Source organism: Streptomyces sp. NPDC058008, from assembly GCF_042886395.1.
Classification (GTDB): Bacteria; Actinomycetota; Actinomycetes; order Streptomycetales; family Streptomycetaceae; genus Streptomyces.
Genome location: NZ_JBHVQX010000036.1, coordinates 1 through 57,671, shown reverse-complemented (window position 1 = coordinate 57,671; position 57,671 = coordinate 1). Strand labels below are relative to the sequence as shown.

The window sequence follows — 57,671 nt, the reverse complement described above, 5'->3', positions numbered from 1 at the left end:
GCGACGGTGACCCGGCGGGCCGGGAGCGCCGCGGCGAGGGCCTGGAGGTCGCGGGCCTCGGTCCCGCCGCCCGCCCCGTGGCCGACGGCGAGCACCAGCCGGGCCCCCTTCGCCGGCAGCCAGGTGATCCTGGCCTCACCGGCGTCCGTGCCGACGTTCTCGGTTCTCTGCGCTGTCCCTGCGGTACGGCTCACACGGTCCATCCTGCCGGGTCAGAAGAGCGTTTCCGCCTCCGGCGCGGCCAGCTCCTGAAGGAGTTCGGGGCCGTTGTTGCGGACGTTGCTGACGGCGGTGGCCACCGGGTAGGCCCGCATCAGCCCCTCGGGCGGCGGCGCCAGCAGCGCCTTCAGCTCCTCGACGTCGGTGCGGGACGGGTCGAGCCAGTCGTCCCAGCGGTCGGGGGTCAGCATCAGCGGCATCCGGGGGTGGATGGCGGAGAGCGAGGCGGGCCCCTCGGCGGGGGCCACGGCGAGCGGGGCCGTCTCCGCCTCGGTCGTGATGACCGAGCAGGTCGCCCACCAGGCCTGCGGGTGGTCGTCGGGCAGCGTCCGGTCGCGCCAGAACTCGTACAGCCCGGCCATGGCGAGGACGGAGCCGTCCGCGGGCGTCACGAAGTACGGCTGCTTACGGGGCCGCTTCTTCCTCCCCTTCTCCTCCAGCTGCCGTTCCTCGGCCCCGGTGACCCACTCGTAGTAGCCGTCGGCGGGCAGGATGCAGCGCCTGGACGCGAAGGCCCGGCGGAAGGAGGGCTTCTCGTGGACCGTCTCCGCACGGGCGTTGATCATGCGGGCCGCGCCCTCGGGCGACTTGGCCCAGGACGGTACGAGTCCCCACTTCAGGACGCGCAGCTGGCGAACCGGACGCCGGTCCTCTGCGTCCTTCACAGGACGGTCCAGAACGGCGTGGACCTCCTTGGTCGGCGCGACGTTCCAGTCGGGCTCCAGGGTCTCGGTGGGTTCCCACCTCTCCACTCCGAAGAGCCCGGTCAGGTCCTCGGGCCGCCGACTCGCTGCATACCGTCCGCACATAAGTGCCAGACTGCCACGACCCGCCGACCGAGCGGACCCCGATCCCTCGAGCACCTCAAGGAGCCGCCCGCACCATGGACAGCACCGATCTGGGCGATCTGTGGGATCGCGTCTTCGGGACCCAGTCCGCGCCCGAGCAGTGGCTCGTGGTCGTGACGGCCACCGTGGCGCTGACCGCCGTCGTGCCGAACTTCATATGGCGGCTCTCCCGCAACGCGATCACCATCGCGCACGAGGGCGGCCACGGCCTCGTCGCCCTGCTCACCGGCCGGCAGCTCTCCGGTATCCGGCTGCACTCGGACACCAGCGGCCTGACCGTCAGCCGCGGCAAACCGGCCGGCATCGGCATGATCCTCACCGCGGCGGCCGGCTACACGGCGCCGCCCCTGCTCGGTCTGGGCGGCGCCTGGCTGCTGGCCGACGGACGGATCACGCTGCTCCTGTGGCTGGCGACCGCCCTCCTCGCGGTGATGCTGGTGATGATCCGCAACCTGTACGGGGCGCTCACCGTCATCCTCACGGGTACCGCCTTCCTGCTGGTGTCCTGGCTGACCTCGGCGGACGTCCAGGCGGCGTTCGCGTACACCGTGGTGTGGTTCCTGCTGCTGGGCGGCGTGCGCCCGGCGTTCGAGCTCCAGTCCAAGCGCAGGCACGGCGGCGCCCCCGACTCCGACGCCGACCAGCTCTCCCGGCTGACGCACGCCCCGGCCGCGATGTGGCTCCTCCTCTTCCACGTCGTCTCGCTGTCCTCGCTGATCGGCGGCGGACGCTGGCTCCTCGGGCTGTGAGGGCGCCCGGCCGGACGTGATCGCGGGCCCGCCTGTACCACCCTTGTATTACGTCCCGGTTTCAGCGCTTTTGTTCAGGATCTGGGATTGCGGTGAGCCACTAAAGTGAGGGGCATGACCGAAAGTTCCGTGCACCCCGCCCTCTGGCCCGCCCCCCGAGCGACCGCGGCGGTCGACGCGACCGTCACCGTGCCCGGTTCGAAGTCGGTCACCAACCGCGCCCTCGTCCTCGCCTCGCTGTCCTCCGAGCCGGGATGGCTCCGCCGTCCGCTGCGGTCCCGCGACACCCTCCTGATGGCGGGGGCCCTCCGCGCGATGGGCGTCGGCATCGAGGAGGGCGTCGGACCGGACGGCTCGGGCGAGGCCTGGCGGGTCATCCCCGCCGGTCTGCACGGCCCGGCGCGGGTGGACGTCGGCAACGCGGGCACGGTGATGCGCTTCCTGCCGCCCGTGGCCGCCCTCGCCGACGGGCCCGTCCACTTCGACGGCGACCCCCGCTCCTACGAGCGCCCGCTGCACGGTGTCATCGGCGCCCTGAAGTCCCTGGGCGCCCGGATCGACGACGACGGCAGGGGGACGCTGCCGATGACCGTGCACGGCGCGGGCGCCCTGGACGGCGGCCCGGTGTCCATCGACGCCTCCTCGTCCTCCCAGTTCGTCTCCGCGCTGCTGCTGTCCGCCCCCCGGTTCAACCAGGGTGTCGAGGTGCGCCACACCGGCTCCGCGCTGCCCTCCATGCCGCACATCCGGATGACCGTCGACATGCTGCGCTCGGTCGGTGCCCAGGTCGACGAGCCGGAGTCCGGCGGCGAGCCCGACGTCTGGAGGGTCTCCCCCTCCGCCCTGCTGGGCCGCGACCTCACCGTCGAGCCCGACCTCTCCAACGCCCAGCCGTTCCTCGCCGCCGCGCTGGTGACCGGGGGCCGGGTCACCGTCCCCGACTGGCCGCTGCGGACCACCCAGCCGGGTGACGCGCTGCGCGAGATCTTCACCGCCATGGGTGGTGTGTGCGAGCTGACCGAGCACGGTCTCACCTTCACGGGCTCGGGCTCGGTCCACGGCATCGACGTCGACCTGAGCGAGGTCGGCGAGCTGACCCCGGGCATCGCGGCCCTGGCCGCCCTCGCGGACTCCCCGTCCACCCTGAGCGGGGTCGCCCACCTGCGGCTGCACGAGACGGACCGGCTGGCGGCACTCACCAAGGAGATCAACGCTCTCGGCGGTGACGTCACGGAGACCGCCGACGGTCTGCGGATCAGGCCCCGCGCCCTGCACGGCGGCGTCTTCCACACGTACGACGACCACCGGATGGCCACCGCGGGCGCGGTCATCGGCCTCGCCGTGGCCGGCGTGGAGATCGAGAACGTCGGCACGACGGCCAAGACCCTCCCGGACTTCCCGGACATGTGGACCGGCATGCTCGGGGAACCCTCCGGCGCCGTCGGCGTCTCGCCCGGGGCGCTCGGCGCCCCCGCGGGCGGACGCGGGGTCTGAGGGCATGCGCCGCTACGGGAAGAACCCCGACGAGGACGACATCCGCGTCCGCCCCAACCCCAAGGGCAACCGGCCCCGCACCCACACCCGCCCCAAGCACGAGGACGCCCGGGACGGCATGGTCCTCACCGTCGACCGGGGCAGGCTGACCTGCCTGGTCGAGGACCGCACGGTGACGGCCATGAAGGCGCGTGAACTGGGCCGCAAGGCCGCCGTGGTGGGCGACCGGGTCTCCCTCGTGGGCGACCTCTCCGGCGACAAGGACACGCTGGCCCGCATCGTGCGGATCGGCGCGCGTACCTCGGTGCTCCGCCGCACGGCGGACGACGACGACCCCTTCGAGCGGGTGGTCGTCGCCAACGCCGACCAGCTGGCCGTCGTCACCGCCCTCGCCGACCCCGAACCCCGCCCGCGCATGATCGACCGCTGCCTGGTGGCGGCGTACGACGGCGGGCTGACCCCGCTCCTCGTGCTGACCAAGTCGGACCTGGCCCCGGCGGACAAGCTGCTGGAGGCGTACACCCCGCTCGGCGTCCCCTACATCGTGACCAGCCGCGAGGAGCTGGAGAACGGCGACGCCGCCGACCGGGTGCGGGAGTTGCTGAACGACCGGGTGACCGCGTTCGTCGGGCACTCCGGGGTCGGCAAGACGACGTTGGTCAACGCCCTGGTGCCGAAGGACCGGCGGCGTACGACCGGGGTCGTCAACGCCGTCACGGGGCGCGGCCGGCACACCACCACCTCGGCGCTCGCGCTGCCGCTGCCTGACGGCCGCGGCTGGGTCGTCGACACCCCGGGCGTCCGCTCGTTCGGTCTGAACCACGTCGACCCCTCACGGGTCATCAACGCCTTTCCCGACCTCCAGCCCGGCACGGAGGACTGCCCGCGCGGCTGCACCCACGACGCCCAGGCGCCGGAGTGCGCGCTGGACGCCTGGGTCGCCGAGGGGCACGCCGATCCGGCACGGCTCGACTCGCTGCGCAGGCTGCTGGCGACCCGGGAGCGGCGCGAGGGCGACTGAGGCACGGCGGGCGCGGACTCCGGACCTCCCGACTCGCGCACGTTTGCGGGCTCCCACGGCTGGTAAGGGCATAATCGCGCAAGCGGGACGAAGCATCACCTACGTGGGAGGCACCTGACGATGGCGTGGTTGCTGGTCGTGGTCGCCGGACTGCTGGAGACCGGCTTCGCCGTGTGCCTGAAGCTTTCGCACGGGTTCACCCGGCTCTGGCCGACGGTCGCGTTCTGCGCGTTCGCCCTCGGCAGCTTCGGTCTGCTCACGCTGGCCCTCAAGAAGCTCGACGTCGGTCCGGCCTACGCCGTGTGGACGGGCATCGGGGCGGCGGGGACCGCGATCTACGGGATGGTCTTCCTGGACGACGTCGTCTCCACGCTCAAGCTGGTGTCGATCTCGCTGGTGATCGTCGGCGTGATCGGTCTGCAGCTGTCCGGTTCGGCGCAGTGAGCTCCGTGGCCGGCACCAGCGTGTAGGAGAGGGCCAGCCTGAGCGCGGTCTCGCAGACCAGTTCGAGGTGCGCCGGGTCGCGCGGTGGTGCCGCGCCCTCCGCCAGAGCGGCCACGGCACGGTCCCGGACGAGCGCCAGCAGTTCGGCGGGCGTGGGCGGCGGCGCACCGGCGGAACGGCCGTCGGCCGGTACGGGCAGGTGGTCCCCCCAGACGCCCGTGAGCAGCGCCCTGACCAGAACGTCCGAGTGGGCGGCCCTGACGGTCCAGAGGGCGAGCTCCACGGGCCCCTCCCCCTCGGCGCGGTGGGCGTCGAGCGTCCGTTCCACTCCGGCCAGGTAGCGGTCGGCCGCGCGCCGGATCAGCGCCCGCGCGAGACCGTCCTTGCTGCCGAACTCGTTGTAGAGGGTCTGCCGGGAGACCCCGGCCCCGGCCGCCACGTCGACCATGCGCACGGCCCTCCAGGGCAGCGAGGAGAGCGCCGCGTACGCGCAGTCCAGCAGTGCTTCTCGCGCTGAGGGCATGGCCGCCTCCCACGCCGGGGCCCGCGCATCAGAGTTGACGCGCGCCGGGGCACTGTCAAGGGTCCGCGCGCCGCCGGAGCCGGGTGAGGGGGCGGCGGGCGCGCGCGGGGCCGTGTAGCCCGGCCGGGTGGCTGTGGATACTGTGACGGCATGCCCGACTACCACGATGATCTGCGCCTTGCCCACGTACTGGCGGACGCCGCCGACGCGGCGACGATGGACCGGTTCAAGGCCCTGGACCTCAAGGTCGAGACCAAGCCGGACATGACCCCGGTGAGCGAGGCCGACAAACACGCGGAGGAGCTGATCCGCGGGCACCTGCACCGGGCACGCCCCCGCGACGCGATCCTGGGCGAGGAGTACGGGATCGAGGGCACCGGGCCGCGGCGCTGGGTCGTCGACCCGATCGACGGCACCAAGAACTACGTACGCGGTGTCCCCGTCTGGGCGACCCTCATCTCGCTGATGGAGGCGGGCGAGGACGGCTTCCAGCCCGTGGTCGGCGTGGTCTCGGCCCCGGCGCTGAACCGCCGCTGGTGGGCGGCCAAGGGCGCCGGCGCCTTCTCGGGCCGCAGCCTGACCTCCGCGACGCGGCTGCACGTGTCGAAGGTCGAGCGGATCGCGGACGCCTCGTTCGCGTACGCCTCGATGACCGGCTGGGAGGAGCAGGGCCGGCTCGACGGGTTCATGGATCTCACCCGGGCCTGCTGGCGCACCCGGGGGTACGGGGACTTCTGGCCGTACATGATGGTCGCCGAGGGATCGGTGGACATCTGCGCGGAGCCGGAGCTCTCCCTGTGGGACATGGCGGCGAACGCGATCATCGTCCAGGAGGCCGGCGGGCGCTTCACCGACCTGGACGGGGTCTCCGGCCCGGGCGGCGGCAACGCGGCGGCGTCCAACGGACTGCTGCACGACGAGCTGCTCGGCTACCTCAACCAGCGCTACTGACGCGCCCCGCCCGCAGGACCTGGCTCCACCGGATACGGCTCGCCGGCTGACGGCGGGCGCGGAGAGTCACCGGGACGCCAGGGGCCCGGGCGTTCGGTCACCCCGTGGTGGAGCAGACCGTCGCCTGCTCCACCACGTCGTACGCCTGACGGTCCGTACGCGGGGTCCGGCCCCGCGCGGGTCCAACGGGGGCGCCCGCTCACACGCGAAGGCCCCCGGAGGCGGCCTCGGAGGTCACGCTCCCGCGGGGTTCTCCAGCCTCTTCTCGCAGTACTGCAGCTGGGTGTCACCCTCGTACGTGGCGACCTGGAGCACGATATTGCTGATTTTGTTGTTCGCACCCGTGGTGTTCATATAGGTGCTCCAGGACTTGTACGTGCCGTATCCGTCCAGGTTCTTGCGCCATGCGTAGTAAATCCTCTTGCCGGTCGTCCACTCCTCGGCGAGCCTGATGCGGACGTGGTGACCGTCCGCCTTCTCGTCGTAGAGCTTGAGCGTGATACCGGTAACCGTCCCCGAGTAGGGCCAGTTTGCGATATTCACGGACCCGCTCGACGTGAGCGGGGAGGTGACGCAGCTCCCGTAGGCGGTAGCCGCGCTTGCGGGCGCCACCCCCAGGACCGAGAACAGGAGAGCCCCGCCGGTCAGCATGCCGACCTTTGCCATGTTTTTCATTGATTCCCCCGGATGAGTTGAAGGATTCTTGACGCGGAATTCCGCATCAATCCTCACCGATCAGGGCGACCATATGACCGCGTCCCGGACGTGTCAATGAATTTAATTTCCCCCGAATGGAGACATAGAGGGAACTTCGATAATGTTTCACGCCTCGGGCAGGCAATTCATCCCATGCCCCGTCCGGCGGAGACCGGACCGCACGGGGCGCGAATCATCCGGCCGGCGCGAACGGTCCCGGCGCCGAACGGCAGGGGGGATGCGGCCGACCGCGCCGGGGAAGCCGCAGGGGGTGGCGCGGGACCTGTGCGAGCGGGCCGCCGATGACGCCGGCAGGGCATCGGACCTACCGGTCGCCGACCCACCGCCCCGGCGACCGGGTCAGGGCGGCCCGGCGGGGACGCCGCGGTCGAGGGTCCCACGACAGCGGTGAGGCCGGTCCCGCCGGTGGCTCCGACCGGGACGCCGATCGCGGGCGGGATACACACCCGTCGCGGCGCGCTCAGCAGCAGCGAGCGGCCGGGCCCACGGGAAGCCGGGATCCGGGTGGTCGCGGGACAGGTGGATCCGCGCGGGCGGCCCGCAGATCCGGCTGCGCGGATCCACGGACCTCCGGCCGAACACAGGTGCGCGGATTCCCCTGGAGGGGTGGCACAAGGGCCGCCGGGACCACCGGCACGCCCTGACCCGGACCACTGGATCGCAGGTCAGGCGGCATCGCCGCCGGATACGCGGCGCACCCCTCCGGTTCCCCCGCCGAGCGCACCCCCTTGTCCGTCCACCTCCTGGGTGCCACTCTGAGAGTCCCCCCACTTGTGAACTTGTGAATTGCCTCACGAAGGTCACTTCGCAGGTACTTCCCGAAGGAGGTGGCTCCCCACATGCTCGTCCGCGACGCCATGAGCACGCTGGTCCTCACCATCGGCCCGGCCCACACACTCCGCCAGGCGGCCCGGCTGATGTCGGCCCGGCGCATCGGAGCGGCCGTCGTCCACGACCCGGACACCTGCGGCCTCGGCATCATCACCGAACGCGACATCCTCGACGCGGTCGGCGCCGGGCTCGATCCCGACGTCGAGACCGCGTCCGCCCACACGACCACCGATGTCGTCTTCGCCTCTCCCGCCTGGACCCTCGCGGAGGCCGCGGAGGCCATGACGCACGGCGGCTTCCGGCACCTGGTCGTGCTGGACGGCGACGGCCCGGTGGGCATCGTCTCCGTCCGCGACATCATCCGGTGCTGGGCTCCCGCCAGGAGACAGGTCACCGGCCTGGCCTTCTGACCCCCCGGCTCCCCCGGCCTCCACGGGCCCGGTCCGGGCGGCCGGCGCACCGGCCCGCGAACGGCAGCGGGCCGGACCCCCGGACGATCCGGGAATCCGGCCCACCTCCGACGGCAAGGGCTACTGGCCGCGCAGGGCCTGGACCGCGGCCTCCAGCCGCTTGCCGAAGTCGGCGTCCGCCTGACGGAAGTTGCCGACGGCGCGCTCGGCGATGTCGTCGCGCGAGACCTTGGAGATGAACCCGGCGAGGTTGTCGACCAGCCGGGCCTTCTCGTCCTCGGACAGCAGCCGGTAGAGGTCGCCGGCCTGCACGAAGTCGTTGTCCTCGGCGTGGAGCGGCGCCTCGTGGTTGCCCGTGCCACCGGTGACGGGGACGGGCTCCCAGAGCGGCCTGTCCGTCTGGACCGGCCCGCCGAAGCTGTTGGGCTCGTAGTTCTTGGTGCCCTTGTGGCGGCCGTCGTACAGGTAGCCGTCACGGCTGTTGGTGCGCGCCTCGGTGGCGTGCGGGCGGTTCACCGGCAGGTGGTCGGCGTTGATGCCGACGCGGTAGCGGTGGGCGTCGCCGTACGCGAAGAGGCGGCCCTGGAGCATCTTGTCCGGGGACGGGCCGATGCCGGGCACGAAGTGGGCCGGGCTGAAGATCGACTGCTCGACCTCGGCGAAGACGTTCTCCGGGTTGCGGTTGAGCTCCAGCTTGCCGATCTCGACCGGCGGGTAGTCCTCGTGCGGCCACACCTTGGTGAGGTCGAACGGGTTGAAGCGGTACTCCGCCGCCTCGGCCGCCGGCATGATCTGCACCTGCACGGTCCAGCTCGGGAACTCGCCCCGCTCGATGGACTCGCGGAGGTCGCGCTGGTGGCTGTCCGGGTCGACGCCCGAGAGGCGGACGGCCTCCTCGGTCGTGAGGTTCTTGATGCCCTGGTCGGTCTTGAAGTGGTACTTGACCCAGAAGACCTCGCCGGCCTCGTTGTTCCACTGGAAGGTGTGCGAGCCGTAGCCGTTCATGTGACGGTACGAGGCCGGGATGCCGCGGTCGCCGAAGAGCCAGGTCACCTGGTGCGTGGACTCGGGGGAAAGCCCCCAGAAGTCCCAGACGTTGTCCGCCTCCTGCGAGCCGGTGTACGGGTCGCGCTTCTGGGTGTGGATGAAGTCGGGGAACTTGATGGCGTCCTTGATGAAGAACACCGGGGTGTTGTTGCCGACGAGGTCGTAGTTGCCCTCCTCGGTGTAGAACTTCAGCGCCCATCCGCGCGGGTCCCTGGCCGCGTCGGCGGAACCGAGGTTGCCCGCGACGGTGGAGAAGCGCAGGAAGGTCTCGGTCTGCTTGCCGACCTCCGAGAGGAACTTCGCCCGGGTCCACTGCGACACGTCCCGGGTCAGCGTGAAGGTGCCGTACGCGCCGGCGCCGCGGGCGTGCACGACGCGCTCCGGGATGCGCTCGCGGTTGAAGTGGGCGAGCTTCTCGAGAAGCGCCTGGTCCTGGACGAGAACCGGTCCACCCGGGCCAGCGGTCTCGCTGTTCTGATTGTCGGCCACCGGAGCGCCGGCCTCCGTGGTGAGCGGTCCCTGAGTCACGCGCGCCTCCTGCGTCATGTCCTGCACAGCGTCGTTCCTGTACAGCGTCGTTCCCTGTGCGGTCTGCGGCCGGCCACGTCCTGTCCTCGGCCGACGCTCACCGATCCTACAATGGACTTTGTCCAAGTCAAGCAGCCATCTAAAGCCACACCTACTCGGGACTCGGCCTTCCCACTGTTAGGCTTGGCCCATGAGTGACCTCCTGGAACGACTTCGTGGACGCGGCTGGCGCATGACGGCACAGCGGCGCGTGGTGGCCGAGGTCCTCGAGGGGGACCATGTGCATCTGACGGCGGACGAGGTCCACGCGAAGGCCGTCGAGCGGCTGCCCGAGATCTCGCGCGCCACGGTCTACAACACGCTGGGCGAGATGGTGTCCCTCGGCGAGGTCATCGAGGTCTCCACCGACCGCCGGGCCAAGAGGTACGACCCGAACGCCCACCGCCCCCACCACCACCTGGTGTGCGGACGCTGCGGAGCGATCCGGGACGTGCACCCGTCGGGCAATCCGATGGCGGACCTCCCGGACGACGAGCGCTTCGGCTTCACCGTGTCCGACGTCGAGGTGACCTACCGCGGCATCTGCCCGAACTGCGCCGCCACGGCCTGAGGCCCCGCGCACGGGGCGCCGGACGCGCCCGGCGCCTTTGCACGGGCATACGACAGAGGCCCGGATCCTTGGAAGGATCCGGGCCTCTGTCTTTCAGTAGCGGGGACAGGATTTGAACCTGCGACCTCTGGGTTATGAGCCCAGCGAGCTACCGAGCTGCTCCACCCCGCGTCGTTGTGAGTGCAACAGTACGGCACCCGGGCCGACCGGAGCAAATTCATTCGCCGGACACCCGCGCGACACCGCGAGCGGGCCCGCAGCGGTCAGGCCGTCAGCTCCTGGTGCAGTGCCTCCCGGAGCCGCGCCGCCCGCTCGGCCACCTCCGCCGGGCCCAGCTCGACCGCCCGGGCGCACCAGCGCTGGCCCTCGGTGAGCTCGCCCCGCCGGGCGGCGAGCAGCGCGAGGCGCAGGGCCGCGCGGCCGTGCCCGTCGTTGGCGGCGCGGCTCCACCAGAGGGCCGCCTCCCGCTCGCTGCCCTCGCGGGCCAGCAGCAGGCCGAGGTTGAAGGCCCCGTTCCGGCTGCCCGACTCGGCGGCCTCGCGGTACCAGCGGGCGGCGCTCGCCATGTCCCCCCGTGCGGCCGCGAGCATCCCGGCCCTCACCTGGGCGCGGCGGTGTCCCTGCTCGGCCGCCCTCTCGTACCACTCCTCGCACTCGGTCCTCTCCGGCATCGGCTGTCCCAGCGCGGGAGGCCCCGGTGCCGGCTGGCGCAGGTCGAGGACACCGGCCAGCCGGAAGGCCGCCTCGGCGCTGCCGCCGCCCGCGGCGCAGCGCAGGTGGCGCTCGGCGCCCCGCTCGTCGCCGTCCCGCAGCAGGGCCATGCCGACCTGGAGCGCGGCGTCGGTGTGTCCGGCCGCCGCCGCCCGCTGGTACCAGCCGAGCGCCGCGCGGTCCTCGTCCCGCCCGGCGTGCAGGATGCCGAGGTTGAACGCGGCGTCCACGCTGCCCGCCTCCGCGGCCTTGGAGAACCAGGGCTCGGCCCCGGTCGCGTCGCCCGCCTGGAGCAAGAGCACGGCCAGCGCGTTGGCCGCCTCCCGGTGCCCGGCGTACGCGGCCCGGCGGTACCACTGCTCGGCCTGCGGGATCCGGTCCTGGGCGGCGCAGAGCAGCCCGAGGTTGTACGCGCCGTTGATGTCGCCCGCGTCCATGGCGGCGCGGTACCAGCGCTCGGCGGTCTGCTGCTCCCCCCGGGCCGCGTGCAGGGCGCCCAGCGCGTTGGCCGCGTTACCGTCCCCGTCCTGGGCGGCACGCAGCCACCACACGGCCGCGCTCTCCTCGTCGCCCGCGTCGCGCAGCAGGAACCCGAGGGCGCAGGCGGCCCGGGGCTCGCCCTCCTTGGCGGCGGTGAGGTACCAGCGGCCTGCCTCCTTGAGCTCGCCGCGCTGTTCGAGGATGGCGCCCAGGTGCAGGGCGGCACGGCGGTGCCCGCGCGCGGCGGCCTGGCGGTACCACTGCTCGGCCTCACCGACCCGGCCCGCGTCGGGGCCCGCGACGGGGCTGTCCCGCCTCACCGGCGTACCGGCGTCCAGTCCGCGGCGGCCCTCGCCCATCACCCGGCCCAGACCGAAGGCGTCGTGGGCGTCGCCGACGGCGTTGCGCTCGATCGTCCGCGCCAGGCGGTACGCGGCCTCCCGGTGCCCCTGCTCCGCGGCGGCGCGCAGCCAGCGCTCGGCGCCGGCGTCACCGCGGTGCTCCAGCAGGTCGGCCAGGGCGTACGCGCCCAGCGCGTGGCCCTGCTCGGCGGACTGCCGCAGCCAGTACTCGGCGCCGGGCTCGTCCCCGCGCTCCCGGAAGTGGCGGCCCAGGGCGTGCGCGGCGGCGGCGGAGCCCGCGACGGCGGCGACCCGCCACCACCCGGCCGCCTCGTCCGGGTATCCCCGCTGGTGCAGCAGCACCCCGAGGTTGTTGGCCGCGGCCCGGTCGCCCTCGGCGGTGGCCGCGCGCAGATGGGCCTCGGCTCCGTCCAGGTCCCCGCGCCGCAGCAGGAGGGCGCCCAGGACGCTCATGGACGCCGTGTCACCGGCCTCCGCGGCGCGCCGGTGCCGCGCCTCGGTCTCGTCCGCACTGTCCGTGGTGTCCGTGGTGTCGGCGGTGTCCGCCGCGTCGCCGGCGTCCGCGCTCCCGGCGCGCCCGCCTCGGGGGGCGCCGGCCGTGCCGACGATCTCCGCGGTGAACACGGCGGCCTCAGGGGCGTCGTCGGGCGCGTCAGAGGCGCCGGCCAGGGCAGCGGCGAATGCCACATCTGCCACGTTTTCCGTCGTCCGGCCGCGTCGCTGCACAAACCGCCCTGTCTCCAACAGAGTTGCCCTGTCCCCCATAAATACCATCGTCGCACCACCCGTAACCCGCGTACACCTGGTATATCGCGGCCAGCAAGGTCACTTCAGCGTTTTGTCGACATGCCCACAGAGAGACAAGTGAAACACGATTGGTTCCAACTGGTGCCCCGCGAACCGCACTTCACACCGACAAGATGAAAAGGGGTCCCGTGACATGACGAAGGCCCGGATCCCAAAGGATCCGGGCCTTCACCTTCCAGTAGCGGGGACAGGATTTGAACCTGCGACCTCTGGGTTATGAGCCCAGCGAGCTACCGAGCTGCTCCACCCCGCGTCGTTGTGTTCAAACCGTACCACGACGCGGGGTGGACCCTTCTCAGCTGCCCTGGTCGTCGCCCGCGGGCTTGGCGGCGCCCTCGGCCCCCGAGGCGGCACTGCCGCCGGCCTTGGGCTGGGCCGCCGCGGCCCGCTCCAGCGCCGCCTGAAGGTCCTTCTGGGCCTTGCCGTAGGCCTCCCAGTCCTGTTCCTTCAGAGCCGTCTCGCCGGCCGTGTACGCCTTCTGGGCGTCCGCGATGGCCTTCTTCAGAGCCGCGTCCCCGGTGGCCGGGGGCTCCGTGGTGTCACCCGGTGGCTGGGTCGGCGGCGTGGTCGTGTCGGACTCCTCGACCCCGAAGACCGCGTTGAGCGCCTCCCCGAGACTGTTCTCGAAGACGATCTTCGACCCGTACGAGGCGGCCACCTTGCGCAGCAGCGGGTAGTTCTGCGTGCCACCGCGCGTGTAGACCGGCTCTATGTAGAGGAACCCTCCGTCGAGCGGGACGGTCAGCAGATTGCCGTACTCGATGTCGGAGTCGGTGCCCTTGAGGTTTCTCACGAACTCGGCGACGTCGTCGTTGCCGTTGAGCTCACTCTGCACCTGCCCCGGCCCCTTGACCGTGGTGGTGACTCTCAACAGCCTTATCGTGCCGTAGTCCTTGCTGGCCGCGTCCGCGTCCACCGCCATGAACGCCCCCAGGTCGGGGCGCCCCTTCGGGGTGAACGTCGTGGTCAGTGAGAACTTCTGCGCGTCCTGACCCGGCATCTTCATGCTCAGGTAGTACGGCGGAACGGCCCCGGGCTCCTTGTTGGTGGGGTCGTCCGGCACCTGCCAGGCGTCACTGCCGCTGTAGAACTGCGCCGGATCCTGCACGTGGTAGCGGGTGAGCAGCTCACGCTGGACCTTGAACAGGTCCTGCGGGTAGCGCAGGTGGTCCATCAGGGCCTGCGAGATCTCGCTCTTGGGCTTCACGGTCCCGGGGAAGGCCTTGCGCCACGTCTTGAGCACCGGGTCCTCGGTGTCCCACTCGTAGAGCTTCACCTTGCCGTCGTACGCGTCGACGGTGGCCTTCACCGAGTTGCGGATGTAGTTGACCTGGTTCTGCTGGGCGACGACCGCGCGCTGGTTGGTGGTCAGCGAGTCGGCCGTGGTGTCCCCCAGCGTCGTACGCGAGGCGTACGGGTAGCCGTTGGTCGTGGTGTAGGCGTCGACGATCCACTGGATGCGGTTGCCGACGACCGCCGGGTAGGCGTCACCGTCGATGGTCAGCCAGGGGGCGACCGCCTCGACGCGCTCCTTGGGCGTGCGGTTGTACAGGATCCGCGAACCGTCGCCGATGGCTCCGGAATACAGTATCTGCGGCTCGCTGAACGACACGGCGTAGGCGGCGCGGTTGAACGCGTTGGAGAGACTGACCCCGCTGTCACCCTTGTAGCTGGTGGTCTTCTCGCCGTCCTCCTCGTAGTCGAGCTCCTTCTGGGGCCCGCCGACGATGGAGTACTGCTCGGTCTTCTCGCCGTAGTAGATCCGCTGCTCGTACTTCGGCAGCTCACCGGTGGTCGGCAGGCCCGACTCGGTGAAGTCCGGGGAGCCCGTCGGGTTGGTTCCCGTCGTGGTGCCCCGGGCGGCGATGGCGCCGTAGCCGTGGGTGTACGTGAAGTGGTCGTTGATCCAGTTGCGCTTGGGCAGCCCGTCGATGTTGAGCTCGCGCAGACCGATGACGGTGTCCTGCTCCTTGCCGTCCTCGCCGGTGTACCGGTCGACGTCCAACGTCTTGGGGAACTGGTAGTAGTTCCTCTTCTGCTGGAGCTGCTGGAAGGCCGGGGAGACGACGTTCGGGTCCATCACCCGGTAGCTCGCGGCGTCGTTGGCGGAGGCGCGCAGCTTGGCCGCGTCCGTCGTCGTGCCCTTGCCGGAGTAGTCGTCCACCTTCGCGTCGTCGATGTCGTAGGCATCACGTGTCGCGTCGATGTTCTTCCGGATGAACGGCGCTTCCTTGGCCTGTTCGTTCGGCTGGACCTGGAACTTCTGCACGATCGCCGGGTAGAGGCCGCCGATCAGGATCGCCGACAGCACCATCAGGCCGAAGCCGATCACCGGCAGCTGCCAGGTGCGCCGCCACAGGGTCGCGAAGAAGAGCACCGCGCAGATCACGGCGATGCAGAACAGGATGGTCTTCGCCGGCAGGTAGGCGTTGGCGTCGACGTACCTCAGGCCCGTCCAGTTGTCCGTGGCCTTGAAGTCACTGGACTTCACGGCCAGGCCGTACCGGTCGAGCCAGTACGCCACAGCCTTCAGCGAGACGAAGATGCCGAGCAGCACGGAGAGGTGGCCGGTGGCGGCACCCGTGGCCCGCGCACCGGGGCTCGTGACCCGCAGTCCTCCGTAGAGGTAGTGGGTCAGCGCCGCCGCGACCAGCGACAGCACCACGGCCGCGAAGCCGAACCCGAGCAGGAAGCGGTACCACGGCAGGTCGAAGGCGTAGAAGGAGACGTCCAGCTTGAACTGGGGGTCCTTCTGCCCGAACGGGACGCCGTTGACATACATCAGCCACGTGCGCCACTGGCCCGACGCGGAGGCACCGGCGATCAGCCCGACGAGCGCGGTGACCGCGAGCAGCACCCACTTCTTGTACGGGGCGACACTCATCCGGTAGCGGTCCAGGCTCTGCTGTTCCAGCGACATCGCGCTCAGCGGCGGCCGGAGCCGGTGCGCGAGCCAGATGTTCACACCGATGGCCAGGGCCATCAGCAGTCCGAAGACGAGGAACAGTCCGATCTTGGTCCACAGGGTGGTGGTGAAGACAGACGAAAACGCGACCGACCTGTACCAGAGCCAGTCCGTCCAGAACCCGGCGAACATGACGAAGGCCATGGCGAGAACCGCCAGGACGCCCAATGTCATGAGCAGGGTACGGACGCGCCGGGACGGGCGGCCGACTCTGATCCGTGGCCCGGTCGGGCCTCCGCCGCGGTCCGGCATCTGGAAAGCCAACGTGCGCACCTCGAAGTTCGCGGTCGTGTGAAGCGTGTGGAGCAGGCCCAGCGATCGTAGAGCCCACCTATGCAACTTACTGAGGCTTTACCTAGTTCCCGTTCCCGGGGCAGAAGGAGGCAGGATATTGGGCATGCCCAATGTTTCCCCCTCAGGCCCCCCGATGGCCGCGAGCCCACTCACCGTCGCCGTACTCGAGATCGACGCCTACGCCGCAGGTCTCGGGTGGGACCAGCCGGCCAGGCTGTTCGCCCTGGTCGACACCGCCCGGCTGCGCGCCCACGAGCCGGGCCTCGCCGCCCAGCTCGGCCTCGACGACGCCGCTTCGACGACCGCCACCCTCACCCCGGTCGAGCAGGAGGAGCTGCCCGCCGGAACCGCGCTGGACGAGTTCCTCGCCACGATCGCCTGGCCCGACGCCGTGGTCGGCTGCGCCATGACCGTGGAGCGGATGATGCTGCCGCCCTCCGCGGAGGCGTCCGTGCCGGACGGTCTGACCGACACCCAGCTGACCGCCTGGGTCGCCCGGCACCCCGACCGTCAGGAGGTGCGGATGACCGTGGCGGTGCTGCGGGACGGGACGCGGGACTCCGCCGTGCGGCTCAAGGAGAAGGACTCCCCGACCGAGGTGCTGACCGGTGCCGGGCTGGTCCCGGGGCTGGCCGAGGCACTCGCGGCGACCTTCGAGTCCTGACCACCGGGCCCGGTCCCGCCTCCCGGGGCGGGACCGGCCTCAGCCCGCCGAGCAGCTCGGCAGGCCCGCCGTGTCCCCCGCGCTGATCTTCTCCAGGGAATTCTTCGCGTCGTCGAGCGTCTTCACCCGCACCAGGGTGAGGCCGCTCGGGGTGTCGGAGGCCGCGGCGGAGCAGTTGTCGTCCGGGGTCAGGAAGTACCGGGCGCCCGCGTCGCGCGCGCCGACCAGCTTCATGTTGATCCCGCCGATGGGCCCGACCTTGCCGTCGTCGTCGATGGTGCCGGTCCCGGCGATGAACTTGCCGCCCGTCAGATTCCCGGGCGTGAGCTTGTCGATGATGCCCAGCGAGAACATCAGTCCGGCGCTCGGGCCGCCGACGTCGGCGAGCTTGATGTCGATCTCGAACGGGAACGTGTGGTCCGTCCCCGCCTGGATCCCCACGATCGCCCGGTCCTGCGACGGATGGGCGGGGTCCCGCGGCGCCTTCCGCGTGGTGAGCGTCACGTCGTGGGCGCCCTGGGGCTCCTTGCCCGCCTTCTCGGCGGCCGCCGCGGCCTTGGCGGGGATGACCGTGAACACGACGTCCTCGCCGGGCGTGTGCTTCGTGACGAGCTTCGCGACGTCCTCCGGCTGCTCGACGGCGGTGCCGTCGACCGCCTTGATCACGTCGCCCGCGTGCAGCACGCCCTCGGCCGCGCTGTCCTTGACGACCGTGGAGACGACGACGCGGGACGTCACGGGGATCTTCAGCTCCTTCAGGGCGGCGACCTTCGCGCTCTCCTGGGACTGGCTGAACTCCTCGGCGTTCTCCTGCGTCGACTGCTCCTCCGTCTTGCCGTCCGGGTAGAGGGTGTCGTGGGGCACGACCACGCTGTCGTGGGCCACCCAGCCGTAGACGGCCTCCACGATGTTCATGTCGTAGTCCGCGCCGGTGACACGGACCGTCGTCATGTTGAGGTTCCCGGACGTCGGGTACGTCTTGTGCCCGCTGATGTGCAGGACGGGCTCGCCACGCGCGTCACCGAGCGTGTTCACGGTCGGGCCGGGCGACATCTCCGCATACGGCACGCGGATCAGCACGCCTGCGCAGAGCAGCGCGATGAGGAGGAGGGTGGAGGCGAGCATCGTCGCGGTGCGGCGTGGCATGGAACGACAGTACGGGAACAGCCTGTCAGTGCACCGTCGGGGCCGGTCCGTACGGGGCGGACGGCCCGGAGCGGACCGGCGGGGGCCGGGAGCACCACGGGTTCGCTCGCCACGTGTGGACGGCACCTGCGCGGAGCTCGGGGCTGTGCGGAATTGGCACCCGCGTACGCCCGCGGGTTCTTCAGACGGCTTCGGAACCGGAGTGCGATTTCTCCATCGCCTCACGGAACCGCGCGTAGCCGGCGAGTTCGGTGACGTCGCCGGTCGTTCGGTCTCGGGCTGCCCACCCTCCCCATATCGCCGCGCCAAGTGCAGCTATAAGCGGAATCAACAGCCAAGCGAGTGCTGCCACCACGACCTCCCTACCCCATGAGCGACCGCAACTGACGATCAGAAGATTAACCACCTGCAGGGACAACGCTCATGGCAGGGGTGCGGTTACGCAAATCGGGGCTGATGCGCCCCGGGGCGGTTTGCGCTCAGCAGGCGCCGACCCACTCCTCCGTGCCGTCGGAGAAGTGCTGGTGCTTCCAGATCGGGACCTCGTGCTTGAGGTCGTCGATCAGCTTGCGGCAGGCGTCGAAGGCCTCACCCCGATGGGCGCACGCCACGGCGACGACCACCGCCAGATCGCCGACACCCAGCTCACCCACCCGGTGGACGGCGGCCAGCGCCCGTACCGGGTACTCCGCCACCACCTTCTCGGCGACCCTGCGGAGCTCGTCGGGGGCCGTCGGGTGACAGGAGTAGCCGAGCGAGCCGACGTCCTGCCCGCCGTCGTGGTCGCGCACCGTGCCGACGAAGAGCGCCGTACCGCCCGCCGCGTCGTCCCCGACCGCGCGGAGGATCTCGTCGACGGACAGGGGGGTGTCGCGGATGTCCAGGAGCCGGATGGGGTCCTGGGCCGCCTGCTCGCCGGGGTGGTCGTGGGTGCGTGCCATGGGGCCATGGTGCCGCACGGCACCGGCATCCCGGAATACCGTTTTCGACCGGTGCCGCACCCGTCCGCTTGGAGCCTCCTACCAGGTCCGGCTAGAAACGGCGGCGGGCCTTCCGGGCCCTGCGGACCAGTGCCGCCGTACCGAGGAGCGCGACGGTGGCACCGGCGGCGCCCGCCGCGGTGGCGTCCTTGCGGCCGAGCCGCCTTCCGGCGACCGTGTGCCGCCCCTCCACCTCTTCCAGGAGGGCCGCCAGTACCTCCTCGTTGGTCCACCGGGGCCGCCATCCCGCGTCGTGGAGCCGGCTGACGCTGACCACCCAGGGGTGCATCGTGTAGGCGAGGTCGCCGGCGGGAGAGGGGGTGAGACCGATCCGGTGCAGACGGGCGGCGGCGCCGAGAGCGACCGCGGAGGGGAGTTCCATGCGGCGCACCCCGGAGAGCTCCTCCACCTCCTCCTGTTCGAGCCAGCCGTCGCACCCGACCGCGAACTCTCCCTCGATCTTCTCGAGGGCGGCGTACTCCAGGGCCGTCACCAGGTCGTCGACGTGGCAGAACTGCCAGGCCGGGCGGGAGCCGGCGACGACGAGGAGCCTGGGGGACTCGAAGTACCTGGTGAGCGCCGTGTCCGTACCGCCGACCAGGACCGTGGGACGCACCACCGTGACGTTGAGGCCGGGGTGGGCGCGGGGCGCTCGCCGCCCGAGCCTCTCGATCTCCAGCAGGTCAGCGACACCGGTGGCCTCCGCCGTGGCCCGGAGCTCCGCGTCCTCGGAAAGGGGGATGTCGTTGTCGGGCAGCGCGCCGTAGACCATCGCCGAGGTGCACAGCACGACCCGGTGGACGCCCACGGCGGCCGCCGCGGTCAGCACGGTCTGGGTACCGCGCACGTTGTACGCGGTACGGGCGGCCGGGTCGGTCTCCAGGTCGAGGTCGAGCGCCATGTGCACCACGACGTCCGCGCCCCGCAGCTTCTCGGCGATGGCGGGGTCCCGCACGTCCAGGATGTGCCACGTCGCCTCGGAGACGTCTCCCCGGCGCTCGTCGATGGCGATGACCTGCTTGATCTCGTCGGAAGCGGCGAGGTGCGCGGTGAGCAGCTCACCCACACCCGTCGCGGCACCGGTGACCGCGACGACGGGGCCTCGGCTTCGGGAGGAATTTTTCGTGGGCTTGCTTTCGGGCGAGGGGTCGGCCAGGTTTCGCGCTGCGCGAACCTGCGGATCTGGGGAACTCACCGGGCGTCTCCAGCGGTTGTCTTCAGTACGTACCCGTATGACGTGTGCGTACCAGGTGGCGTCCATCCTGCCGCAGGCCGGGAGCCGGCGGAGCACCGAGGGCCCGAGCGGCCTTCGGTGTCTACGCTGGATGGTGATGTCGGGCAGTCGCCGTCGGTTCGAGCCGGCGGCCCTACGAGCCGAGGAAACCCGTGAGTGACACCCCATTCGGATTCGGCCTTCCGCCGGAGGAGCCGGAAGACGGCGACGAGGGCAAGAAGAAGGACCCCACCGGTGGTGGGCAGGGCCCGGGCGGGCCGGCGAACCCGTTCGGCTTCGGGCCCGGCGCGGGCGGGGACAACCCGTTCGCCGCGATGTTCGGCTCCATGAACCCCAACGACCTGGGTGCGGCCTTCCAGCAGCTCGGCCAGATGCTGAGCTACGAGGGCGGTCCGGTCAACTGGGACATGGCCAAGCAGATCGCGCGCCAGACGGTGTCGCAGGGCACCGCCGACGGCAGCAAGGACGCGAGTGTCGGCCCCGCCGAGCGGTCCTCCGTCGACGAGGCGCTGCGTCTCGCCGATCTGTGGCTGGACGGCGTGACGTCGATGCCCTCGGGTTCCGTCACGACGGTGGCGTGGAGCCGGGCCGAGTGGGTCGAGGCGTCGCTGCCGGCCTGGCAGCAGCTGGTGGACCCGGTGGCCGAGCGCGTCGGCCTGGCCATGGGTGATGTCCTGCCGGAGGAGATGCAGGCCATGGCGGGGCCGCTGATCGGGATGATGCGGTCCATGGGCGGCGCCATGTTCGGCCAGCAGATCGGGCAGGCCGTGGGCGTGCTCGCCGGTGAGGTCGTCGGTTCGACCGACATCGGCCTCCCGCTGGCGCCGGCCGGCAAGGCCGCGCTGCTTCCGCTGAACGTCGAGCGGTTCGGCAAGGACCTGAGCGTGCCGCAGGACGAGGTGCGGCTGTATCTGGCACTGCGCGAGGCGGCCCACCAGCGGCTCTTCGCCCACGTCCCGTGGCTGCGCTCGCACCTGTTCGGCGCGGTCGAGGCGTACGCCCGTGGCATCAAGGTGGACACGAGCAAGCTCGAGGACGTCGTCGGCCAGTTCGACCCGTCGCAGCCCGAGCAGTTGCAGGACGCACTCCAGCAGGGCATGTTCCAGCCGGAGGACACCCCGGAGCAGAAGGCCTCGCTGGCGCGCCTGGAGACCGCTCTCGCGCTCGTGGAGGGCTGGGTGGACGCCGTGGTCCACGAGGCCGCGAAGTCCCGTCTGACCTCGGCGGACGCACTGCGCGAGACGATGCGCAGGCGCCGGGCGTCCGGTGGTCCCGCCGAGCAGACCTTCGCCACGCTCATCGGCCTCCAGCTGCGGCCCCGCCGGCTGCGGGACGCGTCGCGGCTCTGGGCCTCGCTGACGGACGCCCGGGGCGTCGACGGCCGTGACAACCTCTGGGAGCACCCGGACATGCTGCCGACGGCCCAGGACCTGGACGACCCGGACGGCTTCGTCCACCACGAGCAGCTGGACTTCTCCGAGCTGGACAAGATGCTCGGCGAGGCGGCCAGGGGCCCGCAGGAGACCGCCTCCGAGGAGAAGGACAAGGCCGAGGGCCAGGACAAGGCCGAGGGCGGCGAGGACGGGCCCGGGGACGGTCCGAAGGACGACGGCAAGGGCGACTCCGGCCGGTGAGCCTTCACGACGACGCGGTCGCGGTCCTCAAGGGCTACGACGACGGGGGCGACGCCCTTCAGGACGGTCTGCGCCGGACGTACCTGGACCATCTGGCGGGGCATCCCGACGGCATGTGGAAGGCGTGCGGGGCGGGACACCTGACGGCCAGCGCGCTGGTGGTCGACCCGGAGCGCGGCAGGGTCCTGCTGACCCTGCACAGGAAGCTGCGGATGTGGCTCCAGATGGGCGGGCACTGCGAGCCGCAGGACGCCACGCTGACGGCGGCGGCCCTGCGCGAGGCCACCGAGGAGTCGGGGATCGAGGGGCTCGACCTGCTGCCCGGCGGACCCGTGCGGCTGGACCGGCATCCGATCCCGGCGCCCTGCCACTGGCACCTCGACGTGCAGTACGCGGCGACGGCGTCGGCCGCGGCGGTCGAGCGGATCAGCGACGAGTCGCTGGACCTGCGCTGGTTCCCGTACGACGAGGTGGCGGGGGTGGCCGACGCCTCGGTCGTGCGGCTGCTGGAAGGCACCCGCGCCCGGCTGGCCCGGGGCCGCTAGGCACCGGACGGGGGCGGTTCCCGTGGAAACCGCCCCCTGACGCCCCTGCCGCCGGGGCGGGGCGGCTCAGTTCCAGGCGTTGTTCTGGTTCTGGCCGTGCGCGCCGTGCTGTCCCACACCGAACTGGGCCGCGGCCCCCTGGCCGATCTGGGCGTTCTGCGGCGGCAGCACCTCGCTCGGCTGGACGAGGGCGAACCCCTGGCCGAGGAAGCTGAGCTCCCAGCCCTCCCCCGTGTTGCCGCGGCGCCGGAAGACACCGGCGGAGTGGGTCTGGGCCTGCATCTGGACCCGCAGCCCGCTCGACCAGGCGACGATCGCGTCGGCGTCGGCGTTGACGTACTTGTCGGGGGTGACCTGCATCATCAGCGGCTGCCCGGAGGTCATGAGCGCGACCTTGCCGGTGCCCGAGATGTTCAGCTGGTACTTGCCGGTGCCGGAGATCCCGTACTGGCTGTCCACCGCGATGACCTCGGTGTGCAGCGAGGAGTCCAGGGCGAGGACGTACGCGCTGTCGACCGTCATGCCCTCGTGGCCGATGTCGACGACGTGGATGTACTGGGCCAGGTTGGCCAGGTAGACCGTTCCCTGACCCGAGCACCGCATGAGGTCGAGCCCCTCGCCCGTGCTCGTTCGGGCGCGGTGCTGGTCGTGCGACTGGTACTCCCCGTCGAACTCCATGAGCCCCTGGTAGGCGACCATGGCGCCCTTACGGGCGAGGACGTCGTCGTGACCGGTCAGCGCGACCCGCAGGAGCTGCGGGTTCTGGACGGTGTAGCGGTCCTGGGACTGCTGCTCGGTGTACGCGAAAAGCGGACTCTGCATGGTGTGTTCCTCCCCCGCTCAGTTCCGGACCCGCAGGCGGTCGGTGCTGTCCTCGCTCGGCTGGACGACGACGATGCCCTGGCCCGAGAAGGCCATCTGGTAGGCCTCTCCGCTGCCGCGCCCTATGAGCGAGCCCGCCTTGAAGCTGCGCTTGCCCTTCACCTTGAGGTTCGGCGACCAGGCGACGAGGGCGTCGGGGTCGACGTACGTCTCGTCCTCGCCCCGGCCGCAGTCGACAACGACGGGGGTGCCGCGCGAGGTGATGGCGACCCATCCCGTGCCCTGGACGGCGACGTTCCACAGGCCCTGGCCGGCGAACTTGGCCATCCCCTTGACCCGCTCGACGCCCCAGGTGAGGTGGCTGTCGAACGCCAGGAGGTTGGTCCCGTTGACCGAGAGCGCGTCGTCGTCGAGGTTGATGACGACCACGTCGGCGCCGTAGTCGGCGAGGTAGAGCAGTCCGTCGCCGGCGCACTTCATGAGGGGCGTGCTCTCACCGGTGATCCACTGGGAGGCGATCTGGCGGACGGCGGGCGGGTTGGGCTCGTACTGGATGAAGCCCTCGTAGGCCACCATCGAGCCGGTGCGCGCGTAGAGGTCCTGGCCGGTGGCCATGGCCACCTTGAGCATGGCGTGGCCGTGGTTCTCCATGCGGGCCGTGACGGGGGTCGGGGCGTAGCCCGTGAGCTGCTGGTTCATGACGGGCTCCCTCAGACCTCGTAGGGCTGGACGACGACGAAGTTCCCGGGGGCTCCCCGGAACTGGAGGTTCACGGTCTCCCCGCTGTGTCCCGGGTACGCGTTGCGGCGCAGCCGGACCTGGCTGGAGATGATCACCTGGGAGGCGGCCGACCAGGCGACCACGGCGTTGCAGTCGGCGAACGTGGTCGGTGTGACCGGCAGGACCACCGGCACGCCGTGGGTCTTGACCACGACGGTCCCGGTGCCCTGGAACTGCATGGTGAACAGGGCGCCGCCGGGGATCCCGTGCCCCTCGATCCTGCGGACCTCGTACTGGAGTGACTCGTCGAAGGCGAGGACGTTCTCCGCGGAGACGCAGATGCCGTCGCCCTGCAGCTCGATGGGATGCAGATGGGACGCGTCCTCGGCGAGGAAGACCTGGCCGCGGCCGGTACAGCGCATGAGCTGCATCTCCTGGCCCGTCGCGTTGCCGACCAGGCGGCCGGCGAATCCCGCGCCCTTGTAGCCGAAGTCGACCTTGCCCTGGTACATCACCATGCTGCCCTGGCGGGCCAGCACCGGCATGTCTCCCAGCGTGAGGTCGACGCGCATGAGCTGCTGGTTCTGCGATGTCCAGCGCCGGCCGGTGGCCGCTTCCTTGTACGGCCGGAGCGCGGCCTGGAGGCCCGCGCCGCCTGCCGGGACGCCCTGGGGCACGCCGGGCGGCATGCCCGGGGGCTGCCCGAACGGCGCCGGAACCTGCTGCCCGAAGGGCGGGGCGGGCGGCTGCTGGCCGAACTGGGGTGCGGGCGGGGGCTGCTGACCGAACTGGGGGGCACCCTGGCCCGGCACCTGCCCGAACTGCTGCTGCTGGGGCGGCTGTCCGTAGGGGGTAGGTGCCATCGGTGCGGCAATGGTGGGCGCGGAGTGTACCGACTGCTGGGGAGCGGGGGCCGGAGCCGCCGGAGCCCCGAACGCGGGAGCGGGGGCCGGTGCCGCCGGAGCCCCGAACGCGGGCGCGGGCTGCGGTGCGTGGGGAGCCGCCGGAACGCCGAAGGCGGGCGGCGCGGAGGGCTGGGCGGGCGGTGCGAACGCGGGAACGGCGCCCTGGGGCGGTTCCTCGGCGGGGGCGTCCTCGGCGACCTCCCCGCCGAAGTTACGCAGCAGCGCGTCGAGTCCGCCGTCGAATCCCTGGCCGACCGCCGCGAAGCGCCATACGTCCTTGAGGTAGAAGTCGCCGAGCATGACCGCGCGTTCGGTGGTGAACTCCGAACCGGTGAAGGCGTACTTCACCACTTCCTCGCCGCCGGCGACGATCCGGATGTATCCGGGACCGGCCTGCGACATCTGTCCGGGTCCGTCGAGTGTCGCGGTGAAGGACAGCTTGTGGATGTCCGCCGGAATGCGGTCGAGCGTGACGCGGAACGACTCGGTGTCACCGGCCTGGGCGCCGAGAAGCTGAATCGACTCCTCCGGGGATGCGGGCTGGTTGAAGAAGATGAAATACCGGTCGTCGGAGAGCTGCTCGTCGGCGTCGAGACCGAAGCAGCTGATGTCGAACGTCAGGCCGGGGCCCGCGATCTGCACACCTACGTACAGATCGGTCCCTGCCGTGAGATCACTGACCTTGGCCTTGTGGCCGCGTTGGAATTCCCTGGCCATGCGTAACGACCGTCCCCCATCCCGAAGGTGAATGCGTCGCGTCAGGCTAACCGCAAACAACGACGGCGGACCAAGCCGGTACAGACCCGGTACACGATCGGCGACTTCACTCCTCGCGCGCGGCGGGCAGGTGGGGAAGCCTGTCGGCGGCCACCACCCCTTCGAGGTACCCACGCGCACGCTCCGTGCGGGGGTACGCCTCCAGGAGCCGCCAGAAGCGCGGGCCGTGGCCCGGAACCAGCAGGTGGGCCAGCTCGTGGAGGAGTACGTAGTCGACGACGTACTCCGGCATTCCCTGAAGCCGGTGCGAGAGACGGATACTTCCCTCGGCCGGGGTGCAGGAGCCCCAGCGGGTGTTCTGGTTGGTCACCCAGCGCACGGTGGCGGGCCGCGCACGGCCGTCGAGGTACTGCCCGGAGAGCCGCTCGGCGCGGTCGGAGAGCTCGCTGTCACCGATGACGCGCTTGCTCTCCTGCGCGGCGAGCTTGTCGAGCATCACACCGATCCAGCGCTGCTCCTCGGCCTGCGACATGCGGGCCGGGATGAGCACGATGGTGCGGTCGCCCTCACGGTACGCGGAGACCGTTCTGCTGCGCCGGGTGCTCCTGCGGACCTCGACCGCGCTCGTCACCGAGGCGCGGGGCTGCTGGACGGCTGCGCTGCGCGGTCGGCGGCCGGCGCTGCGCGCGGGGGTCTCCCCGGCGAGGCCGGGAGAGGGGTCTGCGGGCACGCCACGACGTTACCCGCTGGCGGCGCGGGAAGTCCTGTCTCCTCGGCAGCCGACGTTGATCCACTTCTCGGCTTGCACCATTTGAACGACTAATGCCCCCGCCTGTGGATAACTTTCGGCCCGTTCTGCCGCCACGTCGCATTCTGGCAACAGATCCCGACACCGACCTGGGAGAAGCCGTGCATCCGATGCTGAAGCCCGCACTCCGCCGCGCCTGGCGTGGACGGAACACCGTTCAATTCGGCGTGACGCCCGCACACGCGGTAACGCTGGGGCCGATGGATATCGCCACCGGAAGCTTTCTGGAACTGCTCGACGGAACACGCGGACTTCCTCTTCTCCGTGAGGAGGCCAGGGCTCTGGACCTGTCGGACCGCCATGTGGACATTCTCGTGTCGCGCCTCACCCGGGCCGGTCTGCTGGACGATCCGGACGCGGGCGGCCCGGAGGCCGACGCCTTACGCCGACGCGCCGAGACCATCGAGCGGCAGCGTCCCGACGCCGCGGCACTCTCCGTGGTCCACCCGGCACCCGGCGGCGGGCTGCGCAGACTCGCGGCCCGGCGGGCGATGCGGGTGCAGGTGCGCGGCGCGGGCAGGGTGGGTGCCGCGATCGCCGCGGTGCTCTCCGGATCGGGGGTGGGGCAGGTCGAGGTCCTCGACGGCGGCCGCGCCGAACCCTGGGACGTGGCGCCGGGCGGGCTTCCCGCTTCGTCCGTCGGGGAGCGCCGGGACACGGCGGCACGGCAGCTCGTGCGCAGGTCGGCCGTCGGCGGGCCTCCCCGCACGGGAGGGACGGGCGCCCCACCACCCGGCGGCGAGCCCGCGTTGTCCCTGATCGTGGTGGCGCCCAGGGACGGCCTCTCCGTCTACGCCCCTGACCCCGACATCGCCGCACCGTGGATCTCCTCGGGTACGCCGCATCTCTACGCGGGAGTCATCGAAGCGACCGGCGTGGTCGGGCCGTTGGTCCTGCCCGGCGGCACCGGGTGTGCCGGCTGTCTGGCGCTGCGGCGTGCCGAGGAGGACCCCCAGTGGCCGCGGATGCTCGCGCAGTGGAGGTCCGGGCGGCGCACCTGTGTGCAGGCCTGCGATCTGGGGCTGGCCTCGGCGGTGGCCGGTCTGGCCGCGGCCCACGCGCTCTCCTTCCTCGACGGCGAGCTCCCCGCCAGCACGGGGGCACGCTGGGAGGCCGCCATGCCGCTGCTCGACTGGCGGTCGGAGAGCCTGAGGCCGCACCTCGACTGCGTCTGCGGTGCCGCCGGGCACACTGAGGTGGAGCTCACCTCCGCGGCCGGTGCCGCGCAGGACACAATGGCCCGGTGACCGCCGACGGAGCGGAGCCGGATCTCACGCGGCACGGCGGTCTGGGAACTGGAGGGGCACATGTCTGATCTTCCCCGGAAGGCGGTCACCCGTACCGCGAAGCTGGCAGCTCTGCCGCTCGGCTTCGCCGGCCGTGCCACATGGGGCCTGGGCAAGCGGATCGGCGGGAAGTCCGCCGAGATCGTGGCACGCGAGGTGCAGCAGCGCACGGCGGATCAGCTCTTCAAGGTGCTCGGGGAGTTGAAGGGCGGCGCGATGAAACTGGGTCAGGCGCTGTCCGTCTTCGAGTCCGCCCTGCCCGAGGATGTCGCGGGCCCCTACCGCGCCGCGCTGACCAAGCTGCAGGAGGCGGCGCCGCCCATGCCGGTCCGCACGGTTCACGCGGTGCTGGCGGAACGGCTCGGTGAGGACTGGCGGGAGCTGTTCACCGAGTTCGACGACCGGCCCTCGGCCGCTGCCTCGATCGGGCAGGTGCACCGCGCCGTGTGGCACGACGGACGCGATGTGGCCGTGAAGGTGCAGTATCCGGGAGCCGGCGAGGCCCTGCTGTCGGATCTCACCCAGCTCAGCCGCTTCGCACGGCTTCTCGGGCCACTGGTTCCCGGGATGGACATCAAGCCGCTCATCACGGAGCTGCGCGACCGGGTGTCCGAGGAGCTGGACTACGCCCTTGAGGCCCGGGCCCAGCGGGAGCACGCCGCCGAGTTCGCCCACGATCCGGATGTGGTGATCCCGGAGGTGGTGCACCAGTGCGAGCAGGTGCTGGTGACGGAGTGGATCGAGGGAATCCCGCTGTCGGAGGTCATCACCGACGGCACCACGGAACAACGCGACCGCGCGGGCCAGTTGCTGGCACGTTTCCTCTTCTCGGGACCCGCCCGTACCGGCCTCCTCCACGCGGATCCGCACCCGGGCAACTTCCGGCTGCTCCCCCCGGCGGGGCTGGCGGCCGGAGGGACGACGCCCGGAAACGCGACGTCGGGAGGGACGGCAGCCGAGGACGCGACGGCCGGAGACGGGACCGCCGGGGACCTGGATCCCGAGGCCGCGACGGCCGGAGAGGTGATCGGCAAGAGGTCGGCCCTCGGGGCTGTGGCCACCGGGGACGGGAACGCCGGGGAGGAGGACAGGATCGACGGGGAGGTCGCCGACGGGAACACGACGGCCGGAGACGGGACCGCCGGGGAGGGGGACGGGCTCGACGGGGATCCCGGTCAGTGGCGCCTGGGAGTGCTGGACTTCGGGACGGTGGACCGGCTTCCGGGTGGTCTGCCGCAGACCATCGGTGACGCCCTGCGGATGACGCTGGACCAGGACGCCGACGCCGTCTACTCGATGCTCCGCGAGGCCGGTTTCGTCAAGGAGTCGATCGAGCTCGAACCGGACGCCGTGCTGGCCTATCTGCTTCCCATCATCGAGCCCGCGCAGGTGGACGAGTTCACCTTCACCCGCTCCTGGCTACGGAGCCAGGCTGCCAGGATCGCCGATCCGCGCTCCCCGGCACACCAGTTGGGCAAGCAGCTCAATCTGCCCCCGTCCTATCTGCTGATACACCGCGTGACCCTGAGCACGATCGGGGTGCTCTGCCAGCTGGGCGCGACCGTCCGGCTGCGGGACGAACTGGAGTCCTGGCTGCCGGGATTCGCCCTGGAGGACGCACCGGAGGACGAGGGCGCATACGAACCGGTGGACGACGGCGCCGGGAAGGACGCGGCCATCGAGGTGTGAACGGGGCGCCGGGGACGGTCCGCCTCTTCGCCTCCGGGCACCACTGAGCTGCGGCGCCTGTCCTGCTCCCTCCCGGTCGCCCCGGTGTGGATACGGGCACAGCCGCCGCAGATGTACGCGCGCCCGGCCGTCTCCGCAGGGACGGAGCCAGGTCGGGCCCGGGCCCGGTGACCGCAGTGGTGCCGAGGCCCGGGACAGAACAAGGGCCGGGGCCCGGGCAAGGGCAGGGGCCGGGGCAAGGGCAAGCAGACACCACTCCGCCGACGCCTGCCTCCCCTCCTCACCCACCGCCGGGTCGCGCCTCCTGGCCCACCTCGGGAAGGCGGCTCCTTACCCACCTCGGGGAAGAGCCTCTCCGCATGCTTCGGGGACAGGTCTCCTCCTCCGCCATGGGGACCGGACGTGTCTCCTCGTCCGCTGGCGCGGCAGCGCCGTGGGCCCAGCCACGTGCCCGAAACGCGGCGCGGGGCCGGCCTGTCCGGGCCGGCCCCGCGTCTGGGGAGGTTGGCTGCCTGAGAGGGCCGAGCGGTGGCCCGGCAGCCGTGGTGCGTCGTACTGCTGGCGGCGCTGTCAGTGCATGACAGCCATGGCGAGCGCGCGGCGGGCGCGCATCGAGGCACGCTCCGCTCGGCGCTGCATCCGCCGGGCGGCGACCAGGCGCACTGCCTGACGGCCGTCCTCGGCCTCCCTCATGCGGTCGTGCATATGCGCACGGGCCAGGGCTTCTGGGATGAGTTGCATTTCGCGGGTCCTGTTCTGACGCGAGTCGTTCGCGCCGATGATGGTGACGTCGGGGGTCGCGGAGCCGACGGGCTCGCTCGTGGCGGTGATCATTGGTGCCTGATTCCGGGGGTCATGGGTCTGGGGACGGTCGATGGTTCCGATGCGCTTCGTTCGTGTGGGGGACATGACCCCCAGGCCGGCGGTCACGCCGCGACCGGGTTCTTGCGCGGACGCCCCCGCGGACGCTTCCGGGCGACGACGACGCCCTGCACGAAGAGCTCGCCACCCCAGACGCCCCACGGCTCGCGCCGCTCCTTGGCTCCGGCGAGGCAGGCCTCCATCAGCGGGCAGGTCCGGCAGAGGGACTTGGCGTACTCGACGTCCGCCGGGGACTCGGCGAAGAAGACCTCGGGGTCGTACGACCGACAGGGGACGGGGGCGCCGAGGTTCTCGATGGCGTCGTCGAGCGCGGTGAGGGTGGTGAGGGGGAGCAAGGTGGAGTCCTCCGTGAGGCCGGGCGGGGAGATCGTGTCGGAAGGCGGTACGGACGGGGCGTGCGTCTCGAGTTGCACGGTGGTGTTGTCCTCGTCTGGTCGTGCCGGCCTGTTGGCCGGTTGGCGGCTGGTACCAGGTCCTGCTGTCCCGAGGCTCCTTCGTCTCGTCTCGTCCGTTCGGACAAAACAAAAGGGCCGCGGATCCCGAGTGGGGTTCCGCGGCCCTGAAGGCGCCGGCCTGATTGGCATCAGGCTGGATCGCTCCAGGGTTCAGGCCCACGGAAGGCCCACATCGTGTGGTGCTGCGTCGTCTGCTTCTTGGCTCCGGCACCGGCTGCGGCTGCCGCAAAGGCATAGGCCGAGGCCTGTCCCTTCACTACGGCTGCTTCCGGTGCCTGGGTCGGTCGCTCATTGCGCTCCCGCACGGGCAGGGCGGCCAGAGGCAGCAGACGGGCGGCGGAGACGCCGGACGCACTGATGCCACGAAGCGACAGCTCCGAAGAGCGGGCGAGGCCGAGCGAGCAGGTGGAGACGACCGACGGATCGGTCATTTTGATGGTGTTGATGATGCTGATCACGACAATCGCCTCCTCTCGGCGTCTCAAGGGACCGGCCGGGGCCGATCCTGCGGTATTCGGATAAGTACAGCACGGAGTCAGGGCTTCAGAGAAGTCGCTGTTCCCGTGGTTAAGAACCTATGGTGATTGCTGCTGCGGGCGCAAACTATTTTTTCGACGAGTTCTTCTCACACCTCGCCGTCGTCCTCCGCCTGTTACCGACCCACCGTCCGGCCTGCGCAGATGTCCAGGACGTCGGTCCCGAACCTGGTCAGCTTCCGGTTGCCGACACCGGGGATGACGACGAGCTCGCCCTCGCTGCCCGGGGCCGCCTCCGCGATGGCCATGAGCGTCTTGTCGGTGAAGACGCAGTACGCGGGCTGGCTGATCTCCTTCGCCCGGTCCGCGCGCCACTCACGCAGCCGCTCGTACAGCCCCTCGTCCATGTCCGAGGGACAGTCCTCGCAGCGCATCAGCTTCATCTCGCCGGCCTCGGTGAGCGTCCTGCCGCAGACCCTGCACCGCACCGGGCCCCGTCGCCCGGGCCGGGCGGGCCTCTCCGTGCCCGCGCCGCCCGTCCCGGCGCGGGCGCCACGGTCGATGCCGCCGCCCCCACCGGCGACGCCCCGCGTGCCGGGCGCGGCCGATCCGGGCCGCAGCCCGTTGAGGAAGCGGGTCGCCCTGCGGTTCCCCCGGCCGCCGGGCGAGCGGGACAGGGCCCAGGACAGCGACAGGTGGAAGCGGGCGCGGGTGACCCCGACGTACAGCAGTCGGCGCTCCTCCTCCACCTGCTCGTCCGTCTTGGCGTAGGCGATCGGCATCATGCCCTCGGTGAGCCCCACGACGAACGCGGCATCCCACTCCAGGCCCTTCGCCGAGTGCAGCGACGCCAGCGTGACGCCCTGGACGGTGGGGGCGTGCTGGGCGGCGGCCCGCTCGTCCAGCTCGGCCACCAGGTCGGAGAGCGTCGCACCGGGCCTGGCCTGTTCGAAGTCCTCCGCCAGTCGCACCAGCGCCGCGAGTGACTCCCAGCGGTCGCGCACCGCGCCCGAGCCTGCGGGCGGCTTGGAGGTCCAGCCCTTGGTGGAGAGCACCGCCCGCACCTCGGAGGGCAGGTCGTCGGCGCCGTCGAGCAGCGAGTCGTTGCCCCCCGCGCGGGCGGCGCCCCGCAGGGCGACGCCCGCCTCCCGCACCTCGGGCCGGTCGAAGAAACGCTCGGCGCCGCGCAGCTGGTAGGGGACACCCGCGTCCGCCAGGGCCTGCTCGTAGACCTCGGACTGGGAGTTGACGCGGTACAGCACGGCGATCTCACCCGCGGGGACCCCGGCGGCGATCAGGTCCCTGATCCGGCGTGCGGTGCCCTCGGCCTCCGCGGGCTCGTCCGCGTACTCCGTGTAGACGGGTTCGGGGCCCTTGTCCCGCTGCGAGACGAGCTCCAGCCGGTGCTCGGCGGCCTTGCCCCGGGCCTGGCTCAGCAGGCCGTTGGCCAGGTGGACGACCTGGGGTGTGGAGCGGTAGTCCCGCACCAGCTTGACCACCGTCGCGCCGGGGTGGCGGGTGCGGAAGTTCAGCAGGTGGTCGGGGGTGGCGCCGGTGAAGGAGTAGATCGTCTGGCCCGCGTCGCCGACGACGCAGAGGTCGTCCCGGTCTCCGAGCCAGAGGTCGAGGAGCCGCTGCTGGAGCGGGCTGACGTCCTGGTACTCGTCGACGACGAAGTGCTGGTACTGACGGCGCACGTGATCGGCGATGTCGTGCCGGTCCTGGAGGATGCCGACGGTGAGCAGCAGCACGTCCTCGAAGTCGATCACCGAGCGGTCGCGCTTCAGCTGCTCGTACATCGCGTAGATCTGCGAGAGCTCCGCCGGGTCGCGCGGTGCGTCCCGCTGCGTCTTCACGACCGCGGCCGGATAGTCGGCGGGGACGGTCTGGGTGACCTTGGCCCACTCGATCTCGCTGGTGGCGTCCCGCAGCTCGTTGCGGTCGAGGCGGACACCGCAGCGGGCCGCCGCCTCGGCGACGAGCTGGACCTTGCGCTCGACGAGCCGGGGCAGCTCACCACCGACTGCTTTCGGCCAGAAGTACTGGAGCTGGCGCAGGGCCGCGGAGTGGAAGGTCCTGGCCTGGACACCGGTCGCGCCGAGCTGGCGGAGCCGGCCCCGCATCTCGCCGGCCGCCCGGTTGGTGAAGGTGACGGCGAGCACGGTGGTCGGCTGGAGGATCCCGGCACGCACCCCGTAGGCGATGCGGTGGGTGATCGCCCGCGTCTTGCCCGTACCGGCTCCGGCCAGCACGCACACGGGTCCCCCGAGGGCGAGCGCGACCTCGCGCTGCTCCGGGTCGAGCCCGTCGAGCACGGCGTCCGCGGAGTCGGGGACCTGGGGGAAGAGGGTGGAGTGCGTTGCTGCTGTCACCCTGCCATGCTGCCAGGTCGTGCGGTGGCACCGCGGCGGTTGTCCACAGGGGCCGCCGTTCGTCGTACCGGAGCGGCGGGAGGGCGGGATGCCGTTCGCCCTGCCTCCGGTGCCGGTGGGGAATGGCGGCCGGGTCCCGTACGTTCCCTCCATGCGGGAGCGTGCGCGCGGTCCCGCATCCAGCGAGACGGACGAGACAAGGGAGCACCAGCGACATGCCGGGCACTGTGACGATGTACAGCACCACGTGGTGCGGCTACTGCCGCCGCCTGAAGGGCCAGATGGACCGCGAAGGCATCGCGTACACCGAGGTCAACATCGAGCAGGACCCGGATTCGGCAGCCTTCGTCGAGAAGGCGAATGGCGGGAACCAGACGGTCCCGACCGTGCTCTTCCCCGACGGTTCGACGCTGACGAACCCCTCGCTGGCCCAGGTCAAGCAGAAGATCGGCGCCTGACAGCGGTACCGCCGCGGCAGGTAGGAACGGCGAAGGCCCCGGGTGGAGACCCGGGGCCTTCGCCGTGCCCGCGGCCCGTGCCGCCGGGGCAGGGGCCCATGCCGCCAGGTCAGGGGCCTGCCGGAAGGGCGGAGTGAACGGCCGGCGTGGATGATCCCGTCGCGCCGGACGCCCGGTGCGGGCGCGGCCGGGGAGCGGACCGAGTCGTTCCGCTGCGCGGGCGGCCGGGACGCCGCCCCGTGCGGACAGGGGCGGCCTGGACGCCGCCCCCTGTCCGCACGCCGCGCCGCACCCTTCCCTCCGGAACGGGGCTCAGCCCGTGCTGCCCGGCCTGGGGAGCGGCTTGCCGTACCAGAGCTCGATCAGACGCGCCGCGATCGAGACGCCGAACGGGGGCAGCACCTCGCCGGAGTCGAAGGCGGCCGTGAGGTCCTCGCGGGAGAACCAGCGGGCCTCCTCGATCTCCTCGCCGTCCACGGTGATCTCCGAGGAGACGGCCCGTGCCATGAAGCCGAGCATCAGGCTGGAGGGGAACGGCCAGGGCTGGCTGGCGACGTACTCGACCTCGCCGACGGTGACGCCCGCCTCCTCGAACACCTCGCGGGCGACGGACTGCTCGATCGACTCCCCCGGCTCGACGAACCCGGCGAGGGTCGAGAACCGGCCCTCGGGCCAGTGCACCTGGCGCCCCAGCAGCGCACGGTCCTGGTCGTCCGTGACCAGCATGATCACGGCGGGATCGGTCCGCGGGTAGTGCTCGGCCCCGCAGGCCTGGCAGCGGCGGATGTGCCCGGCCGCCGCGATGACGGTGCGCTCACCGCAGCGGGAGCAGAAGCGGTGCAGCCGCTGCCAGTTCTCCAGGGCCACCGCGTGCACCATCAGTCCGGCGTCGCGCGGGCCGAGGAGCATCCCGGCCTCGCGGAGACCGGCCGGCCGTGCGGACTGGTCCATGCGGCCCGGAAGGGAGTCCTTCTGGAGGGCGAAGTAGCGCACGCCGTCCTCGTCGGTGCCCAGGAAGTAGCGGTGCGTCTCGGTGACCGGCGCCTCGAAGGCGGGCGTCATGACGAGCTCGGTGCCGCCGTCCGGGGTGTCGTCGATGAGCGCCTGCCCCCCGGAGACGACGAAGACCCTGGTCGTCGGGTGGCTCCAGGCGGCGGCGAGCCAGGCCTCGTCGAGCCGGTGGTGCGCGGCGCGGTCGATACCGCTGGGCGCGGTGAGACCGATCGGACGGTCTGCGGTGGCGTTGTCGAAGGTGCTCACAGGTGCTTCCTACTCCCCCGGGGGCGGATCGGGCGTTCAGAGATTCAGCGGAGTGCGTCGGCCAGCTCGCCCCACAGATGTGCCGCGGTCTCGACGCCCTTGAGGAGCAGGTCGAGCTCGACCTTCTCGTCGGGGCCGTGCCAGCCGTCGGACGGTACGGAGATGCCCAGGAAGAGGACGGGTGCTCCGAGCACGTCCTGAAGGTCGGCGGCGGGGCCCGAACCCCCTTCGCGGGTGAAGAGGATCTTCGTCCCGAACGCCCGCCCCATGGCGCGGGCCACCGCCTGGAGGGCGGGGTGGTCCAGGGGGGTCAGACAGGGACGGGTGGCGGGGGCGAAGGTGATCCGGTGGCGGATCCCGGCCGGGATCCGGGCCTCGGCCCAGACGCGGACCAGGTCCTGGACACGGTCCGGGTCCTGGCCGGCGACCAGCCGGAAGCTCAGCTTCACCAGGGCGGACGAGGGGATGACGGTCTTGCTGCCCGCGCCCTGGTAGCCGCCGCCGATGCCGTTGACCTCGGCGGTGGGGCGGGCCCAGACGCGTTCGAGGGTGGAGTAGCCGGCCTCGCCGGCGGTGGCCAGTGAGGCCGCGGTGCGCAGCCAGGTGTCCTCGTCGAAGGGCAGCTCGGCGAAGAGGGCCCGTTCGGTCGCGGTGAGTTCGGCGACCCCGTCGTAGAAACCGGGGACGGCGACCCTGCCTTCCGAGTCGTGGAGTGCCGCGACCAGGCGGGCGAGCGCGGTCGCCGGGTTGGGGACGGCTCCGCCGAACGACCCGGAGTGGATGTCCTGGGCGGGGCCCGACAGCTCGATCTCGCACTCCGCGAGTCCGCGCATGCCGGTGCAGACGGTGGGGGTGTTCTCGTCCCACATGCCGGTGTCGGAGACGATGACGACGTCGGCCGCGAGGCGGGCGGCCCGTTCCTCGGCCAGCGCGCGGAAGTGCGGCGATCCGGACTCCTCCTCGCCCTCGACCAGCAGCTTGAGGTGGACTGCGGGCGTCGTACGACCGGTCGCGGCGAGGTGGGCGCGGACGCCGAGTGTGTGGAAGAACACCTGGCCCTTGTCGTCCGCCGCGCCGCGCCCGTACATCCTGCCGTCGCGGATCACCGGCTCGAACGGGTCGGTGTGCCAGCCGTCCTCGCGCGCCGCGGGCTGCACGTCGTGGTGCCCGTAGACGAGGACGACGGGTGCGTCGGGGTCCTGTGACGGCCACTCGGCGAAGACCGCCGGGGCGCCGGGCGTCTCCCAGATCTCGGTGACGGGGAAGCCGGTCTCCGCCAGCTTGCCGGACAGCCACTCGGCGCTGCGCCGTACGTCCCCGTCGTGCTCCGGCTGAGCGGATACGGACGGGATGCGCAGCCACTCGGCGAGGTCGTCGAGGAAGGCCGCGCGGTGCTGCTCGGTGTACGTACGGACGGCGCTGTCCGGGGTGTCGCTCATGTTCATGAGCCTATCGGCCCCGCGGAGCCGGCTCGTCCAGCAGGAGCTCCTCCAGCTCCGCCCGGCCCGGCAGCCCGGTGGGGCGGGACGTCTCGCCGGTGCGCACGTAGAGGAAGGTCGCGGTGACCGCCTCCAGCGGCAGTCCGTGCAGTTCGGCCCAGGCCAGCCGGTAGACGGCGAGCTGGAGCGGGTCGGCCGTGCGGTGCCGGGTGGTCTTCCAGTCCACGATCTCGTACGTGTCCCCGGTGCGGTAGACCGCGTCGATACGGCCGCGGATCACCCGGCCTCCGAGGGTGATCTGGAACGGCGTCTCGACGCGGTACGGAGTGCGCCGGGCGTACGCGGTGCGTTCGAACGCCTCCTTCAGCTCGGCGAGGTCCCGCTCGTCGGCGATCTCCGCGTCGTTCCCGTCGGACCCGGGGAGCTCGTCCGGTCCCAGCATGGGCAGGGGCAGTTCCTCGAAGCGGGATTCCACCCAGGCGTGGAAGCGGGTCCCCCGGCGGGCCGCGGGCTGCGGGGGCCGGGGCATGGGGCGGGCCAGTTCCCGCGCGAAGCCGTCGGGATCGTCGGCGAGGTGGAGGAGCTGGGTGGCGGAGAGGGTGGCGGGCACGACGACATCGCGCACGGCCGCGCGGGCACGCCGGAGCTCACCCGCGAGGGCGTCCAGGTCACGGTCCCAGGAGGCGAGGGTGCGGGACTCCTCGGGAGTGAGGCCGGCGTCCGCCGGGGCGCGGGCGGCCGGGACGTGCGGCACGGGGGCGGCGCGGTCCGGCAGTGCTTCTGCCTCCCCCTCGTCCTCGTCGCGCGCACCGTCGGGGTACGGGCCGCCGGCCGGTGACCGGCCGGTGACCGGGGAGGGGACGGGTGCGCCCTCCGGGAACGGGGCGGATCCGTCGTGCGACGAGGGGGCGGGCCCGCCCTCCGGGAACGGGTCGTCGTACGGGGCGTCCGCCTCGTCGTAGGGCGGCTCCTCGTCCTCGTAGGGAGGTTCGGGTTCGTCCCCGTGAGGGGGCTCGTCGTCGTGCGGGAACGCGCCGTCGTAGGGCCGGCCCTGTGCGCGCCGGGGCTCCCCCGCGGGCGCGGGTTCCTCGTACGCACCGGGCGCGGGCGTGGCCGCCAGGGACTCCAGGTGGGCCAGCACGGTGTCCCGGGCCGCCCGGCGGCGGGCCATGGCGGTGGCGTCGAGCGGGAGCGGCCAGGCCAGGTCGGCGTCCTTCTCCTGGAGGGCCGGGTTCTCCTCGTCCTCCCCGGGTTCGTCCGACCAGACCTCGATCTCGCCGTACCCGGCCGCGCAGTGCTCGTGGAGCGCGTCCAGGAAGGCGGACGGGCCGCGGGGCTTCTTCTGCGACGGGCCCCACCAGTGGCCGGAGCCGAGCAGCAGGCTGCGGGGGCGGGTGAAGGTGACGTAGCCGAGGCGGAGCTCCTCGGTGTGCTGATGTCCCTTCATCTCCTCCTTGAACGCCTTGAGGCCCTTGGCGTCGAAGCTCCCGAGGGCGGGCAGGGTGGCCGCGTCGCCGCGCAGCGCGTGCGGGAGGACCTGGGGCTGCGAGGTCCAGGAGTCCCGGGACTGCGTGCTGGGGAACTGGCCGCCGACGAGGCCGGGGACGGCGACGACGTCCCACTCCAGCCCCTTGGACTTGTGGGCGGTGAGCACCTTCACGGTGTCCTCGCCGCCCGGGAGGGCGTTGTCCAGGCCCTTCTCGTACTGGGCGGCGGTGCGCAGGAAGCCGAGGAAGGCGAGCAGGCTCGCCTCCCCGTCCACCGCGGCGAAGCCGGCCGCGACGTCCAGGAAGTTGGCGAGGGTCTCACGGCGGCGTGCGGCCAGGGCGTGCGGCGACGCGGACAGCTCCACCTCCAGGCCGGTGGCGGCGAGGACGCGGTGCAGTACGTCCATGAGGGGGTCGGCCAGCGAGCGGCGCAGGTCCCGGAGCTCGGTGGCGAGGCGGGCGAAACGGACGCGGGCCTCCGCGGAGAACGGCAGCTGGTCGTCCTCGGACCCGCCGGACTCCAGGAAGGTGTCGAGGGCGTCGGCGAGCGAGATCACCTCGGCGGGGTCGGTGCCCTCGACGGCCTCGGCCAGCCGCAGGTCCGGGTCGGCTCCCTCGTCCCCGGGGGCGGAAGGGCGGACGAGCAGGCGCGCCCGGCGCCCGAGGAGGGCCAGGTCGCGCGGTCCGACGCGCCAGCGGGGGCCGGTGAGCAGCCGGACCAGGGAGGCGTTGGCCCCCGGGTCCTGGAGGACCTCGCAGACCGCGACCAGGTCGGCGATCTCGGGGAGGTGCAGCAGTCCTGACAGGCCGACGACCTCGACCGGGATGTCCCGGGCGACGAGGGCGGCCTGAATGCGGGGGAAGTCCCCCGCGGTCCGGCACAGGACGGCGATCTCCCCCGGTGCCGTCCCCGTCCGCACGAGGTGGGCGAGCGAGTAGCCGAGCCAGTCGATCTCCTCGGCGTGTGTGCGCAGCAGGGCGCACCGGACCAGTCCCTCCCGCTCGGCGCCGGGTGCGGGGCGCAGCGCCTCGACCCCTTCGTGCATGGCGCGCAGGGGTTCGGCGAGACCGTTGGCCAGGTGCAGGAGGCGGCCTCCGCTGCGGCGGTTCTCGCTGAGGGAGTAACGGGTGGCCGGGGTGCCGTCGGCGTGCGGGAAGTGGTGCGGGAAGTCGTCGAGGTTGGCGACGGAGGCGCCGCGCCACCCGTAGATCGCCTGGCAGGGGTCGCCCACGGCGGTGACGGCGTGGCCTGCCGTGCCCTGGCCGCCCCCGCCGCCGAACAGTGCGGCCAGGAGCAGCCGCTGCGCGACGGAGGTGTCCTGGTACTCGTCGAGCAGCACGACGCGGAATTCGTCGCGCAGGATGGCTCCGACCTCGGGCCGGGTCAGGGCCAGCTCGGCGGAGAGCGCGATCTGGTCGCCGAAGTCGAGGAGGTCCCGGCCGCGCTTGGCCGTGCGGTAGCGCCGGGTGAGTCCGAGGAGTTCACGGCGGGCCCCGGCCGTCTCGGGAATCTTGCGGAGCTCCGCGTTGGTGAGCCTGGCGGACTCCAGGGCCTGGAGGAGCCCCGTGTCGTGCTCCAGGAGCTGTTCGGGGCGTACGAGGTGTTCGGCGAGCTCGGCGTCCAGGGCCAGCAGGTCGCTGACCAGGGTGGGGAAGGACCGGGTCAGCGCCGGGTAGGGGCCGGGGGCCTCGCGCAGCACCCGGGCCGCGAGCTGGTAGCGGGTGGCGTCGGCGAGGAGCCGGGTGGTGGGTTCGAGGCCGATCCGCAGGCCGTGGTCGGTGAGCAGCCGTCCGGCGAAGGCGTGGTACGTGGAGATGCTGGGCTCGCCCGGGGGGTCGTCCGGGTCGATGACGTCCGGGTCGGTGACCCCGGCGGCGACGAGGGCCTTGCGGACCCGCTCGGCGAGCTCACCGGCGGCCTTGTTCGTGAAGGTCAGGCCGAGGACCTGTTCGGGGGCGACCTGCCCGGTCCCGACCAGCCAGACCACCCGGGCGGCCATGACCGTGGTCTTCCCCGATCCGGCTCCGGCCACGATCACCTGCGGAGCGGGCGGCGCGGTGATGCAGGCCGTCTGCTCCGGGGTGAAGGGGATCCCGAGGAGCTCCTTGAGCTGCTCGGGGTCGGTGAGGCGGGAGGTCACTCCAGAGAGGCTAACCGGACGCACCGACAACCCCCTCCCCCGCCGATTCCGCCGGGAGGATCATTCGATGATCTGACGGCCCTCGGGCTGTGCGCTGCACGACGCCTTGAAGGCGCAGTGGGTGCAGTGCTGGCCGGTCGTGGGCGTGAACCGCTCGTCCAGGACCCGTCCGGCCGCCGTGGCGAGCAGGTCGGAGACCCATTCCCCGGACAGGGGCTCCTGGGCCTGTACCTGGGGAAGGGTCTCGCCGCCCTCCTTCTTCGGCGCGGGCCGGCGCAGCTGGACCAGTTCGGCACCGCCGGGGCCGGGGCGGCGGCCGTCGAAGACCTCGTCGACGGCGCCTTCCCTGACGGCGAGCTGGTACACGGCGAGCTGGGGGTGGGAGGCCACCTCGTCCTTGGTGGGTGCCCCCTTGCCGGTCTTGAAGTCGACCACGTACGCCCGGCCCTCGGCGTCCTGTTCGACCCGGTCCATGGACCCCCGGATGCGTACGGCGTACTCGCCCGCCTCAAGGGTGACGTCGAAGTCGTGCTCGCTGGCGGCGGGGGTGCGCCCGGCGCGGTCCATGACGTGCCAGCGCAGGAAGCGTTCCAGAGCGGCACGTGCCTGGTCCTTCTCCTGGTGCGACTTCCAGGGGGCGTCGAAGACCAGGCCGTCCCATACGGAGTCCAGGCGTTCCATCAGCACGTCCAGATCGGCGGCGGTGCGCCCGGAGGCCACCTCGTCGGCAAGCACGTGGATCACGTTGCCGAAGCCCTGCGCCGCCGTCGCCGGGGCGTCGGCCTTCACCTCCCGGCCCAGGAACCACTGGAGGGCGCACGTGTTGGCGAGCTGGTCGAGCGCGCTGCCCGAGAGCGCCACCGGCCGGTCGCGGTCGCGCAGGGGCACCTCGGAGCGGGTGGGTTCGTTCAGCCCCCACCAGCGGTGCGGGTGGGCCGCGGGTACGAGCGGCTGTCCTTCGTCGTCGGTGAGGGCCGCGAGCCGGGCGAGGCGGCGGGCGGCGGCGTCCCGCAGGGCGTCCGAGGCTGCGGGGTCGACGGTCGTCGCCCGGAGTTCGGCGACGAGCGCGGCCACCGCGAGGGGGCGCCGGGGGCGGCCGGTGACGTCCCGGGGCTCCTTCCCGAGCTCGGCGAGCAAGCGGGAGGGCTGGTCGCCGTCGTCGGCGGGGGCCTTGACCGCCGTGACGACGAGGCGTTCACGGGCCCGGGTCGCCGCCACGTAGAACAGGCGGCGTTCCTCGGCGAGGAGGGCCCCGGGGGTGAGCGGTTCGGCCAGCCCGTCGCGGCCGATCCGGTCGGCCTCCAGGAGCGAACCCCGCCTGCGCAGGTCGGGCCAGAGCCCCTCCTGGACCCCGGCGACGACGACCAGGCGCCACTCCAGGCCCTTGGAACGGTGTGCGGTCATCAGGCGTACGGCGTCGGGGCGCACCGCGCGCCGGGAGAGGGTGTCGGCGGCGATGTCCTGGGCGTCGACCTCCTCCAGGAAGTTGAGCGCGCCGCGCCCCCCGGTGCGCTCCTCGGCCCGTGCCGCCGTGTCGAAGAGGGCGCACACCGCGTCGAGGTCCCGGTCGGCGTTCCGGCCGCCCGCGCCGCCGCGCAGGGCCGCCCGTTCCAGCCTGCCGGGCCAGGGCGTGCCGTTCCAGAGGGTCCACAGGGCCTCCTCGGCGGTGCCACCGCCCTCCAGGAGTTCACGGGCCTTGCGCAGGAGGGCGCCGAGCCGCTGCGCGCCCCTGGCGTACGCCGGGTCGTGCGTGACCAGGCGTTCGGGCTCGGCGAGCGCGCGGGCCAGCAGATCGCCGGACGGCGGCGGTACGCGGTTCCCGGCGGCCCGCTCCTCGTCGCGCAGGGCCCGCCCGAGGCGGCGCAGGTCGGCGGCGTCCATCGACCCCAGGGGCGAGGTGAGCAGGGCCAGAGCGGTCTCGGTGTCGAGCCGGCGGGGATCCGCTTCCGCCCGCCCGGCACGGGTCCCGTCCTCCGGGCCGGCGGGGGCCTCCGACGCGGCGGGCTCGGCCGGGCCCATCGGGTCCCGGGCCTCGGCCGGATCGGCGGACTCCCCGAGGACTGCGGGACCCGGTTCCGAGGAGCCCGGGTCGGAAGAGCCCGGGCCAGAGGAGTCCCGATCGGAAGAGCCCGGGTCCGAGGAGTCCCGATCGGAAGAACCCGAGTCCGAGGAGCCCGGATCGGAAGAACCCCGTTCGGAGGAGCCCGGGTCCGAGGAGCCCGGATCGGCAGTCCCCGGACCAGCGGGCGGCGGGTCGGCAGGCCCCGGAGCGGCAACACCCGGATCGGCAGGCCGCGAACCAGCGGTGCCCGGACCGGCGATGCCCCGACCGGTGGGCCGCGTCGGCGCCCCCGGCTCCCGCGAGCTCTCGGGCCCCCGGAAGTCCCCGGCCACCCCGGACTCCCCGGGCACCCCGGACTCTTCGAGGCTCTCCGGCCCCTCAGATTCGACCGGCCCGTCAGGTTCGACCGGCCCCTCAGATTCGACCGGCCCGTCAGGTTCGACCGGCCCCTCAGATTCGACCGGCCCGTCAGGTTCCGCCGACTCCTCCGGGCCCTCGGGCTCGGCAGGGTGGAGTGCCGCCATGGCGACGGTGCGCAGCGCGGTCAGGAGCGGGGCGACCGCCGGCTCGTGGCGCAGCGGGAGATCGTCGCCGTCGACCTCCAGGGGGACCCCGGCGGAGGTGAGCGCCCGGCGCACGGCTGGGATCGAACGGCCGCCGGCGCGTACGAGGACCGCCATGTCCCTCCAGGGCACGCCCTCTTCGAGGTGCGCGCGCCGGAGCAGATCGGCGATGTTCTCCAGCTCGGTGGAGGGTGTCGGGTAGGTGTACGCCTCCACCCGCCCGCCTTCCCGTACCGGGGACAGCTCACGGTGGGCGCGGACCTTGTCCGAGGGCAGGCGGGTGAGCGGCATCCGGCGGGTGAGCAGCCGGGTGGCTTCGAGCAGGTCCGCGCCCGAGCGGCGCGAGGTGGTGAGGACCCCGACGGGGGCGGGCGCGCCGTCGGCACGGCGGAAGGTGTCGGGGAAGTCGAGGATGCCGTTCACATCGGCGCCCCGGAACGCGTAGATCGACTGGTCGGGGTCGCCGAAGGCGATCAGTGTCCGGCCGCCGCCGGTACCCGGGGCGACGTTCGACGGGTTCCCGGCCAGCGCGTGCAGCAGCCGTACCTGGGCGGGGTCCGTGTCCTGGTACTCGTCGACGAGGACGGCGTCGTAGCTGCGTGCCAGCTGCGCGGCCACCTCGGGGCGCTCGGCGAGGAGGACCGCCCGGTGGACCAGTTCCGCGTAGTCGAGGACGCCCTGGGCGTCGAGGATGTCCAGGTACTCGGCGAGGAACTCGGCGGCCGCGCTCCAGTCCGGGCGGCCGGTGCGCCGCGCGAAGGCGGCCAGCGCGTCCGGTCCGAGGCCCAGCTCACGGCTGCGGGCCAGGACGGCGCGCACCTCGTCGGCGAAGCCCCGGGTGGTCAGGCAGGCACGCAGTTCGTCGGGCCAGCGGACGTGGGCGAGTCCGGCCTGTTCCAGGCCGAGCTGTCCGGCCAGCAGTTCACGGACCGTGACGTCCTGCTCGGGACCGGAGAGCAGGCGCAGCGGATCGGCGAAGAGGTCGGCGTCCTGGTGCGCGCGGACCAGGGCGTAGCAGTACGAGTGGAAGGTGGTGGCCTGCGGGCCCCGGGTGCCGCCGAGCCGGGCCGCCATCCTGTCGCGCAGTTCGACGGCCGCCTTGCGGCTGAAGGTGAGGACGAGGATGCGGGCGGGATCGGCCCCCCGGGCCACCCGCCGGGCGACGGCCTCGACGAGCGTCGTGGTCTTGCCCGTGCCCGGTCCCGCGAGGACCAGCAGCGGGCCGTCCCGGTGGTCAACCACGGCGCGCTGCGGTGCGTCCAGGAGAGGGGGGTCCACGGAGCCGGGCGGCGTGCGCACCAGCCGGTACGCGCCCGGGGCCCGCCGCCGTGTCTGACGGTGCGGGCTGTTCCGGGTGGTGAAGGAGGAACTCACGTGGATCGCCGGTCCTGAAGGGTGTACTCGGTCTGCGCGGTGCCGGCCGTGGGGTGACGGCCCGGATGTGACAGGTGCGGGTGACGGACGGTGCCGGGCCCCGGAAGGAGGGCCGGTCGTGCAGGGACGGATGAGGGGGCGGAGCGTGCCGCGTGTGGACGACGCTACGCCCGCGGGGGCACGGAATCCGGGCGGTGGGCCGCGTCCTGCGTCACAGGCGGCCCCTGGCCCGCCGGTGTGCGGCGCTCACCGGCCAGGCGCCTGTCCCGGCGGGGCGCGATGGCGGAAGCTGTCAGGTGTGAGCTTCGTCGCCCGGCCCTCCGGTCACGCCGTCCCATCGGGCGCGCCTCATGTCGAGGCGCGGCACGTGCCCGCGCGCGTCGCGCGGCGCCGGGCGCAGCGGGGTGCCCTCGTCGCGGTAGTGACCGAGCGCCCGTCGTTCGTGGCCGGGCAGCAGTGTCCCGTCGGCACGCACCACACGCCACCAGGGCGCCGCGGAGCCGTACAGGGCCATGACCCGGCCGACCTGTCGCGGCCCGCCGTCGCCCAGCCACTCCGCGACGTCGCCGTACGTCATGACACGGCCGGGCGGGATCAGGTCCGCGACGTCCAGGACCCGCTCGGCGTAGACGGGCAGCTCGGCGAAGACGGGGTCGGCGGGCCCGGCCGCCCCGGTCCGGCTGCCGCTCGTGCGGTCTTCGCTCATCCGTCCCATCCTGCCGTACGCCACCGACAACCGGCGCTTCCCGGCGCCGCCCCGGTCACGCACCGTGCACGCGGGGCGAAGCAGCGTATGTTGCGCATCGCGCCCGCGCAATGCACCCTGATGCCCCCCTCTGTCTGCAGGCCGTGCCACCATCATGCGGGCGGTGACCGGTGATACGAGACCACGAAGATCCATCAGAGGCTAAGGAGCAGGGCGTGCAGCCACCGAAGGCGGCGGGCGCCTCTGACGCCGAGCCGCGCCCGGACGCGCCCGACGGTCCCGGCGACGGCCCCGGGAAGGACTCCGACGCCGGGAAGACGGGCGGACCGTCCCGGGAGCGCCTCTCCGGCTCGACCCTGGCCACGTCCGAGACGGGTCTGACCGACCGTGTCTCGGGGGACGAGCCGCTGCTGCCGGCCCGGGTGCACCGCCCGTCCGACCTGTTGCGCCTCCTCATCGGTGTCCTGGCGATCGCGCTGTTGTTCTCCGTCGCCGCCTTCGCCCACGGGACCACCACCGGCCTGGAGAACGACATCTCCAAGGGCACCGACCAGGCCCCGGACCTCCTGATCAAGCTGGCAGGCCTGGTGTCCAGCATCGCGGTGCTCCTGGTGCCGGTCGCCTTCGCGATCGAGCGCCTGGTGAAGCGCGACGGGCTGCGGATCGCCGACGGGGTGCTCGCCGCCGTGCTGGCCCACGGGGTGACCCTGGCCACCGACCTCTGGGTCGCCAGGTCGGCCTCGGGGACGATCAGGGACGCCCTCACGCAGCCCCAGCCGGGGGAGGGTCTCACCGACCCCGTCCACGGCTATCTGGCGCCGGTGATCGCCTACATGACGGCGGTCGGGATGGCCCGCAGACCCCGCTGGCGGGTCGTGCTGTGGATGGTGCTGCTCCTGGACGCCTTCGCGATGCTGGTGGGGGGCTACACCACGCCGTTCTCGATCGTCCTCACCGTGCTGATCGGCTGGACCGTGGCGTACGGCACCCTGTACGCGGTCGGCTCGCCGAACGTACGACCGACCGGCCAGCACCTGATGGCCGGTCTGCGTCATGTCGGCTTCCGCCCGGTCGCCGCGATGCGCACCGAGGACGCTCCCGACAGCATCGACCAGAGCGACCGGGGCCGCCGCTACCGGGTGACCCTGGAGGACGGACCCCCGCTGGACGTCACGGTCGTCGACCGTGAACAGCAGGCGCAGGGCTTCTTCTACCGGGTGTGGCGCCGGCTCACCCTGCGCAGCATCACCCAGCGCCGCTCCATCCAGTCGCTGCGCCAGGCCCTGGAGCAGGAGGCGCTCCTCGCGTACGCGGCGATCGCCGCCGGGGCGAACGCGCCCAAGCTGATCGCCACGTCGGAGCTCGGGCCCGACGCCGTGATGCTCGTGTACGAGCACATCGGCGGGCGCTCGCTGGACGCGATGGAGGACGAGGAGATCACCGACGAGCTGGTGCGGGGTGCCTGGCACCAGGTACGGGCGCTCCAGTCGCGGCGGATCGCGCACCGCAGGCTCACCGGGGACGCCATCCTGGTGGACCGGGCCGGCACCGTGTTCGTCACCGATCTGCGCGGCGGCGAGATCGCGGCCGGCGACCTGATCCTGCGGATGGACGTCGCCCAGCTGCTCACCACCACGGGTCTGCGGGTGGGCGCCGAACGGGCCGTGGCCGGGGCGCTCGCCGTGCTCGGGCCGGACGCCGTCGCCGACTGTCTGCCGCTGCTCCAGCCGATCGCGCTGAGCCGCTCCACCCGGGCGACGCTGCGCAGGCTCGCCCGGGAACGTTCGCAGCGTGAGCGGGAGGCGGTGCTGGAGGCCTCGCGGGCCGCCAAGCAGGCCAAGGCCGAGGAGGACGACACCCTGGCGGCGGCCGACCGCAAGGCCGCCCGCAAGTCGCAGCGCACGGAGAAGCAGGCCGAGAAACGGGCGATGGACGACGCCCTGGACGAGGCCCGCGAGGAGGACATGCTGGCGCAGATCCGCCGGCAGGTGCTGCTGATCAGGCCGCAGGCGCCGGTCGAGCCGGTCCGGCTGGAGCGCATCAAGCCGCGCACACTCTTCAGCTTCATCGCGGGTTCGATCGCCGCCTACTTCCTCATCTCACAGGTCACCGAGGCCGACTTCGGCACGGTCGTGGAGCAGGCGGAGTGGGGCTGGGTGGCGGCGGCGATGGGCTTCTCCGCGCTGAGTTACGTCGCCGCGGCGATGAGCCTCCTCGGCTTCGTGCCCGAGCGGGTGCCGTTCAGGAAGACCGTCCTGGCCCAGGTGGCCGGGTCGTTCGTGAAGATCGTGGCACCCGCGGCGGTCGGCGGCGTGGCGCTGAACACCCGCTTCCTGCAACGCGCCGGGGTGCGCCCCGGGCTCGCGGTCGCGAGCGTCGGCGCGTCCCAGCTGTTCGGCCTCGGCTGCCACATCCTGCTGCTGGCGCTGTTCGGGTACCTGACGGGTACGGAGAAGACCCCGGACTCGCTCACCCCGTCCAGGACGGTCATCGCGGGCCTGCTCACGGTCGCGGTGCTCGTGCTGGTGGTGACCGCGATCCCGTTCCTGCGGAAGTTCGTCGTCACCCGGGTGCGGTCGCTGTTCGCCGGGGTCGTCCCGCGCATGCTCGACGTGGTGCAGCGCCCGCAGAAGCTGGTCAACGGCATCGGCGGCATGCTGCTGCTGACCGGGCTGTTCGTGCTGTGCCTGGACGCGTCGATCCGCGCGTTCAGCGGCCCGGACGTCCCCAAGCTCAGCTACGCCAGCATCGCGGTGGTCTTCCTCGCGGGCAACGCCCTCGGCTCGGCGGCACCGACCCCGGGCGGTATGGGCGCGGTCGAGGGAGCGCTGACCCTGGGGCTGATCGCGGTGGGGCTGCCCAAGGAGGTCGCGGCACCGGCCGTGCTGCTGTTCCGCGTGATGACGCTGTGGCTGCCGGTGCTCCCCGGCTGGATCTGCTTCAACCATCTGACCCGCAAGGGTGAGCTCTAGGTGTATTGACCCGCATGGAGCAGGCCCCGCGCGTTCCCCCGTGCCCCGCCGCACGATGGGGTCATGAGGACCTCCCCCGCTCTGCGTGCAGCCGCCCTCGCCGCGACCGCCACCGTGCTGCTGCCACTGGCCGCCTGTTCGGACGACGGTGACGGAGGCCCGGGGGGTTCGACGCCGACGACCGCCTCGACGGCGTCCCCGACCTCGACGCCGGGAAAGCTGTCCTCCCAGAAGCTCGACTGGAAGCCCTGCCCCGCCCCGAGCGAGGCGCAGGGCAGCGGGACGTCGCCCTCGCCGCTGCCGGGCGGGACGAAGTGGGAGTGCTCGTTCATGGACGTACCCCTGGACTACGCGGACCCGGGGGGCCGGACCATCGAGCTGGCGCTCATCCGCGCCGCCGCCAAGGACCGGGACCGGCGGATCGGTTCGCTCATCTTCAACTTCGGCGGACCGGGCGGCTCCGGCGTCGCCACGCTGCCGTCCTTCGGCACCGCCTACGACACGCTCCGCACCCGCTACGACCTGGTGAGCTTCGACCCCCGGGGAGTCGGCCGCAGCGACGGCGTCGAGTGCGCGGACGACCGGGCGCTCGACGCGCGCTACGAGCAGGACGGCACCCCGGACGACGCCGCCGAGCAGAAGGCGTTCGCCCAGGACCAGAAGTCCTACATCGCCGACTGCGAGAAGAACTCCGGTCCCGTGCTGCCCTACGTCGGCACCACGAACGCCGCCCGCGACATGGACCTGATGCGCCAGGTGCTCGGCGACGACAAGCTGTACTACTTCGGCATCTCGTACGGCACCGAACTGGGCGGTGTCTACGCCCATCTGTATCCCCGGAAGGTGGGCCGGGCCGTCCTGGACGCGGTCGTCGACCCGACGGAGGACTCCCTGGAGTCCTCGCTCGGCCAGGCCAGGGGATTCCAGCTCGCCCTGGACAACTTCACCGCCGACTGCGCCTCGCGCGACGACTGCAAGCTGCCCGGGACCACCGCGCGCCAGGTCCAGGACGGGATCGCCGCCCTGCTGGCGAAGCTGGAGAAGAAGCCCGTCCCGGGGCTGGGCGACCGGGAACTGACCGAGACCCAGGCCACCACCGGCATCGCGTCGGCCCTCTACTCCAAGGAGACCTGGCCCCTGCTCGAACAGGGCATCGACGAGGCGGACGGCAACAACGGCGGACTGCTGCTCGCGCTCGCCGACTCGCTGAACGGCCGCTCCGCGAACGGGCACTACGACAACTCGAACGCCGCCAACACGGCCATCAACTGCGCGGACTCGAAGCAGCGGTACACCCTGGAGCAGACCCGCAAGGCGCTCCCCGAGTTCCGCAAGGCCTCCCCCGTCTTCGGCGACTACCTGGCCTGGGGGCTGATGGCCTGCACCGGCTGGCCGGTCTCGGGCGCCTGGGACACCCCGGACGTCAGCGCGCCGGGTTCGGCGCCGATCCTGGTCATCGGCAACACCGGGGACCCGGCGACGCCGTACTCGGGTGCGAAGGCGATGGCCGCGGAGCTCGGCAAGGGGGTCGGGGTCGAGCTGACGTACAAGGGCCAGGGCCACGGGGCGTACAACAGCGGCAGCACCTGTGTGCAGAGCGACGTGGACGCCTATCTGCTCGAAGGCAAGGTCCCGAAGGCGGGAACGGTCTGCGGCTGACCGGTCGTTGGACAGCCGGACGACGGGGCCGTCCGGACCCCTCCGGGTGACGGCCTCCGGACACGGGGAGGGAGCGCGGATGCGCGTAGCCGGAGCGTCCCGCCGGGGAGCGGTGCCGGCCGCGGCCGCCCTGCTGGTCGCGGCGCTCCTCGCGGGGTGCGGCGCGGCGCCCCCGTCGCCGTCCCGGGAGAGGACGTCCCCGGAGAAGACGTCGCCGCCGGCCGTGACCGGGCCGCCCGCCCCGTCCGCGGCGGCCACCGCGTCCCGGCCGCTCGTGTGGAAGCGGTGCGGCGCGCCGGAGGGCGGCACCGCGCCCGGCGCCGCCTGGCGGTGCGCCACCCTCGACGTGCCGCTGGACCACACGCGCCCGGACGGCCGGACGATCGGCATCGCGCTGATCCGCAGGACGGCCACCGAGAGGAGCGGCCGGCTGGGGTCGCTGCTCTTCGACTTCGGCGGACCGGGCGGCTCCGGCGTCGCCACCCTGCCGCGCGCCGCCGGTTCGTACGAGGAGCTCAACACCCGGTACGACCTGGTGGGCTTCGATCCGCGTGGCGTCGCGGCCAGCGCGGGGGTCCGCTGCCGCGGCGACGCGGAGCAGGAGAGGGCCTACCGCGAGGTGGACATCACCCCGGACACGGCCGCCGAGGAGGCCGCGTTCCTCGCGGACGGCGCGGACCTCGGGGCGGGCTGCGCGCGCCTGTCGGGAGCGGTGCTCCCCCACGTCGGCACGGCGGACGCAGCCCGGGACATGGACGCGATACGCCGCGCCCTCGGCGACCGGAGCCTGTCCTACTTCGGCGTCTCGTACGGCACGGAGCTCGGCGGGACGTACGCGCACCTCTTCCCCGGGAACGTGGGACGGATCGTGCTGGACGCCGTCGTCGATCCGACCGCGGACACGGTGGGGCACGCCCGCAACCAGGCCACGGGTTTCCAGCGGGCCCTGGAGAACTACCTGAAGGACCGGGGCGAGGACCCGGAGCGGGGCACCCGGCGCATAGCGGACCTGCTGGAGCGGATCGACAAGGATCCGCTGCCGACCGCCTCGGGGCGCGAGCTCAACGAATCGCTCGCCGTCATCGGCATCGTGGCGCCCCTCTACTCCCAAAGCGGCTGGCCGACACTGGCGGCCGCGCTCGACGAGGCCGGGAACGAGGGCAGGGGCGACCGCCTGCTGGCGCTGGCCGACGCGTACAACGGACGTGACAAGGACGGGCACTACGACACCGGGAGCCATTCCCAGCGCGCGATCTCCTGCGCCGACGCCAAGGCGAGGCCGACGGCCGCCGAGGCACGGGCGCTGCTCCCCGGGTTCCGCCGGCTGTCACCGGTCTTCGGCCCGTTCCTGGCCTGGGACACGGCGGGCTGGTGTGCGGGGTGGCCGGTCGAGGGCGAGCGGGACACCCCGGAGGTGAGTGCCCCCGGCGCGGCTCCGATCCTGGTCATCGGTACGACGGGAGACCCGGCGACACCGTACGAGGGCGCGCGGCGGATGGCGGACGAGCTCGGCGAGGGGGTCGGCGTGATGGTGACCAACGAGGGCGAGGGGCACGGCGCCTACGGCCGGAGCGGCTGCGTGACCTCGCTGGTCGACGCCTACTTCCTGGAAGGGGAGGTCCCGGCGGACGGAGTGGTCTGCTCCTGAGGTCCGGGCACGCGAAGGGGCCGGCTCCGTCCGCCGGAGCCGGCCCCTTCGCGCGTCATGCCCCGAGGCCTAGTAGACCGGCTTCTCGGGCTCGATCTGGTTGACCCAGCCGATGACTCCGCCACCGACGTGGACCGCGTCGGCGAAGCCCGCCGACTTGAGGACCGCGAGGACCTCGGCGCTGCGGACACCGGTCTTGCAGTTCAGGACGATGCGCCTGTCCTGCGGAAGGTCCTGGAGGGCGTTGCCCATCAGGAACTCGTTCTTCGGGACCAGCCGGGAGCCCGGGATCGAGACGATCTCGTACTCGTTCGGCTCGCGGACGTCGATGATCTCGATCTTCTCGTCGCCGTCGATCCACTCCTTGAGCTGCTTGGGAGTGATCGTGGAACCGGCAGCCGCCTCCTGGGCCTCCTCGGACACGACGCCGCAGAAGGCCTCGTAGTCGATGAGCTCGGTGACGGTGGGGTTCTCGCCGCACACCGCGCAGTCGGGGTCCTTGCGGACCTTGACCTGGCGGTACTGCATCTCCAGCGCGTCGTAGATCATCAGACGGCCGACCAGCGGGTCGCCGATGCCGGCGAGCAGCTTGATGGCCTCGTTGACCTGGATGGAGCCGATGGACGCGCAGAGCACACCCAGGACACCGCCCTCGGCGCAGGAGGGAACCATGCCGGGGGGCGGCGGCTCCGGGTAGAGGCAGCGGTAGCAGGGACCGTGCTCGGACCAGAAGACGGACGCCTGGCCGTCGAAGCGGTAGATCGAGCCCCAGACGTACGGCTTGTTCAGCAGGACCGCGGCGTCGTTGACGAGATAGCGGGTGGCGAAGTTGTCCGTGCCGTCCACGATCAGGTCGTACTGCGCGAAGATGTCCATCACGTTGTCGGCTTCGAGCCGCTCCTCGTGAAGGACCACGTTCACCAGGGGGTTGATCCCCTGCACGGTCTCCTTGGCCGACTGGGCCTTGGACTTGCCGATGTCGGCCTGGCTGTGGATGACCTGGCGCTGCAGGTTCGACTCGTCGACCTCGTCGAACTCCACGATGCCGAGCGTGCCGACACCGGCCGCGGCCATGTACATCAGAGCCGGCGAGCCGAGACCGCCGGCGCCGACGCAGAGCACCTTCGCGTTCTTCAGCCGCTTCTGTCCGTCCATCCCGACATCCGGGATGATCAGGTGGCGGGAGTACCTGCGGACCTCATCGACGGTGAGCTCGGCGGCCGGCTCGACCAGGGGTGGCAGCGACACAGGAACCTCAACAATGCAGGTGGTCGGTTTCTACGTACTTCATCTACGTACGGTTGTTCTCCCGTAACACTGCCACGCCGCTCCTCATTCCGAGATACCAGGTCCGATCCGCGAGACGAATTCGTCCCAGTAGCTGGGCAGTGTCGCGAATGGGCTGGTTTGCCCCTTCGCTCCGTCCCGGTCGGTGAAGAAGATCGTGCCCGCTCCCTGCCAGCGGGCGACGCGCATGGCCTCCTCCAGATGTGTGCGCGGGACCCCGTGGACGAAGTGCGCGAAGCGGCCCGGTTCGTACGCGGCGGTCCACTCGGCCACCTGGGACCAGCGGTAGTCGGCCCACGGGCCGCGGAAGGTGACCAGCTGATCGGCGGCCTCGGCGTAGCCCGGGTGCGGGTGGGTGCCGTGGCCCAGGACCAGCCGGCCGCCCTCCTCGTCCGCGCTGTCGCTGTCGGACAGCAGCGCGGAGAGGGTGCTGGTCAGCCTGCGGACCGCCGGGAGCGCCTCGCGCCCGGCCGGACAGTGGTCCAGGTAGAAGCCGCCCACCCGGTACCAGTCGAGGTAGGACCGGGCGTCGGCGATCAGCTCGGCGAAGGGGCGGCTGCCGAAGGCCAGGTCGATGTGGCCCAGCAGCCTGCCCCCCGAGGCGCGGACGGTGTCGTCGGGCGCCTCCCCGTGCAGCGCGCGCTCGCGGGCGTTGCGCAGCCGCCCGGCGGCCTCCAGGCAGTGCGGGTCGGGGCGTGTGCCCGGCCCGTCGTCGATGTTGAGCACGGCCCAGTGCAGCGGGGTGCCCGGCCGGCTGAGGCCCGCCCATTCGGCGGGCGCCAGCAGCGGATGGGCGTAACCGGGCACTCCGACGCCGAGCTGTTCCGCGCCGCCGGTCCGCAGGGTGGGGCCGGTGCTCGTCAGATACGGCACGCGGCCTCCATCCAGATGTCCGCGAGGGACTCCTCCAGATTGATCCGGGGCCGCCAGCCGAGCCGGTCCCGGGCGGTGCGCACATCGGCCTGCTGCCAGGCGCCGCAGCCGTCGGGATAGGGGGACGGGGTCGCGGCGAGGTGCTCCACGACCGACTCCGCCGAGGAGCGGGGAGCGCCGATCGGGAGGCGCGCGGGGGGCGTGTCGAGTTCGTGGAGCGCGCCCGCGTATCCGGCGACCCTGGCGAGGACCGCCGCGGCGTCGCGCAGCCGTACGGCCCGGCCGGTGCCGATGTTGACGACGCCTTGGGCCGCGGAGAGCGAGGCGGCGTGCACGGCGCGCGCCACGTCGCGTACGTCCACGAAGTCGCGCTGCACCCCGAGGCCGCTCAGCTTGAGCTCGGGGTCCCCCGTCTGCATGGCGCGGCGCATGGTCTCGGCGAGGCGGCCGAGCGGGGAGCCGGCCGGGGTCCCGGGGCCGACGGGTGAGAAGACCCGCAGGACCACCGCGTCCAGGCCGGAGCCGAGGACCAGTTCGGTGGCGGCGAGCTTGCTGACGCCGTACGGACCTCCGGGGCGGGGCACCGCGTCCTCCGCGGTGGACGAGCCGGGCTGCGAGGGCCCGTACTCGGAGGCGCAGCCGACCTGGACGAGCCGGGCGCTGCACCCGCTGCGGCGCATGGCCTCGCAGACGGTGGCCACGGCGACGGTGTTGTGACGGGTGAGGTCCCGGGCACCGCCTCGGGTCGCCCCCGCGCAGTTGACGACGACCCCGGGGTGGACGGCGTCCAGGAAGCGGGTGAGCGCTCCGGGGCTGCCGCCCGCGAGGTCGAAGCGCACGTCGGCGTCGTCACCGCGGCCGAGTGCGGTGAGGTGCACGGCGGGGTCGGCGAGCAGGCGGTCGGCGACGAAGCGGCCGAGGAATCCGTTGGCTCCGAGCAGCAGAACCCTCATCGCGCGCCCCCTCGGTGCCGACGGCTGACTGCCGGTGAGAGGGATTGGGGGGTCATGTCGGTGTCTCCTTGAGGAAGGTGTGAGCGGTACGGGAAACCCGCGGCGTCGGCTCCGCGGGGCGGGGCGGGGGTACGGCCGGTGGTCGTCGGCGGCGTCCCGCCGTCCGCCCGGAGGGCGTGACCCCCGGTGCCCGGCGCGTGCCCGCCGCGAGGCGGGGTTCCGGTCGCGTGGCGGTGGTGCCCGGGCGGGCGGGACGGTGCGGACATCCCCTAGGCCGGGGCGTGGGCGGAGGCCCTGGTGAGGGCGACCGACGCGTGGACCAGCAGCCCGAGGGCGGCCGCGCCGCAGGCGAGGACGGGTACGCCCCCGGGGCCTGCCGCGGTGACGACGGCGTCGACCGGCCGGGCGAGGAGGTCCAGGCCGGGCAGCCGCCCGGCGAGGACCAGGAAGGGGGCCGCCACTTCCACGGCGCAGGCGGCGGCGAGGCCGGTGGCCGCCGGCTCCGGGAAGCCGTGGACGGCCAGCAGGCGGGCCAGGAAGAGGAGGCAGCCGAGCGCGGCCGGGCCCGCCGCGCCGCCAGGACCGGGGTGGCCGGGACCGGCGAGGAACAGCAGCGCGGTCAGCGCGCAGAGGAAGAGCGCGAGGGCGCCGAGGAGCGCCGGGCGCACTCCGGCGCCGAACTCCGACAGGCCGTGCGATCCGGTGAGCCGGCTGCGCGCCTGAGTGGCGAACAGGTGGGCGCACCAGGCGGCGGGCGCCAGGGCCGGGGCGAGCCCGAGCAGGGCGGCGGGCGCGGCGGTCCAGTTTCCGTCGGGACCACCGCTGATGACCTGGGCGAGCAGGTCGTCGCCGTACACCGCGTAGCCGAGGAGCCAGCAGACGTGGGGGGTGATGCCTCCGGTGCCGCCCGGGGCGTGCAGGGGGCCGGAGCGCAGGGCGAGCCGGAGCCCGAGGAGGACGAGCAGGGCACCGGCGGCGGTCACCGCGAAGCGGGCCTCGCCGCCGAGCACCCCCTCGGTGGCCCGGAGCACGCCGACGGTCACGAGGCAGGCGGCGCCGGGCAGCAGGGCCGAGAGCGTCCACCCGGCCCTCGCCTCCTTGCCTGGGGCTGGCGGTGGCGCGGGGGCGCGCACGGTCCGGCCCGCGCCGGGTACGCGGGCGTAGAGCTCCTCCGCCAGGGAGAAGACGTCACGGTGCCGGTAGCGCGCGGCGGCGCGGTCGGTGAGCCCGTGCGCCTCCAGGCCGGCGGCGATCTCCAGGGGGTCGACGGCCCGCTCGCAGAGGTCCCGGTGCCGGTGCATCAGCACCTTCACGGGGTCGGCGGGTCCCCGCCGGACCGCGGGGCCGCGGGCCGGGCGGTAGGCGATCTCGGGTGCCCGGACCGCCGACCGGACCGCCCCCGGGCCCTCGCCCCCGGCATCCGGCGCCGTGGCTTCGGTCGGTCTGCCCATCGGGGTCCCTCCGTGGTCGTGGCCGCTCGTGTCGTCACGCATCGCCGTCCCCCGCTCCGCGCGCGCCCGCGCACACGCCCTCCGCGCCGATGGCCCAGCTCGGCACGCGGGCAGCCCCGGCCCGTACGGGGCCCGGGTCGGGCGGGAGCGCGCCCAGCACGTGGGCCTCGGGGGGCGTGGCGAAGGGGCGCGGCGGTCCGGCCGGCTCCCCGGGGCCGGCCGGCGCCGCCCACCGGGCGGGGGCGTGCCCCGCCAGGTCCAGGTAGATACCGCGGAACGCCGTGAGGTTCTGCTCGACGGTGAAGAGTTCGAGCGCCCTGGCGCGCGCCGCCGCGCCCAGGCGCGCACGGCGCTCAGGGTCGCGCAGCAGCGCGAGACAGGCGTCGGCGAGCGCCCGCGGATTGCGCGGGGGCACCACGAGTCCCGTACCGCCGACGACCTCGACGACGGCGCCCACATCGGTCGAGACGGTGGCCCGGCCGCAGAACATCGCCTCGACGAGGCTGATGGGGAAGCCCTCGACGACACTGGACAGGACGACGACACCGCCCGCCGCGTAGGCCTCGGCGAGGCCGGGTGCCTCGGGGCCGCCGATCTCCTCGAAGGTGACCGGGCTGTCGCCCACGGCATGGGCGCCGGTGGCCTCGTCGGGGAAGAGCCGGGCGGCGAGTGCCGCGCAGTGGGCGCGGTAGGCCTCGCCCTCGTCCCCCTGGGCCGGCGGGCCGAAGATCCGCAGCCGGGCGTCCGGTTCGGCCCTGCGGACCTCGGCGAAGGCGTGCAGCAGGGCGATCAGGTCCTTGGCGGGTTCGATGCGCCCGATCCACACGAGCGTCCCCGGGCCGCCCCCGTCGTCGCCCTCGCCCACGGACCCGAACCGCTCCGCCTCCATGCCCGGGTAGACCGTGCGCAGCTTGCCCCGGTCGGCGCCGAACCGCTCCTGCCAGCGCCGGACATGGGTGTTGCCGGGGGTGATGAGGGCGGCCTGCCGGTAGACCTCGGAGGCGAGCAGCCCGTGGAAGCCGGCCAGGAGGGCGCGCACGGGTGCGCCGGTGTGCGCCGGTGGTGCGGCGAGGTAGTGGGCCCGCAGCGGGACGCCGTGCTCGGTGACCAGGAGCGGCACCCCGAAGAAGCGTTTGGCCAGCAGTCCCGGCAGAGCCGCCGTGCCGCCGGACGCCGCGTGGCAGAGGTCGACCGCGCCGAGGCCGTCCTCGTCGTACCAGTCGAGGGAGAGGGGGCGCAGCGCGCGCTCCAGTCCGGCCACGAAGGCGAGGTAGTCGGGGACGGTCGCGCCGTGGACGCTCCGTGCGGCGCCCCGGGCGCGGCAGGCGGACTCGACGACGCGCACGCTCGTCTCGGAGCGCAGGGCGTCGTGCAGTCCGCCCTGCTCACGGGCCAGTTCGGCGAGACCGTAGAGCCCGTCGGTGAAGAGGCCGGCCGCCGCCCCGGCGTCCCGCCCTCCGGATTCCGGGCCGGTCTCCGGCCCGGCGCAGACCGCACCGACGAGCGCCGTCACGTGCGCCGTGAAGCGCCGTCGGTCCCGCCTGCCGTACGAGCGCCCCAGCCCGGTGGCGAGTCTGCCCGTCAGGCCCCGGGGGCGGCCGGGGTGCCGGGCGTCCGCCCCGTGCGTCCACATCGGCGCCGTCCGCACCCGGCCGACCCGGTCGGGGAGCCTGACCCAGCCCTGTTGTTCCTGGTCGGCGGAGCGGCTGAGGGCGAAGAGGTCGAACTCGTGCTGGGGCAGACCGCGCACCAGGCGGTCGCACCAGAGTCTGGAATCACCGGTCGCATACGGGTAGCCACCGTCCGTGAGGAGTCCGATCCGCACGAGCACACCCCCGATCTCCCTTGTGGACGGCCGCCGTTGGTCGGCGGCTCACAGCGGGACGACCGTATGCGGACAGACAGGTGGTTGGGGGGGGGGGGGGGGGGGTCGCACAACGAACATATGAAGAGGACCGAAATAAACACACCCACACGCAACGAGTAGGAGAA

At 72.5% G+C, this 57,671-nt stretch carries 45 protein-coding genes and 2 tRNA genes (1 of these 47 running past the window's edge); 16 read left to right on the top strand and 31 right to left on the bottom strand.

Translation table 11 applies throughout. The features are described from left to right. Together ACFVS9_RS29090 and ACFVS9_RS29085 are read right to left on the bottom strand one after the other, a co-directional pair. On the bottom strand, nt 1–203 hold the 5' portion of the coding sequence (locus tag ACFVS9_RS29090; RefSeq protein WP_389937106.1) for an alpha/beta family hydrolase. The gene continues 469 nt to the left of window position 1, outside the view; 203 of the gene's 672 nt are visible here — the first part of the coding sequence; it begins with the start codon at nt 201–203; its stop codon lies off the left edge, out of view. Nucleotides 204–212: 9 nt separating this feature from the next. Further along, nucleotides 213–1,028, bottom strand: a complete 816-nt coding sequence (locus tag ACFVS9_RS29085; RefSeq protein WP_383116813.1) for an SOS response-associated peptidase — start codon at nt 1,026–1,028, stop codon at nt 213–215. A gap of 74 nt (nt 1,029–1,102) precedes the next feature. Between ACFVS9_RS29085 and ACFVS9_RS29080 the strand changes: the two genes are divergently transcribed. The 4 genes from ACFVS9_RS29080 to ACFVS9_RS29065 all read left to right on the top strand — a co-directional run bounded on the left by ACFVS9_RS29080 (nt 1,103) and on the right by ACFVS9_RS29065 (nt 4,775). After that, nucleotides 1,103–1,816 carry a M50 family metallopeptidase gene (locus ACFVS9_RS29080; RefSeq protein ID WP_383116814.1) on the top strand — a complete coding sequence of 238 codons (714 nt, stop codon included), beginning with the start codon at nt 1,103–1,105 and terminating at the stop codon, nt 1,814–1,816. 114 nt (nt 1,817–1,930) lie between these two features. Then, nucleotides 1,931–3,310 (top strand): 3-phosphoshikimate 1-carboxyvinyltransferase, encoded by a 1,380-nt coding sequence (gene aroA / locus ACFVS9_RS29075; RefSeq protein WP_383116815.1) that lies wholly within the window; start codon nt 1,931–1,933, stop codon nt 3,308–3,310. Nucleotides 3,311–3,314: 4 nt separating this feature from the next. Next, a complete protein-coding gene (gene rsgA / locus ACFVS9_RS29070) occupies nt 3,315–4,331 on the top strand; it encodes a ribosome small subunit-dependent GTPase A (protein ID WP_383116816.1) in 1,017 nt (338 codons plus the stop codon). A 120-nt stretch (nt 4,332–4,451) separates the two neighbouring features. Continuing rightward, nucleotides 4,452–4,775 (top strand): multidrug efflux SMR transporter, encoded by a 324-nt coding sequence (locus ACFVS9_RS29065; RefSeq protein WP_014154170.1) that lies wholly within the window; start codon nt 4,452–4,454, stop codon nt 4,773–4,775. Here the strand turns inward: ACFVS9_RS29065 and ACFVS9_RS29060 are convergent. Beyond that, a complete protein-coding gene (locus tag ACFVS9_RS29060; protein WP_383116817.1) occupies nt 4,705–5,298 on the bottom strand; it encodes a TetR/AcrR family transcriptional regulator in 594 nt (197 codons plus the stop codon). The genes ACFVS9_RS29065 and ACFVS9_RS29060 overlap by 71 nt on opposite strands. 150 nt (nt 5,299–5,448) lie before the next feature. Between ACFVS9_RS29060 and hisN the strand changes: the two genes are divergently transcribed. Then, nucleotides 5,449–6,249 carry a histidinol-phosphatase gene (gene hisN / locus ACFVS9_RS29055; protein ID WP_383116818.1) on the top strand — a complete coding sequence of 267 codons (801 nt, stop codon included), beginning with the start codon at nt 5,449–5,451 and terminating at the stop codon, nt 6,247–6,249. A gap of 234 nt (nt 6,250–6,483) precedes the next feature. On the opposite strand, the gene ACFVS9_RS29050 is transcribed toward hisN, so the two are convergent. Further along, the gene (locus ACFVS9_RS29050) at nt 6,484–6,924 is read right to left on the bottom strand and encodes a hypothetical protein (protein WP_389937100.1); all 441 of its coding nucleotides are present in this window, start codon (nt 6,922–6,924) and stop codon (nt 6,484–6,486) included. Between the two features lie 881 nt (nt 6,925–7,805). On the opposite strand from ACFVS9_RS29050, the gene ACFVS9_RS29045 reads away from it, so the two are divergent. After that, on the top strand, nt 7,806–8,207 hold the full coding sequence (locus ACFVS9_RS29045; protein ID WP_383116820.1) for a cyclic nucleotide-binding/CBS domain-containing protein: 402 nt from the start codon (nt 7,806–7,808) through the stop codon (nt 8,205–8,207). A 120-nt stretch (nt 8,208–8,327) separates the two neighbouring features. On the opposite strand, the gene ACFVS9_RS29040 is transcribed toward ACFVS9_RS29045, so the two are convergent. Next, the gene (locus ACFVS9_RS29040) at nt 8,328–9,800 is read right to left on the bottom strand and encodes a catalase (RefSeq protein WP_383116840.1); all 1,473 of its coding nucleotides are present in this window, start codon (nt 9,798–9,800) and stop codon (nt 8,328–8,330) included. 172 nt (nt 9,801–9,972) lie between these two features. Here ACFVS9_RS29040 and ACFVS9_RS29035 point away from each other — a divergent pair, with 172 nt between their 5' ends. Then, nucleotides 9,973–10,392, top strand: a complete 420-nt coding sequence (locus ACFVS9_RS29035; RefSeq protein ID WP_383116821.1) for a Fur family transcriptional regulator — start codon at nt 9,973–9,975, stop codon at nt 10,390–10,392. A 97-nt stretch (nt 10,393–10,489) separates the two neighbouring features. On the opposite strand, the gene ACFVS9_RS29030 is transcribed toward ACFVS9_RS29035, so the two are convergent. The 4 genes from ACFVS9_RS29030 to ACFVS9_RS29015 all read right to left on the bottom strand — a co-directional run bounded on the left by ACFVS9_RS29030 (nt 10,490) and on the right by ACFVS9_RS29015 (nt 15,969). Further along, nucleotides 10,490–10,563 (bottom strand) — tRNA-Met (locus tag ACFVS9_RS29030). Nucleotides 10,564–10,655: 92 nt separating this feature from the next. Continuing rightward, nucleotides 10,656–12,719, bottom strand: coding sequence for a sel1 repeat family protein (locus ACFVS9_RS29025; protein WP_389937096.1), 2,064 nt, complete (start codon nt 12,717–12,719; stop codon nt 10,656–10,658). Between the two features lie 212 nt (nt 12,720–12,931). Further along, nucleotides 12,932–13,005, bottom strand: a tRNA-Met gene (locus ACFVS9_RS29020). A gap of 42 nt (nt 13,006–13,047) precedes the next feature. Then, entirely contained in the window at nt 13,048–15,969 is a 2,922-nt protein-coding gene (locus ACFVS9_RS29015; RefSeq protein ID WP_383116841.1) for a UPF0182 family protein, read from the bottom strand. A 145-nt stretch (nt 15,970–16,114) separates the two neighbouring features. Here ACFVS9_RS29015 and ACFVS9_RS29010 point away from each other — a divergent pair, with 145 nt between their 5' ends. Beyond that, nucleotides 16,115–16,675 (top strand): PPA1309 family protein, encoded by a 561-nt coding sequence (locus ACFVS9_RS29010; protein ID WP_389937093.1) that lies wholly within the window; start codon nt 16,115–16,117, stop codon nt 16,673–16,675. Nucleotides 16,676–16,714: 39 nt separating this feature from the next. Here the strand turns inward: ACFVS9_RS29010 and ACFVS9_RS29005 are convergent, their stop codons facing one another. The 4 genes from ACFVS9_RS29005 to ACFVS9_RS28990 all read right to left on the bottom strand — a co-directional run bounded on the left by ACFVS9_RS29005 (nt 16,715) and on the right by ACFVS9_RS28990 (nt 19,996). Then, complete coding sequence (locus ACFVS9_RS29005) at nt 16,715–17,821, bottom strand: PDZ domain-containing protein (RefSeq protein ID WP_389937090.1); 1,107 nt, start codon at nt 17,819–17,821, stop codon at nt 16,715–16,717. 181 nt (nt 17,822–18,002) lie between these two features. After that, nucleotides 18,003–18,173, bottom strand: a complete 171-nt coding sequence (locus ACFVS9_RS29000) for a hypothetical protein (RefSeq protein ID WP_383116825.1) — start codon at nt 18,171–18,173, stop codon at nt 18,003–18,005. A gap of 127 nt (nt 18,174–18,300) precedes the next feature. Further along, nucleotides 18,301–18,762, bottom strand: a complete 462-nt coding sequence (locus ACFVS9_RS28995; protein WP_383116826.1) for a molybdenum cofactor biosynthesis protein MoaE — start codon at nt 18,760–18,762, stop codon at nt 18,301–18,303. Between the two features lie 91 nt (nt 18,763–18,853). Further along, the gene (locus tag ACFVS9_RS28990; protein WP_389937086.1) at nt 18,854–19,996 is read right to left on the bottom strand and encodes an SDR family oxidoreductase; all 1,143 of its coding nucleotides are present in this window, start codon (nt 19,994–19,996) and stop codon (nt 18,854–18,856) included. 191 nt (nt 19,997–20,187) lie between these two features. Between ACFVS9_RS28990 and ACFVS9_RS28985 the strand changes: the two genes are divergently transcribed. Together ACFVS9_RS28985 and ACFVS9_RS28980 are read left to right on the top strand one after the other, a co-directional pair. Continuing rightward, nucleotides 20,188–21,669, top strand: coding sequence for a zinc-dependent metalloprotease (locus ACFVS9_RS28985; protein ID WP_383116828.1), 1,482 nt, complete (start codon nt 20,188–20,190; stop codon nt 21,667–21,669). Beyond that, the gene (locus ACFVS9_RS28980) at nt 21,666–22,214 is read left to right on the top strand and encodes an NUDIX hydrolase (RefSeq protein WP_383116829.1); all 549 of its coding nucleotides are present in this window, start codon (nt 21,666–21,668) and stop codon (nt 22,212–22,214) included. Before ACFVS9_RS28985 ends, ACFVS9_RS28980 begins: the two co-directional genes overlap by 4 nt. A gap of 66 nt (nt 22,215–22,280) precedes the next feature. On the opposite strand, the gene ACFVS9_RS28975 is transcribed toward ACFVS9_RS28980, so the two are convergent. The 4 genes from ACFVS9_RS28975 to ACFVS9_RS28960 all read right to left on the bottom strand — a co-directional run bounded on the left by ACFVS9_RS28975 (nt 22,281) and on the right by ACFVS9_RS28960 (nt 26,108). Further along, nucleotides 22,281–23,036, bottom strand: coding sequence for an AIM24 family protein (locus ACFVS9_RS28975; RefSeq protein ID WP_383116830.1), 756 nt, complete (start codon nt 23,034–23,036; stop codon nt 22,281–22,283). 18 nt (nt 23,037–23,054) lie between these two features. After that, complete coding sequence (locus ACFVS9_RS28970; RefSeq protein ID WP_383116831.1) at nt 23,055–23,735, bottom strand: AIM24 family protein; 681 nt, start codon at nt 23,733–23,735, stop codon at nt 23,055–23,057. An 11-nt stretch (nt 23,736–23,746) separates the two neighbouring features. Further along, entirely contained in the window at nt 23,747–25,378 is a 1,632-nt protein-coding gene (locus tag ACFVS9_RS28965) for a TerD family protein (protein WP_389937081.1), read from the bottom strand. 106 nt (nt 25,379–25,484) lie between these two features. After that, nucleotides 25,485–26,108: a M48 family metallopeptidase gene (locus ACFVS9_RS28960; protein ID WP_383116833.1), complete on the bottom strand. Its 624-nt coding sequence runs from the start codon at nt 26,106–26,108 to the stop codon at nt 25,485–25,487. Between the two features lie 179 nt (nt 26,109–26,287). On the opposite strand from ACFVS9_RS28960, the gene ACFVS9_RS28955 reads away from it, so the two are divergent. Together ACFVS9_RS28955 and ACFVS9_RS28950 are read left to right on the top strand one after the other, a co-directional pair. After that, nucleotides 26,288–27,433: a ThiF family adenylyltransferase gene (locus ACFVS9_RS28955; protein WP_389937077.1), complete on the top strand. Its 1,146-nt coding sequence runs from the start codon at nt 26,288–26,290 to the stop codon at nt 27,431–27,433. Nucleotides 27,434–27,493: 60 nt separating this feature from the next. After that, on the top strand, nt 27,494–29,161 hold the full coding sequence (locus ACFVS9_RS28950; RefSeq protein ID WP_389937075.1) for an ABC1 kinase family protein: 1,668 nt from the start codon (nt 27,494–27,496) through the stop codon (nt 29,159–29,161). A 570-nt stretch (nt 29,162–29,731) separates the two neighbouring features. Here the strand turns inward: ACFVS9_RS28950 and ACFVS9_RS28945 are convergent. The 4 genes from ACFVS9_RS28945 to ACFVS9_RS28930 form a co-directional block, all read right to left on the bottom strand. Beyond that, nucleotides 29,732–30,091, bottom strand: coding sequence for a hypothetical protein (locus ACFVS9_RS28945; protein WP_383116836.1), 360 nt, complete (start codon nt 30,089–30,091; stop codon nt 29,732–29,734). Then, nucleotides 30,088–30,456 carry a WhiB family transcriptional regulator gene (locus ACFVS9_RS28940; RefSeq protein WP_383116837.1) on the bottom strand — a complete coding sequence of 123 codons (369 nt, stop codon included), beginning with the start codon at nt 30,454–30,456 and terminating at the stop codon, nt 30,088–30,090. The genes ACFVS9_RS28945 and ACFVS9_RS28940 overlap by 4 nt, the downstream gene beginning before the upstream one ends. Before the next feature lie 170 nt (nt 30,457–30,626). Beyond that, entirely contained in the window at nt 30,627–30,956 is a 330-nt protein-coding gene (locus ACFVS9_RS28935; protein ID WP_383116838.1) for a hypothetical protein, read from the bottom strand. 194 nt (nt 30,957–31,150) lie between these two features. After that, a complete protein-coding gene (locus tag ACFVS9_RS28930; protein ID WP_389937071.1) occupies nt 31,151–33,346 on the bottom strand; it encodes an ATP-dependent DNA helicase UvrD2 in 2,196 nt (731 codons plus the stop codon). A gap of 215 nt (nt 33,347–33,561) precedes the next feature. On the opposite strand from ACFVS9_RS28930, the gene ACFVS9_RS28925 reads away from it, so the two are divergent. Further along, nucleotides 33,562–33,804, top strand: coding sequence for a mycoredoxin (locus tag ACFVS9_RS28925; protein WP_203182343.1), 243 nt, complete (start codon nt 33,562–33,564; stop codon nt 33,802–33,804). 312 nt (nt 33,805–34,116) lie between these two features. Here the strand turns inward: ACFVS9_RS28925 and nudC are convergent, their stop codons facing one another. The 5 genes from nudC to ACFVS9_RS28900 form a co-directional block, all read right to left on the bottom strand. Next, nucleotides 34,117–35,064: an NAD(+) diphosphatase gene (nudC, locus tag ACFVS9_RS28920; protein ID WP_383118456.1), complete on the bottom strand. Its 948-nt coding sequence runs from the start codon at nt 35,062–35,064 to the stop codon at nt 34,117–34,119. Nucleotides 35,065–35,108: 44 nt separating this feature from the next. Further along, nucleotides 35,109–36,503 (bottom strand): dipeptidase, encoded by a 1,395-nt coding sequence (locus ACFVS9_RS28915; RefSeq protein WP_389937067.1) that lies wholly within the window; start codon nt 36,501–36,503, stop codon nt 35,109–35,111. 10 nt (nt 36,504–36,513) lie between these two features. Next, nucleotides 36,514–40,131, bottom strand: coding sequence for a UvrD-helicase domain-containing protein (locus ACFVS9_RS28910; RefSeq protein WP_389937064.1), 3,618 nt, complete (start codon nt 40,129–40,131; stop codon nt 36,514–36,516). Between the two features lie 60 nt (nt 40,132–40,191). Continuing rightward, the gene (locus tag ACFVS9_RS28905) at nt 40,192–44,130 is read right to left on the bottom strand and encodes a UvrD-helicase domain-containing protein (RefSeq protein ID WP_389937061.1); all 3,939 of its coding nucleotides are present in this window, start codon (nt 44,128–44,130) and stop codon (nt 40,192–40,194) included. A gap of 292 nt (nt 44,131–44,422) precedes the next feature. Continuing rightward, the gene (locus tag ACFVS9_RS28900) at nt 44,423–44,836 is read right to left on the bottom strand and encodes an MGMT family protein (protein ID WP_383118460.1); all 414 of its coding nucleotides are present in this window, start codon (nt 44,834–44,836) and stop codon (nt 44,423–44,425) included. Nucleotides 44,837–45,051: 215 nt separating this feature from the next. Between ACFVS9_RS28900 and ACFVS9_RS28895 the strand changes: the two genes are divergently transcribed. The 3 genes from ACFVS9_RS28895 (at nt 45,052) to ACFVS9_RS28885 (ending at nt 51,115) form a co-directional block, all read left to right on the top strand. Next, a complete protein-coding gene (locus ACFVS9_RS28895) occupies nt 45,052–47,808 on the top strand; it encodes a lysylphosphatidylglycerol synthase domain-containing protein (RefSeq protein ID WP_389937057.1) in 2,757 nt (918 codons plus the stop codon). A gap of 63 nt (nt 47,809–47,871) precedes the next feature. Further along, nucleotides 47,872–49,467 (top strand): alpha/beta hydrolase, encoded by a 1,596-nt coding sequence (locus tag ACFVS9_RS28890; protein ID WP_389937054.1) that lies wholly within the window; start codon nt 47,872–47,874, stop codon nt 49,465–49,467. Nucleotides 49,468–49,546: 79 nt separating this feature from the next. Beyond that, complete coding sequence (locus ACFVS9_RS28885) at nt 49,547–51,115, top strand: alpha/beta hydrolase (RefSeq protein WP_389937051.1); 1,569 nt, start codon at nt 49,547–49,549, stop codon at nt 51,113–51,115. Nucleotides 51,116–51,184: 69 nt separating this feature from the next. On the opposite strand, the gene moeZ is transcribed toward ACFVS9_RS28885, so the two are convergent. From moeZ to ACFVS9_RS28860, 5 genes are all read right to left on the bottom strand, one after another. Further along, nucleotides 51,185–52,363 carry an adenylyltransferase/sulfurtransferase MoeZ gene (moeZ, locus tag ACFVS9_RS28880; RefSeq protein ID WP_327114946.1) on the bottom strand — a complete coding sequence of 393 codons (1,179 nt, stop codon included), beginning with the start codon at nt 52,361–52,363 and terminating at the stop codon, nt 51,185–51,187. 84 nt (nt 52,364–52,447) lie between these two features. Beyond that, on the bottom strand, nt 52,448–53,275 hold the full coding sequence (locus ACFVS9_RS28875; protein ID WP_389937048.1) for a spherulation-specific family 4 protein: 828 nt from the start codon (nt 53,273–53,275) through the stop codon (nt 52,448–52,450). Further along, on the bottom strand, nt 53,263–54,228 hold the full coding sequence (locus tag ACFVS9_RS28870) for an NAD-dependent epimerase/dehydratase family protein (protein WP_383115957.1): 966 nt from the start codon (nt 54,226–54,228) through the stop codon (nt 53,263–53,265). The genes ACFVS9_RS28875 and ACFVS9_RS28870 overlap by 13 nt, the downstream gene beginning before the upstream one ends. 269 nt (nt 54,229–54,497) lie before the next feature. Beyond that, nucleotides 54,498–55,679 (bottom strand): hypothetical protein, encoded by a 1,182-nt coding sequence (locus tag ACFVS9_RS28865; protein ID WP_389937044.1) that lies wholly within the window; start codon nt 55,677–55,679, stop codon nt 54,498–54,500. 34 nt (nt 55,680–55,713) lie between these two features. Then, complete coding sequence (locus ACFVS9_RS28860; protein WP_389937135.1) at nt 55,714–57,504, bottom strand: DUF3492 domain-containing protein; 1,791 nt, start codon at nt 57,502–57,504, stop codon at nt 55,714–55,716. Nucleotides 57,505–57,671: the final 167 nt, after the last annotated feature.

Coding starts and splice junctions, on each gene's coding strand:
- ACFVS9_RS29085 (WP_383116813.1), bottom strand. CDS start 1,028: ATGTGCGGACGGTATGCAGCGAGTCGGCGGCCCGAGGACCTGACCGGG.
- ACFVS9_RS29080 (WP_383116814.1), top strand. CDS start 1,103: ATGGACAGCACCGATCTGGGCGATCTGTGGGATCGCGTCTTCGGGACC.
- aroA (WP_383116815.1), top strand. CDS start 1,931: ATGACCGAAAGTTCCGTGCACCCCGCCCTCTGGCCCGCCCCCCGAGCG.
- rsgA (WP_383116816.1), top strand. CDS start 3,315: ATGCGCCGCTACGGGAAGAACCCCGACGAGGACGACATCCGCGTCCGC.
- ACFVS9_RS29065 (WP_014154170.1), top strand. CDS start 4,452: ATGGCGTGGTTGCTGGTCGTGGTCGCCGGACTGCTGGAGACCGGCTTC.
- ACFVS9_RS29060 (WP_383116817.1), bottom strand. CDS start 5,298: ATGCCCTCAGCGCGAGAAGCACTGCTGGACTGCGCGTACGCGGCGCTC.
- hisN (WP_383116818.1), top strand. CDS start 5,449: ATGCCCGACTACCACGATGATCTGCGCCTTGCCCACGTACTGGCGGAC.
- ACFVS9_RS29050 (WP_389937100.1), bottom strand. CDS start 6,924: ATGAAAAACATGGCAAAGGTCGGCATGCTGACCGGCGGGGCTCTCCTG.
- ACFVS9_RS29045 (WP_383116820.1), top strand. CDS start 7,806: ATGCTCGTCCGCGACGCCATGAGCACGCTGGTCCTCACCATCGGCCCG.
- ACFVS9_RS29040 (WP_383116840.1), bottom strand. CDS start 9,800: ATGACGCAGGAGGCGCGCGTGACTCAGGGACCGCTCACCACGGAGGCC.
- ACFVS9_RS29035 (WP_383116821.1), top strand. CDS start 9,973: ATGAGTGACCTCCTGGAACGACTTCGTGGACGCGGCTGGCGCATGACG.
- ACFVS9_RS29025 (WP_389937096.1), bottom strand. CDS start 12,719: ATGGTATTTATGGGGGACAGGGCAACTCTGTTGGAGACAGGGCGGTTT.
- ACFVS9_RS29015 (WP_383116841.1), bottom strand. CDS start 15,969: ATGCCGGACCGCGGCGGAGGCCCGACCGGGCCACGGATCAGAGTCGGC.
- ACFVS9_RS29010 (WP_389937093.1), top strand. CDS start 16,115: ATGCCCAATGTTTCCCCCTCAGGCCCCCCGATGGCCGCGAGCCCACTC.
- ACFVS9_RS29005 (WP_389937090.1), bottom strand. CDS start 17,821: ATGCCACGCCGCACCGCGACGATGCTCGCCTCCACCCTCCTCCTCATC.
- ACFVS9_RS28995 (WP_383116826.1), bottom strand. CDS start 18,762: ATGGCACGCACCCACGACCACCCCGGCGAGCAGGCGGCCCAGGACCCC.
- ACFVS9_RS28975 (WP_383116830.1), bottom strand. CDS start 23,036: ATGCAGAGTCCGCTTTTCGCGTACACCGAGCAGCAGTCCCAGGACCGC.
- ACFVS9_RS28970 (WP_383116831.1), bottom strand. CDS start 23,735: ATGAACCAGCAGCTCACGGGCTACGCCCCGACCCCCGTCACGGCCCGC.
- ACFVS9_RS28965 (WP_389937081.1), bottom strand. CDS start 25,378: ATGGCCAGGGAATTCCAACGCGGCCACAAGGCCAAGGTCAGTGATCTC.
- ACFVS9_RS28950 (WP_389937075.1), top strand. CDS start 27,494: ATGTCTGATCTTCCCCGGAAGGCGGTCACCCGTACCGCGAAGCTGGCA.
- ACFVS9_RS28925 (WP_203182343.1), top strand. CDS start 33,562: ATGCCGGGCACTGTGACGATGTACAGCACCACGTGGTGCGGCTACTGC.
- ACFVS9_RS28915 (WP_389937067.1), bottom strand. CDS start 36,503: ATGAGCGACACCCCGGACAGCGCCGTCCGTACGTACACCGAGCAGCAC.
- ACFVS9_RS28900 (WP_383118460.1), bottom strand. CDS start 44,836: ATGAGCGAAGACCGCACGAGCGGCAGCCGGACCGGGGCGGCCGGGCCC.
- ACFVS9_RS28890 (WP_389937054.1), top strand. CDS start 47,872: ATGAGGACCTCCCCCGCTCTGCGTGCAGCCGCCCTCGCCGCGACCGCC.
- ACFVS9_RS28885 (WP_389937051.1), top strand. CDS start 49,547: ATGCGCGTAGCCGGAGCGTCCCGCCGGGGAGCGGTGCCGGCCGCGGCC.
- ACFVS9_RS28870 (WP_383115957.1), bottom strand. CDS start 54,228: ATGAGGGTTCTGCTGCTCGGAGCCAACGGATTCCTCGGCCGCTTCGTC.
- ACFVS9_RS28865 (WP_389937044.1), bottom strand. CDS start 55,679: ATGGGCAGACCGACCGAAGCCACGGCGCCGGATGCCGGGGGCGAGGGC.